Here is a 55,196-nt window from a genome sequence, read left to right on the forward strand (position 1 = left end):
TCCGACAGAAGGCCGTCCACACCCTCCCGGTCGGTGGTGTGGTCGTCCGCGAACCGACGGTCACCCGTCGCATCCGGCACGTACTTCACACAGACGACGATCCTCAAGCTCATGAGTGGTTCTCCTGTCACGGTCGCACTGGTCGATGGCCTCACGTCATGCCGAGGGTACTGAGTGCCAAGTCCGGCCCGGCCGCGCCCCGCGCGCCGCAAGCGCCACCTGGACCGGCATACCGTGTCGGCGCTCTTCGACTGGTGTCAGAGGCTCCACCGAGAGAATACGGCACTCAGTACCCCTGGTAAAGGAACTCAGTACCCTTCCCCTCCTGCTGCGCTCGACACACCGGTCCGGCCGGCCCGGCAAACGGACACAAGGTTTCCGCAAGCACCCGCCAGATCCCGTCATGGAATCCGCCAGGCCGCACGGGGAACATCGGCAGCGGGGCTCACCGACGGCCCCGACCGGGATCAAGGAGGGGGATCGGAATGACCTTGGTGCACGGGGAACAGGACACCACGGCGACGAACGGGAGGCACGACACCACGACCTTGAGCAACAACGGCCCCTGGGCGACCCTGCCGGCCTGCAAGGAGGTGCTGGTGGTCGTCCACACAGTGGTCTACGCGAAGAGGCTCCACGACATCTACTCGCTGCTCGCTCCGGACCTGAGGGTCCACGTGCAGTTCACGGTGGCGCCGCACATGTTCAACGGGGGTGCGGCGGAACGGATCACGGCGCTGGGCGGCACCGTACTGTCCTGGGAGCAGGCGACCCGGCGCGAGTTCGATCTCGTGCTGGCCGCCGGCTCGCAGGGGCTGGAGCAGCTGCACGGCCCGGTCGTCCGCCTCCCGCACGGTGCGGGCAACATCAAGCTGTCCCGGCGGCATGGCCCGGACGGAGAGCGGACGGCCATCGGACTCGGCCCCGACTACCTGTACTGGGAGGGCCGACTCATCCCGACCGCGTACGCGTTGGCCCATGAGGAGGAACTGCTCGAACTCAGCCGCGGCTGCCCGGAGGCCGTACCGATCGCCGAGGTGATCGGCGACCCGTGCTACGACCGGATCGCCGCGGCGCTGCCGCACCGCGACCGCTACCGCGCCGCGCTGGGACTGAGCCCCGACGAGAAGCTGGTACTGGTCTCCTCCACCTGGGGGGAGGGCTCGCTCTTCACCCGGCTCGACACCGTCCTGCCCAGGTTGACGGCGGAACTTCCCCGGCACCGGTACCGGGCCGCCCTGCTCGTCCACCCGAATGTCTCGGCCATGCACAGCCCGTGGCAGGTCCGGTCCTGGGCGACGGCCACTGCCCGCGGGGCCGTCACGGTGATCCCACCGGAGACGGACTGGCGGCCGCTGCTGATCGCTGCGGACTTCGTCATCGGCGATCACGGCTCGGTCACCCTGTACGGTGCGATGACCGGCGCCCCCGTCCTGCTCGCGGAGTACCCGCACCGCCACGTCAACCCGCGTTCGCCGGCCGCCCAGCTCGCCCGCACCGCACCCGCCCTCGTCCCCGGGCACCCGCTCTCCGAGCAACTCGCCTACACCGCCGAGCAGTACCGGCCGGAGGACTACGCCGCCATCGCCGCCCGGATCAGCTCCGAACCCGGCCGTTTCGACCGCAACGCCCGTCGCATGTTGTACCGCTTGCTCGGTCTCGGCCAGCCCGCGCACAGTCCGGAACCCGCAGTGCTCCCGCTGCCCGACCCCCTCGACGCGGCCACGGCACCCGACTCCCGGCGGGCCGGATGACCGCCACTCTGCACACCGTGCGGTTCGTGCCGGTCGGCGGCTCGCCGCCGACGGCCGACCGGGCCGCCACCCGGTTCGAAGCCCAGGTGAGTTCACACGCCGGTGTCCGCCACGGGTCGCTGACCGCCCGCCGGCCGTCCGGGGCCCACCCCGGCCGTCCCTGCCCCGGCTTCGTGGACGAGCACCTCGCACTCGACCTGACCGAGCCCGAGGGCTTCCGCTGGCGCCGTCACGCCGATGTGCTCCATGTCGGGCTCCTCCCGGCGGCGGACCTCATCGCGCGGCTCGCGGAGGTGCTGTCCGCGCACCCCGGCTGTGCGGTGACCACCGCCGAACACCGGGCGGGGACGGTGCTGATCCTCGCGCGGACCGGCTCGCGGCTCATCGTGCGACCGGCCCGCGGTACCCAGAACCCCAGCACGCCCGCTCCGTCGCTGACCCTCGGCTCTCTGGCCCACGCCTGGCTGGCCGCCGGCCGGACCCTGGCCGACGTCACCGGGATCAACGCCGCCGGGCGCCACTCCCCCGAGTCGGCGCAGCCCTGGCTCAGCCTCCCGCGTCGCCGGGTCGGGGGGTGACGGCGGAGTCGACACCGTACGCGGCGAGGCGGCCGGCCAGTCTGGCCGCCTCGGCCGCGGCACCGACCTCCTGGTAGCGGGCCAGCGACTGCTCGAACCGGGTACGCGCGGCGGCCGGACGGCCACGCCACTCCTCGACGTCACCCGCGAACTCCAGCGTCCGGGCCTCCCAGTGCACCGACAGCCGGGCCCGGAAGCCCGTGAGGGCCTCCTCGATGCAGGCCTCGGCCCGGCCGAACGCGCCCAGCCGCCCGTGTGCCAATCCCAGGAAGGCCATCGCCCGGGCCGCCTCGTAGTCGTCCCTGATCGAGGACAGCTCGTGGTACGCCCGCTCGATCGGGCCGACCGCCTCCACCGCCCTGTCGGCGGTCAGCAGCACTTCGCCGTACGCCAGCCGCGCCAGCGCGGAACCCCGCACGTAGTCCTCGGATTCCCGAAGGTGGACCACCTGCCGCAGGCAGTCGGCGGCCTCGTCCAGCCGACCGGCCACCCGATGAGTCTGACTGAGCCCGTACAGCGCATCGGCCTGGGCCAGAGGGTGAGCCAACTCCCTCGCCAGATCGAGTGCTTCGGTGAACCACTGCGCTGCCTCCGCCGACTCGCCCGCGTTCCGCAAACCGTTCCCACCAGAGGTGAGCATGCGCAGCTCGCCGAGCCGATCGCCGTCCGCCCGTGCCGCCCGAAGGCCGACCCGATGGGCCTCGACCCACAGTCGCGCCGGGCGCAGCCGGAGGAACAACGGCCACATGGCGTCGGCCAGTTGCCAGGCAGCGGCATTCCGGCCGCGCTCCGCCGACCATCGCAGGACGTCCGCGAGACGGTCGCGTTCCTGGTCGAGCCAGCCCAGTGCTTGCGCATCGTCCTCGAACTCCCTGGCGGGATGGACCGATCGGCCGCAGTAGTCGCGGGCGAGCGTGCGGTGACTCGGGGAGACGATCGCCTCGGCGGCCGTGGCCGAGGCCAGATACCAGTCCACGATCCGGTCCGCCGCGGCACACCCCGTCGACGCGTCCCGCAGCCGGGCGCCGTACGCCCGGGCGTGCAGCCGCACCAGGTCGTGGAAGTGGAACCGGCCGGGCCCCACCTCCTCCAACAGGTGCACGTCGATCAACCCGTCCAGCAGATGATCCGCGGCGATCAGATCCACGTCCGCCACCACGGCTGCCACCTCCAAGGTGAACTCGGCGAAGGGCAGCAGACCCAGCAGCCCGTAGAGCCGGGCCGCATCCGCATCCAGCACCTCGCAGGAGGCGTCCAACAGGTCCTGCACGGTCTCACCCTCAACGTTCAGTGTCGCGAGTCGCTCCGTGCCACGCCCCAGCACCTCGGCGGTCACCGCGAGCGACTGCACCGGACGGGCCGCGATGCGCGCAGCCGCCAGACAGATCGCGAGCGGCAACCCGGCACAGGCGTCCACCACCTCGGCTGCGGCGGCGCTCTCGTCAGCCACGCGGCGCTCGCCGACCCGCTCGGCGAGGATCTCGGTCGACGCCTCCCGGGCGAGCAGCCCCAGCGGGCGGAACACCGCCCCGTCTATCCCCAGCCCGGTGAGGCGGCGCCGGCTGGTCACCACGACCACCGCGTGGTCCGACCCCGGCAGGAGCGGCCGGACCTGAGCGGCCGTCGACGCGTTGTCCAGCAGCACCGCGATACGGCGATCCGCCGCCAGCGAGCGCCAGAGCGCCGTAGCCTCCTCCAGGCTGCCGGGTACCGGTGTGATCCCGAAGGCCCGGAGGAACGCTCCGAGCGCCTCGGCCGGATCCGCCGGCCCACCCGGCGCATAGCCACGGAGGTCCGCGTACAGCTGGCCGTCCGGAAAGCGTCCGGCGAGGCCTCGAAGCCACTGCGCGGCCAGCGCGGTCTTCCCCACCCCCGCCGGCCCGGTCACCACGACGGTGACGTCCATCGTGGCCCCCTCCTCTGCGGCCAGCGACCGGTCCAGCGCCGCGAGGTCGTCTGCCCGTCCGATCAACCGCTTCGGACAGCGCGGGAGTTGTCGAGGGGTCGGCAGGCCGGGCGCGTGCAGATGCAGTCCACCGTGAATCGTTCCGGCCTGCACGACGGAGCCCGCCACGCCTCCGGCCCCGCCCAGCGAGTTCCGCACCACGCCCTGTGGCAGGTTGAAGTCGTCGCTCACCGGCGACCACCGATCACGGTCGATGCTGTCACTGGCTCCCCCTGGCCTCGGACGGCGCATCAGCGCGGCCTTACCATATGACGTTCAGTCAAGCAGAGACTATTCCTGAAGCCTTCATTGCGAAAGACCACCGTGGTATGGCCCATACCCTCGAAGGCATGCCATGCTCACCCGCGACACGGCAAGCTGGTAGCCAACCGGCGGGGGGCGTCGAAATGCAGTTCCATCTCCTGGGCTCAGTTGAACTTTCGGTAAACGGTGAGCCATTGGCGATCCACTCCGACAAACGACGACAGTTGCTGGCCGCCCTCGCACTCGAGGTCGGAAGACCGCTGTCCCACGCATCGCTCGTGTACCGCCTGTGGGACGAGGAACCGCCGCCGAGCGCGCTGACGAGCTTGTACAGCCACGTCTCCCACCTGCGTGCACTCTTGAGACGGGCCGCCCGGACCCCGGGGGCGCACACCGCCGGAGACGCACCCGCGATCAGCACCAGATCGCACACGTACACCCTCCGGGCCGACCCCCACCTGATTGACTGGCACCAATATCTCGACCTCTCCCGGCAGGCCAGACTCCTCACCGAGAACCGCCAGGACCACCAGGCCAGAACCGTGCTGAGCCGCGCCATGGAGCTCTGGCGTGGCGAGCCCCTCGCCGGCCTGCCCGGCCAGTGGGCCCGGAACACCCGCACTCTCATGGCGGACCAACACCTCACCACCAGGTTGCTGCGGATCGAGGTCGACCTCCGGCTCGGCCGCCACCCGGCGCTGGTCCCCGAGCTCACCGCCCTCCACGAGGAGCGCCCCACCGACGAGCGCATCGCCAGCCACCTCATGACCGCGCTCTACGCCGTGGGCCGCCAGGCCGACGCGCTGGCCGTCTACCCCGCCGTCGTCCGGCGGCTCCGCGCCCGGCTCGCCACCGAGCCCGGCGAACCACTCACCCGGCTGCACCACCTCATGCTGCGCGGCGAGCCACTGCCCGACTCGGCGGGTCGCACGGAGGCCGCCCCACCGCCGGAACCCGCCGCCTCACGGGTCGCGCCCGCCCACTTGCCCGGACGCCACCAGCTGATCGGCCGAAGAGACGACCTCCGCCGCGTCCTCCCCTACTCCGACAACGGACCCTCCAGCGGCGGTGTCGTGACCGTCTCCGCCATCCTCGGCATGCCGGGGGTCGGTAAGACCACACTGGCCCTGCACGCCGCCGATCTGATGCGCGGGCACTTTCCCGACGGATACGTCTACCTGAACCTGCGCGCACATGTCGGCAGCCAGCTGCCGTTCTCCCCCGAGGGCGCCGGCACGGTACTGCTGCGCCGCCTCGGCGTACCCGCCACCACTATCCCGCTCGACGCCGACGAGATCTTCGCACTCTGCACCGAGGCGCTGTCCTCCCGCCGGGCCGTCGTCATCCTCGACGACGCGTCGAGCGCGGCTCAGATACGACCGCTGCTGCCGCCCGCCCCGGCCGCGCTGATCATCGTCACCAGTCGGCAAAGGCTCGCCGAACTCCCGGGCGCTCGACCGGTGTTCCTCGACGTCCTGCCCGTGGACGACGCCGTGGCCCTGTTCACGGGCGTGGTAGGTCCGGAGCGCGCGAACGACCGCGGCAGCATCGTCGAGATCGTGAACCGCTGCGGCCTGCTACCGCTCGCCATCGAGCTCGCCGCCAGTCGCTTCAAGGCCCGCCCGTCCTGGACCCTCGACCATCTGGCTCGACGCCTCGCTCGCAGGACCGGTCGCCTCGCCGAAATCCACAACGGCACGGACAGCATCGCGAGAGCCTTCGAGGTCTCCTACCAGTACCTTTCGGCGAGTCAACGATCGGCCTTCCGGCTGCTCGGGCTGTACCCGGGGCCGGACTTCGGCTTGCACGCGGCAGCGGCGCTGCTCGGACGACCCCTCGACGAAACGGACCAGGTCCTTGAGGCCTTGCTGAATGGAAACCTGCTTCAGGAGATCGCCCCAGAGCGATATCAACTCCATGATCTACTCAGGGAGTTCGCCGTCGCACTGGGATCGGAAGAGGAGCAACGAGTAGCGGCGATCCGTCGAATGCTCCACTACACCCTGCAGGCCGCCGATCTCGCGGACCGCGTGCTCTATCCACACCGGTCAAGGATCCCCCTCCCGGAGAACGATCAACTCGATCACCCGGCCGACCTGTTGGTCGATCTTGAATTGAACTCTCTGGATTTGGCCAGGAGTTGGTTTGAGGATGAGCACGCGAGCCTGGTCGCCATGGTCACGTGCGCCCACCGCACCGGACTGCCCGAGATCGGCGCCTGGCTCTCCCATGTCCTGGCGGGCCACCTGGACGCCGAGGCGTACTGGAGCGAGGCCCGCGATATGCATCAGGCCGCCGCGACGTTCTGGCGGTCGCGGGCGAACGACCGGCATGAGGCACGAGCGCTGATCGACTTGGGCGCGACGCTCGCCAACGCCTCCCACTACCCGCCTGCCGTCGAGGCCCTCGAACGAGGACTCGCCCTCGCCCGCAGCGAGGGCGACGCAGACGCGACTGCGGACGCCCTCGGCTTTCTCGGGCGACTGTTGTGGAACCAGAGCCAGCTCTACGAGTCTCTGGCACTCCAGGAGGAGGTGCTGAGCATCCGGCGAGAGACAGGCGACCAGTGGAACGTCGCACGATGCCTTGCCAATATCGGCATCGTGCACCGCTCCATGGGAGATATAGAACTCGCTCTGACGGCTTACGAAAATGCTCTTCCGCTGGCCCGGCAGTTCAATGACAGAATTTTCGAGCTGCGCATCCTCAACAATATCGGAGACCTTCACCTCACCTCTGGAAACAGCGCAGCCGCGCGCGACACGTTCGAACGCATCCTGCACATCGGACGAGGTTCCATCTCCCAATTCGATCTGTCCGTCGTGCACGTCAACCTGGCCGCCACCCTGAGAATTCCAGAAGAACTCGACTACGCCCTCACACTCTACCGATCGGCGCTGGAAACCTTCCGATCGGTCGGCAGTGTCCGCTACGAGGCGGACGCCCTCAACGGCCTCGGCACCACCTTCCTGGCCGCCGGCCGGCACCAGGACGCGCGCGACCAGTACGCCGTCGCCCGCGAGCTGGCACGGTCCATCGGTACCGCCCGAGAAGAGGCAGCAGCCCTGCGCGGCTTGGGCCAGTGCGAGGAGGCACTCGGCCGCACAGACGCCGCCATCGAGCATCTGGCGGCGGCGATCGAGCTGGCCGAACAGGTCCACATCGCCGACGAGGCATCCCGGGCCCGCACCGTACTTGCCGAGCTTCAGGCCCGTTCCACCTGAAGCTCCGGAAGCCCGTTCGCGAGACTCTCCGACGGGCGCGGATCGAATGGACTCTCGATTCCCAAACTCCAGTTTGGATCTTGGCTCACTCTCTGGTACATATTTCCCAGCGTCGGCAGGATCGCCGGCAGACAACCCCGTACCGGAAGAGCAACCACCAATATGGAAATGTGCATGTCGATAGCTCGAGGCATCATCATCGGCGAGATTCCGATTTGGTGCCTGCTAGGCCTGTAGCGCGACGGCCGCCTCTCCCGTGTAAACCCGGAAAGTCAGCGACTCCTGCAGGTAGAGCTGCACGGTTTCGGCGTCGTGGGAGAGGTATCCGATGGCCAGGTCCCGGCCGAGGACGAGTTCGAAGTCTCCGCCCCTGGCGGACAGCAGGAAGGCGCCCTCGATGGCGGGGGCCCAGATGATGTCGCCGTCGAGGAGGCGGGCGAGGTGGTTGTGGACGGGGTAGCCGTGGTCACTGGTCTCGTTGACGGCGGTGAAGGCGTCCGCGCCGAGGAGGAGGGAGTAGGGTCCCCCGACGCCGGCCAGCCGGAGGGCGGTGAGGGCGCGGCTGACGGCCTCGGGGTACTCGCGGACGTCCTCGGGGAGTTGGACCGGCGGGTTGGTGGAGCCGGCCCGGATGCCCTCGATGGCGGCGGCGCGGTAGCCCTCGAAGACGGCGCGGTCCTCGGCGAGGGCGATGGTGCGGGCGGCGTCCTTCACGGGCTGCCAGTCGGAGTCGCGGGAGCCCCGCTCGACGTCGTCGACGGCGTCACGGCGGACGGTGAAGGGGACGCGCAGCTCGACCACCGGCTGCGCGGCGCGGGCGCGGGCCCGGACGCCGTCGGCGGGCGGTTCGATGCCGGTCAGGTGGCCGGTGCCGACCGCGGCGAGGGTGGCGTCCTCGGGGCCGTGCAGGTCGACCACGCGACGGCCGGCGATGTGGAGCTTGAAGGTCTGGCGGGCCTCCTCCTCGATCTCCGCCCAGGCGGCGGCGGAGATGGGGGCGAGGTCGCGGTGCAGGTTGTCCATGGTGTGGGTCCTTGTCGGGAGGTCCTGCTCAGGTGGTGCGGCGGAGACTGCCGATGCCGAGGGAGCCGGTCGCGGGTGAGACGGTCGGCGGCGCGGGTGGAGCACTCGGCGGCCCGGGCGGGTCGCCCGGCGCGGTCGGCGGGGCGTCGAGGAAGTCGGCGGTCGGGACGAAGAACAGCGACCCGGTGACGGCGGTGGAGAAGTCGAGCAGCCGGTCGGTGGTGCCGGGCGGGCGGCCGACGAACATGTTGCGCAGCATCTCCTCGGTCACCTCCGGGTCGCGTGCGTAGCCGATGAAGTAGGTGCCGTACTCGCCGCCGCGCTCGAAGGAGCCGAACGGCATGTTGAAGCGGACGATCTTCCGCTCCTCGCCGTCCGGCCCGGTCAGGGTGTTGAGCGCGACGTGCGAGTCGGCGGGCTTGACGGCGTCGGCGAACTCGATGTCGGTGAGCTTGGTGCGGCCGACCGCCCGTTCCTGGTCCTCGACGCTCAGTGCGTTCCACTTGTCCAGCTCGTGCAGGTACTTCTGGACGATGACGTAGCTGCCGCCGGCGAAGGCCGGGTCCTCCTCCCCCACCACGGCGGCGGTCACGGCGGCCCGGCCCTCGGGGTTCTCGGTGCCGTCGACGAAGCCGAGCAGGTCCCGGTCGTCGAAGTACTGGAAGCCCTGGACGGAGTCGACCACGGTGGCCGCCCCGGCGAGCCGGTCGGTGATCCGGGTGGCGAGTTCGAAGCACAGATCCATCCGGGCGGCGCGCAGGTGCAACAGCAGGTCGCCGGGGGTGGCCGGGGCCCGGTGGCGGGCGCCGGCCACCTCCTGGAAGGGGTGCAGGCCGGCCGGCCTGGGCCCGTCGAAGAGGCGGTCCCACACGTCCGAGCCGATGCCGGTGACGCAGGTGAGGCCTCCTTCGGGGGCCCGGAAGCCGACCGCGCGGCGCAGCCCGGCGAGGTCGGGCAGCAGGTCGCGGACGGCGTCCTCGCCGCCGGGCTCGACGGTGAGGACCAGGAAGACGGCCGCGCTGGTCAGCGGGGAGAGTACGGCTTGCGGTTCGGCCTGCATGGTTCCGGTCCTCCTCAGGACGCCCGGGAGGCTTCCCACTCGGTGCGGTGTTCGGCGAAGATCTGCCTGAGGTGGTGGCCGATCTTCGGGAAGTCGAGGTCGTCGAGGTTGACGGGCGAGCGGATGAACCGGGCGCGGGCGCCGTTCTCGCCGTCCGCGTCGACGCTGACGTGTCGGCCGCCGATCAGCAGGGCGACGATCAACGTGCCGCAGATTCCGTCGAGTTGGACCGGTCCGACGCGCAGCCTGCCGACCGGGTAGCCGAGTACCGGGCAGCCGAACGGCGCGAGGACGGGGTTCTGCCGCAGCAGGTTCACGACGGGCGCCCCCGCCGGGGCGGGGGTGCGCCGAAGGAGTGATGGACCAGCGGACATCTGATCATGCGTACGATTACATCGCATAGCGGACAATTCGGCACGGTCAACACTCACCCGAACGGCCCCCTCGGCCGCAGCTCCCGAGGGCACCGTTCGAGGGACCGCGAGCCGTGCGCCCCGGGGAACGCCGAAGGGGCGGGCGCGCCGTCACGCACCCACCCCTTCCGTCCGCGCGGCTCAGGCCCGCAGGGCCGCCAGCTGCTCGGCGAACGGCACCACCTGCTCGGGCAGCGCCGGCGCCGCCGGGCCGCGGCCGGCCAGCAGGGCCGCCAGCTCACCCGCCGCACGGTCGATCCGGCCCGGGAGGCCGTCGGTGAGCCCGTCCCCCGCCGCGCCCCAGTCGTCGGTGGCCGCGTAGACGGCGGTCGGCACCACCACCGCGCGCAGGTAGCTGAACAGCGGCCGGACGGCGTGCTCCAGGGCGAGCGAGTGCCGGGGCGTGCCACCGGTGGCGGCGATCAGCACCGGCTTGCCGGTGAGCGCGTCGTGGTCGACCAGGTCGAAGAAGGACTTGAACAGGCCGCTGTAGGAGGCGGTGAAGATCGGCGTCACCGCGATCACCGCGTCCGCCCCGGTCACCGCCTCGATCGCCGCGCGCAGCGCGGCGCCGGGGAAGCCGGTGACGAAGTTGTTGGCGATCTCCGTTGCCAGGTCGCGCAGTTCGACCACCGTGACGTCGATCTGCCGCCCGCCGTCGGACAGTTGCCGGACGGTCGACTCGGTGAGGCGGTCGGCCAGCAGCCGGGTCGAGGACGGCTTGCTCAGCCCGGCGCTCACCACCACCAGTCGGAACACGGTCACTTGGCCACCTCCACGGACTCCTCGGTACGGGCCGCGACCCGCGCGGCGTGCGTCGGCCCGTCCGGCACCCCGGCCGGGCGGTTCCTGGCGAACTCCTCGCGCAGCACCGGCACGACCTGCTCGCCGAGCAGGTCCAGCTGCTCCAGCACGGTCTTCAGCGGCAGGCCGGCGTGGTCCATCAGGAACAGCTGGCGCTGGTAGTCGCCGAAGGACTCGCGGAAGGTCAGCGTCTTCTCGACGACCTCCTGCGGGCTGCCCACCGTCAGCGGGGTCTGCTCGGTGAACTCCTCCAGCGAGGGCCCGTGCCCGTACACCGGGGCGTTGTCGAAGTACGGACGGAACTCCCGCACCGCGTCCTGCGAGTTCTTCCGCATGAACACCTGCCCGCCGAGGCCGACGTACGCCTGCTCGGGCGTGCCGTGGCCGTAGTGGGCGTAGCGCTCGCGGTAGAGGTCGACCAGCTTCTGGAAGTGCTCCTTGGGCCAGAAGATGTTGTTCGCGAAGAAGCCGTCCCCGTAGTAGGCGGCCTGCTCGGCGATCTCGGGCGAGCGGATCGAGCCGTGCCAGACGAACGGCGCGACGCCGTCCAGCGGGCGCGGGGTGGAGGTGAAGGACTGCAGCGGGGTGCGGAAGCGGCCCTGCCAGTCCACGACCTCCTCGCGCCACAACTGGTGCAGCAGCGCGTAGTTCTCGACCGCGAGCGGGATGCCCTGGCGGATGTCCTTGCCGAACCACGGGTAGACCGGGCCGGTGTTGCCGCGGCCCATCATCAGGTCCACCCGGCCGTCGGCGAGGTGCTGGAGCATCGCGAAGTCCTCGGCGATCTTCACCGGGTCGTTGGTGGTGATCAGCGTGGTGGAGGTGGAGAGGATGATGCGCTCGGTCTGCGCCGCGATGTAGCCGAGCATGGTCGTCGGCGAGGACGGCACGAACGGCGGATTGTGGTGCTCACCGGTCGCGAAGACGTCCAGGCCGACCTCCTCCGCCTTGCGCGCGATGGCCACCATGGCCTTGATCCGCTCGTGCTCACTCGGGGTGCGGCCGGTGGTCGGGTCGGGGGTGACGTCACCGACGGTGAAGATTCCGAACTGCATGCTGCTCACCACACTCCAGGTCGGCCCCGGGTTTCGGGGCTCTCGTGGCCCCCGGGGCAGATCGTCAAACTTTCAACCACCTTAGCACCCGGGTGCGAATCGTTATTCCCGCCGACACTTGAGGGAGGAGCTCAGAAAGGGCGGCGAACCGATGGCGGCGTACATCGCGGTGAGCGCGCTGAGCCACGAGGGCCTGGTGCGGGAGCACAACGAGGACAGCCTCACGGTCGGACCGTGGACACTCTGCGCCACCGTGACCGGCAACCCGCAGACCCTGCTCTTCCCGCTCGGCCCGCCCTGCGTGGTCGCCGTGGCGGACGGCCTGGGCGGCCACCCCGGCGGCGAGGTCGCCAGCGCGCTGGTGGCCCGCCGGCTGGCCGCCGACGGCGCCGGCCTGGAGGGCGAGGAAGCCGTCCGGGAGGAGCTGCAGGACTGCAACCGGGCGGTGTTCGCGGCCGCGGCCGGTGAGCCCGAGCTGGCCGCGATGGGCACCACGGTGGCCGGCCTGGTGCTGATGCCCGGCCAGGCGGTGGTCTTCAACGTGGGCGACAGCCGGGTCTACCAGGTCGCCCCGGACGGGCTGCGCCGGGTGAGCGTGGACGACAGCCCGCCGCTGCCGCCCGGACGGCACACCACCTCGGTGGTCACCCAGACCCTGGGCGGCTCGCTCGGGCCGACCTTCGTCGAGCCGCACGTGCGCACCGTGCCGCTGGCCGCCGGCGACCGCTACCTGGTGTGCAGCGACGGCCTGACCGACCCGGTGCCGGAGGAGGAGCTGGCCCAGCTGCTCGCCCGCCCGCACGACGGCACCGACCGCGCCGACGGGAAGGCCGCGTTCGAGCTGTGGAAGGCGGCGATCGAGGCGGGCGGGCCGGACAACATCACCCTGGCGCTGGTCCGGATCGACGAGTAGCCGCCCGGCGCGCCCGGGTCCGGCCCTGCCCGGTGGCCTTGAGCACGGCCCCGGACCCACCTCATCGGCCCCGGGCACGGCCCTGGACCCACCTCTCCTCGACCCCGGGCGCGGACCCGCCCCGGCGGGGCGCCGAAGCGCTCCGCCGGGGCGGTCACCTGTCCGTGTTCGGTCGCTCGAAAGGCGGCCGGTCAGAGTTCGCTCGTGACGCTCACCCCGCTGAAGCCCTGCTGGGCGTAGAGGCTGAAGTAGACGTAGCCGGCCGGCGGGTTGGTGATCGTCAGGGTCTCGGAGTTGTCCGGACCCGTCGAGTGCGCCGTGTTGGCGTTGGTGTACGCCCAGCTGGCCGGGTTGTAGTAGAGGTCGCCGTTGCCGGTGCCGCCGCTGCTGGTGATCTTCACCTGCTTGGTGCCGGCCGGCACCAGGAGGTAGAAGTGTGCGTAGTTGCCGGTGGTCGCCGCGAGGTTGCTGCGGGCGCAGTTGGCGTCCAGCTTGCGGATGTCGGTGCCGGCGCACTCCGGCAGCTGCGGCTGGGTGGGCGTGCCGCCCCCGTCGGCGCAGGCACCGCTGGCGCACTTGGTCAGCCAGCTGTCGAAGTCGGCGTCGTAGCGGGTGCCGATGGTGGTCTTGAGCAGGGTGCGGGCGCCGTTCCAGTCACCCGCGCGGTACTTGGCGAGGATGGCGTCCATGTCGCCGCGGTGCTGCTCCAGCATGTAGCGGACGGCGAGGTAGCCCCAGCGGTAGACCCGGTCCTGGTCACCGTAGGCGGTGTCGAAGAGGTCGCTCAGCTTGTAGGTGTGCCGGGCGGCCGCCGCGATGGCGCCGTCGTTGGTCACCTTGCGGTACGAGTAGGAGATGTACTCGGCGAAGCCCTCGACCCACCAGACGGTCGGGGTGGTCATGCCGGCGTTGAAGTCGCCGTACATGTCGAACCGGCCGTCGAGGTAGTGGGTGTACTCGTGGTTGAGGTTCCAGATCTCGAACGACGGGCGGGCCCACTCGGCCTCGTAGCAGAGGAAGCGCGGCTGGTTGCCGGCCTTGGCCGGGTCGCCCTCCAGGTACATGCCGCCGTTGTTGGTGTCGATGCCGTAGATGGCCGCGGCCAGCACCTGGTAGTCCAAGGAGGAGTGGAAGACCACGACCTCGATCGTGGTGTTGTTGTCGTCCTTGACCGGGCCGTTGTCGCGGACCACCGAGTGGAAGTACGCGTCCTGGCCGGTCAGGCTGGTGCAGGCGGTGCCCAGCTGGGTGTTGTCCAGCGTCTGGGCGATCAGCTTGATGCTCGGGCTGCAGGTGTAGTTGACCGTCAGCACGCCCGCCTTGAGCTGGTCGGCGGCGTTGCAGGTGCCGTAGTAGGCGCAGTTGGCGGCGTCGTAGTAGCCGACCCCGTCCGCGACCGCGGCCCACTGGTAGACAGTGCGCCCGTTCGGCGCGGACTGCGCGACCAGCGCCTTGGCGAGCGGACGGACCTTGGCCTGGAGCGCCGTGTCCTTCAGGAAGCGGGTCAGCTCCTTGGCGCCGTTGTAGACCAGCACGCCGAAGTCGCCGCCGAGCTGGTCGTTGTTGCGGGTCACGAAGCCGGACAGCGCGTCCAGCACACTCGGGTCGGCCTCGACGGCCGCGTCGAAGCCGGTCACCTGGTGGCCGCGGAACAGCACCGTGAAGACCGGGTTCACTGCCCAGGCCATGCCGGCCGGGTTCCAGGTGGCGCTGCTGTAGTCGTTCAGCAGCTGCTTGACCACCGAGAGGTAACGGATGTTCTCCTGCGCGCTGTCGATCAGGGTGACGGCCTCGCCCAGGATGGGTGCGTTGCCCGCGGCGACGTCCCGCACGTGCGCGCTGCCGAAGAAGGCGTCCAGCCCGGAACGGATCGCCGTCTGGAGGGCGGTGCCGTAGGTGCCGACGTCGTCCTTGTGGTACCACTGCGCGAAGTACCCGGCGCGCAGGTAGAGCACCAGCTGGTGGACGGACGTGCTGTCGTCGCCCGGGTAGGCACCCGCCGCGTCGCGCAGCGCGTACGCCACGGTGGTCATCTGCTCCTCGCGGAACGCGCCCCGCGCGTCCGCGCCGGTGAGCTGGAAGAGCCCGTTGATGCACTGGATGTCGGCGGCCTTGATGTGCTGGACCAGGTCGCCGCCCGTCCGGCCGGTGAAGTCGCCGATGTTGCAGGGCTGTGCGGCCGCCGCGCCGAGGGAGAAGGCCTTGGCGGTCGGCCGGGCCTCGGCCGGCCGGGTGTCGAGCGGGAGCGGGGCGCGCTGGTCGGCAGAGGCGAACTGCCGGTCGGTGTGGCCGCGCTCGGGGGCGCCGACGGCGGGCTGCGGCGCCGGTCCGGCGGGGGTGGTGGGGGCGGACGCGCCGCCGGGGGCGGCGGCGGGGGCGGCCTTGCTCTGCGGGGCGAACAGGCCGATCGTCAGGAACATGGTCAGGGCGAGTATTAACAGCCTTGCCAGCTGCGGGAGTCGCAGCAGACGCGCGGAACTCACGTGGGGGCCTCCGGGCCGTCGTCGGCCGCATTGGGGGTGCGGCCGGTGGGGTGGTGAGGACCGTTGGCGACGGCGCCGCGTGGGGCGGTTCCGTCGTACGCACGGTGGGGGGTGTGACATGTACCATGGCACACATCACATGACGTTGGATAGCCCCGCTCCTGTGAGCGATTCGCGGGGGAACGGCGCAGGGGCCGTGCTGGCGAATCGCCACCACGGCCCCTGCGCTCGGGAGTTGACGCCCCGCTCGACTACTTCCGGAGCAGCAGGATGACGCCGGCCGTCACCAGGCCGACCAGCACCGCCGCCGCGCCGTACGCCAGCCGGTGCGCGCGCAGCACCGGCAGGAAGCGGTCCACGGCGTAGCGGCCCGGGCCGGTCAGGGCGAGCGCGGCGGCGGCCGCCGTGAGCAGCAGCTCGTACTCGCTGCCCTTCGGGGCGAAGAAGCCGCCGCCCCAGGTGACGGCGATCGCGTTGACCATCGTGCCGACGATCGCGGCGCCCGCCAGCGGGGTCAACAGGCCGACGGCGAGGGCGAGTCCGCCGAGCGTCTCGGTGAGGCCGGCGACCACGGCCATGGTGTTGCCCGCCGGGTAGCCGCTCATGGTGAAGAACTGACCGGTGCCGTCGATCCCGCCGCCGCCGAACCAGCCGAACAGCTTCTGGCTGCCGTGCGCGGCCATGGTCAGGCCGAGGGCCAGGCGCAGGAGCAGGAGTCCGGCGTCGTAGGCGTGCGGGGAGGTCGTCGCGGACCCGGGGGTCGCCCGGCCCGGGAGGACGGTGGTGGTGGGGGCGGTCGTGCTCGGGCTGCTGCTCGGCATGCGCGTCTCCATCGATCGGAATCGGTCGTAGGGGTGTGGTGGCGCGGCCGGGCGGGGTCGCCCGCAGCTGTTGTTCAAATTTGAACCGGCCGCTCCTCGACCGTACCTCGGAGTTCGAATGTGAACAACTGACGGGTCGTAGGCGACTCGCGGGCCGGGCCCCGACCGGGGCAGGGTGGAGACATGGCTCAACGCAGGCAACACCAGCGGGCCGCGGAACCCGGCACGCCCTACCCCGAAGCCCTCGCCGCCTTCGGCGAACGCGTCCGGCTGATCGCCCCCGACCAGTGGGACGCCCCCACGCCGTGCGCCGACTGGTCCGTCCGCGACCTCGTCAACCACCTCACCGGCGAACAGCTGTGGATCCCCGAGCTGCTGACGGGCGCCACCGTCTCCGAGGTCGGCAGCCGCTTCGACGGCGACGTCCTCGGCGACGACCCGGTCGCCGCCTGGACCGGCGCCGCCGACGCCGCCCGGGAGGCCTTCACCGTCCCCGGCACCACCGCGCTCACCGTCCACCTCTCCTTCGGGAGCGTCTCCGGCCAGTACTACCTGGACCAGCTCACCACCGACCTCGTCATCCACGCCTGGGACCTGGCCAAGGGCATCGGGCGCCGCACCCGGCTCCCGGCACGGCTCGTCGACTTCGCCCTGGGCGAGTTCGCCGGCTACGGGGACCTCTCCGGCAGCGGCCTGTTCGACCCGCCCCTGCCGGTCGCCGACGACGCCGATCCGCAGACCCGCATGCTCGCCCTCACCGGGCGGCACGACCGGCCCTGACCTGCGGCTTCCCCTCACGGGCCGCCCCGCCTGGCACGGCGGGGCCGCCCCACCACCCACCGGGTACGCCGGCCGACGCCGGATACTGGAAGGAGCGGGGGCCGTATTCCGTGCGAGAGGCGGGCCCGCCATGAACCGCAGGCCGGACATCCTCGGCGAGTTCACCGCCGACCACCGGGCGGTCACCGAGCTGCTCGACCAGGTCGAGCGGGCGCCCGCCGGCGGCGCCGAGCGCGCCGACCTGCTGACCCGGCTGACCGACCTGCTGTTCACCCACTGCGCGGCCGAGGAGGAGCACCTCTTCCCGCTCGTGCAGCACGACGCGCCGGACGGCGGGGCGCTGGTGTTCGGCAGCATCCACGAGCACCTGGCGATCGGGCAGTACCTCTCCGACCTGCAGGGACTCGACCCGGCCGACCCGGCCTTCGACACCCTGCTGCGCGGCCTCGCCGACACCCTCCGGCGGCACCTCGCCGACGAGGAGAAGCGGCTCTTCCCGGCCGCCCGCAAGGCCGTGCCCGCCGCCGCCCGGGCGGCGCTCGGCGACCGGCTGCGGGCCGAACGCGCGGAAACCGCGGATGCCGGGGAAGCCGGGGAAGCCGGGAGGGTCGGGGAGTCCGGGGAAGCTCCGAAAGCCGCCGAGACTGCGGAGAGTGCCGAGAGTGCCGAGGCGGGGCCGTGAGCGTCAGTTCTTCGGGCTGATCAGCGCGAACCGGCCACCCTCCCGGTCCCGCAACCGGGCCACCCGCCCGTACGGGGAGTCGAAGGCGGGACCCAGCACCGAACCGCCCAGCTCCACGGCCCGGGCGAGCGCCCGGTCGGCGTCCGGGACGGCGAAGGACACCTCCCAGTGCGGCGACAGCCCCGCCGCACCGCCCGCCTGCTCCCGCGCCAGCGCCGCGACGCTGTGCCCCTCCGCCCGCAGCACCACCCGGTCGTGCTCCCAGCGGACGTCGAACCGCTCCGGGTCCCGGCCGTCCCAACGGAACACCTGGCCGTAGAACAGCGCCGCCGCGAACGGGTCCGGCGTGCGCAGCTCGATCCACACCGGCGCGCCCGGCAGGTCCAGCCGCCGGGCCCGGCCCAGCGGGCCCTCCCAGATGCCGAACACCGCCCCGGCCGGGTCCGCCGCGAAGGCGACCCGGTCGGCGTCGAAGGTCAGCGGGCCCACCGCCAGGGTCCCGCCGCGCTCGCGCACCGCGTCGGCGGCGGCGTCCGCGCTCTCCGTCCCGAAGTAGCTGGTCCACGCCACCGGCATCGCCCAGTCATTGCCCGCGAGCCCCAGCCCGGCCACCGCCTCCCCGCCGGTCACCGCGTGCACGTACGGACCGAAGCGGTCCGCCCCCGGCTCGAACTCCCAACCGAGCAGCGGCCCGTAGAACGCCTTCGCCCCCTCCAGATCCCGGGCCGTCAGGCTCACCCAGCACGGAACGGCCGCCACGCAGCGCACCTTGGCGGTCTCACCGCTGCCCATCGCGGACCTCCTCGCCACCCGGCCGCCGGGCCCCTCCCGACTCCCACGGCCCACCGGCCGCCCGGGACGCCCTCAGCCTAGGCCGACAGGCGTAGCGCCCACCGGGAGGCATGGCCGGGACCAGCACACCCAGTTCTTCGGCGGCTCGGTGTCCAACGAGATCCCCACCGGCTCGGGCCGGTGGACCGTCCTGCCGAACGGGAGGATCCGGGCGCTCCGGTAGCGCACGCCGTCGGGCTGGAGGGCAACCTCGACCCGGCCGGCACCGGCGAAACCGAAATGTGACCCACGTCACATCGGAAGCCGAAATTTCCGGGGACGGAATCCCCGTTTGCTCTTTCGTAGGCACAAGCGGGGAGAATTTCCCCGGTATCCTGAAGGAGCAGTCGCCGTGACCACCGCCGCCACCGAGCCGGTCCGTCCCGTGGAAACCGTCCGCGCGCCCAAGCTGCGCGCCGACGCGACCCGCAACCGGGAACGGATCGTCCTGGCGGCCCGCGACGCCTTCGTCGAACACGGCCCGGACGTGCCGCTGGACGAGATCGCGAAGCGGGCCGGGGTCGGCAACGCCACGCTGTACCGGAACTTCCCGGACCGCGCGGCGCTGATCCACGAGGTGGCACTGCTCGTCAAGAACCGCATCCTGGCTCTCGCCGAGACGGCGACGGCGGAGGCGGACACTCCTGACGGCAGCGGTCCGTTCGACGCTCTGCAGCGGTTCGCGCACGCGACCGTCGCGGAGAAGGTCGGCGCGCTCTGCCCGCTGTTCACCAACCACGTCGACCCCTTCGACGCGGACCTCGCCGAAACCCGCGAACGCCTGACGACCGCCGTGAGCGGCCTGATGGAACGCGCCCGGGCGGCGGGTGAGCTACGGTCGGACGTCGACCACGGTGACCTGTTCATCGCGATCAGCCAGCTGGCCCGGCCGCTGCCGGGGACCTCCTGCCAGCTGCTCGACGACTTCGTCCACCGGCACCTGCAGTTGCTCCTGGACGGCCTGCGCGCGCCGGCCCGTTCGGTCCTGCCCGGCCGGGCCGCGACCTTCGAGGACCTCCGACCCCACCACTGACCGACCACCGGCACCACCACTGACCGACCCGCCCTCCTGACCGCCCGGAGCACCGACCCCGAGCACCGACTCGGACGCACCGGCCAGCACGCCGGACGCAGCGCCGGCCCGCCAGGAGCCGATCCCGCACGCCCACGCACCGAGACCCCGTACGGCGACCAGCCGTCCGCGTACGGCGATTGACCGTTCTCGCACACCACGCACCCCGAAGTGAGCACCTCCATGCCTGAAACCGACGCCCGACCGGCGACACTGCCCGATCCCCGGCGCTGGAAGGCGCTGATATTCATCGGCCTCGCCCAGCTGATGGTCGTCCTGGACGCCACCATCGTGAACATCGCCCTGCCGTCCGCCCAGAAGGACCTGGGCATCTCCGACGGCAACCGCCAGTGGGTGATCACGGCCTACGCGCTGGCATTCGGCGGCCTGCTGCTGTTCGGCGGCCGGATCGCGGACCTCTGGGGCCGCAAGCGGACCTTCGTGGTCGGCCTGACCGGCTTCGCGCTCGCCTCCGCGCTCGGCGGCGCCGCGGCCAACACCGCGATGCTGCTCGGCGCCCGCGCCCTGCAGGGCGTGTTCGGCGCGCTGCTCGCGCCGGCCGCGCTGTCGCTGCTCGCCGTGACCTTCACCGAGGCCAGGGAGCGCGCCAAGGCCTTCGGCATCTACGGCGCGATCGCCGGTGGCGGTGGCGCGATCGGTCTGATCCTCGGCGGCCTGCTGACCGAGTACATGAACTGGCGCTGGACCTTCTTCGTCAACGTTCCGTTCGCCATCGTCGCCGCCGCGGGCGCCGTCCTGGTGATCCGCGAGCCCGCCGCGGGCCGCAACCGCAACCGGCTGGACGTCCCCGGCGTGCTGCTGGTGACCACCGGCCTGGTCTCCCTGGTGTACGGCTTCACCCGCGCCGAGTCCAACGGCTGGACGGCCGGGAGCACGCTGGCGCTGTTCGTCGCGGCCGCCGTGCTGCTGACCGCCTTCGTCCTGGTGGAGCTCAGGGTCAAGGCCCCGCTGCTGCCGCTGCGCGTGGTGCTGGACCGCAACCGCGGCGGGGTGTACCTGTCGCTCGGCCTGGCCGTGATCGGCATGTTCGGCCTGTTCCTGTTCCTGACCTACTACCTGCAGATCGTGCGCGGCTACAGCCCGGTGCTGACCGGTGTGGCGTTCCTGCCGATGGTGGCGGGCATGATCACCGGCTCGACCCAGATCGGCGCCCGGCTGATGACCCGCGTCCCGGCGCGCTTCCTGATGGCCCCCGGCTTCCTGGTCGCCTCGATCGGCATGCTGCTGCTGAGCAACATCGGCCTGGACACCTCCTACCCGATGCTGATCCTGCCCGGCCTGGTCCTGATGGGCCTCGGCATGGGCACCGCGTTCATGCCGGCCATGAGCCTGGCCACGCACGGCGTCCAGCCGCGCGACGCGGGGGTGGCCTCCGCGATGGTCAACACCTCGCAGCAGGTCGGCGGCGCCATCGGCACCGCGCTGCTGAACACCATCGCGGCCAGCGCCACCACGAGCTGGCTGGCCTCGCACGCGACCGCCGCGGCCGCCGCATCGCCGCAGGCCGCCCAGGCGCTGCAGTTCCAGGGCATGGTGCACGGCTTCACGACCGCGATCTGGGTGTCCTTCGGGATCCTGGTGGCGGCCTCCGCGATCGCCTTCACCCTCATCAACGCCGGTCGCCCCGACGCGACGGCGGGCTCGGGTGCCGGGGCGGCGAAGAGCGACGAGGTGCCGGTGCTGGTGCACTGACGCCTGCGGGTTACTCGGGTGCGTACGCGGCCCGTCCGGTGTCCTGGGACACCGGACGGGCCGTTCGCCGTTCCGGGGCACTCGCCGTTCCGGGACGGGGCCGGGTCCGGGTCCGGGCACATCGCCGTCGGGATCACAGCCACCCCGGGGTAGAAGCGGGGATCACCCCCCGATTATGGTGGCCTCAGTGAAAACGGGGAATGATCCCCGCTTCCTTTCGACCGAGGTGCGTGCACATGACCGGGAATCAGAGCCCAGGGCGGGGGCGGCGGGCCGCCGACTGGGCGGACGGCCGACTGGGGATCCACACCCTGGCCAGGGCCAACCTGCGCAAGATCTTCCCGGACCACTGGTCCTTCATGCTGGGCGAGATCTGCCTGTACACCTTCCTGATCATCATCCTGACCGGCGTCTGGCTGACCCTGTTCTTCAAGCCCTCCATGGGCGAGGTGATCTACGACGGCTCGTACGTCCCGCTCAAGGGCGTGCCCATGTCGCAGGCCTACGCCTCGACCGTGGACATCAGCTTCGAGGTCCGCGGCGGTCTGCTGATCCGGCAGATCCACCACTGGGCGGCGCTGGTCTTCGTCGCCGCGATGTTCGTGCACATGATGCGGGTGTTCTTCACCGGCGCGTTCCGCAAGCCGCGCGAAGTCAACTGGGTCTTCGGCTTCCTGCTGCTGTTCCTGGGCCTGTTGGACGGCTTCTTCGGCTACTCGCTCCCGGACGACCTGCTGTCGGGCACCGGCATCCGGTTCGTCGAGGGCGTGGTGCTGGCGCTGCCGCTGGTCGGCACCTACGTCCAGATGTTCCTGTTCGGCGGGGAGTTCCCCGGGCACGACATCGTCCCGAGGTTCTTCACCATCCACGTGCTGCTCGTCCCCGGCATCATGCTCGGTCTGCTGGTCGCGCACCTGATCCTGGTCTTCTACCACAAGCACACCCAGTGGGCCGGGCCCGGGAGGACCGAGAAGAACGTCGTCGGCATGCCCCTGATGCCGGTCTACATGGCCAAGGCCGGCGGGTTCTTCTTCCTGGTCTTCGGCATCGTCGCGCTGATGGCGGCCGTCGCCACCATCAACCCGATCTGGGCGTACGGCCCCTACCGCCCCGACCAGGTCTCCACGGACGCGCAGCCCGACTGGTACATGGGCTTCGCCGAGGGCCTGATCCGGGTGATGCCCGGCTGGGAGGTCGGGCTCTGGGGGCACACCCTCAACCTCGGCGTGCTGATCCCGTTCACGCTGTTCCCGGTGATCCTGGGCGCGATCGCGGTCTACCCGTTCATCGAGGGCTGGGTGACCAACGACCGACGTGAACACCACCTGCTGGACCGGCCGCGCAACGCGCCCGTCCGCACCGCGCTCGGCGCCGCCTGGATCAGCCTCTACCTGGTGATGCTGGCCGGCGGCGGCAACGACCTCATCGCCACCCATCTGCACCTGTCGCTCAACGCGATCACCTACGCGGTGCGGATCGGCTTCTTCGTCGTCCCGGTGGCCGTCTTCGTCATCACCAAGCGCTGGTGCCTGGGCCTCCAGCGTCGCGACCGTGACAAGGTGCTGCACGGGCGCGAGACCGGCGTCATCAAACGCCTGCCGCACGGCGAGTTCGCCGAGGTGCACGCCGGGCTCGCGCCCGCCGAACTGCACCGGCTCACGGCACACGAGCAGCCCCGCCCCCTCGAACTGCGGGCCCCGGTCGACGAGAATGGAGTCGCCCACCCCGCAGGTGTGCTCACCCGCACGCGTGCGAGGCTGTCCCGCGGATTCCACGGCGAGCACGCCCGGATCGCCAAGCCCACCGCCGAGGAGTACCGCGAGATCACCGAGGGCCACGGGCACTGACCTGCGGCCCCCGGCCCCCCACGCCAGAGGGAGGACATCGTGCACGACCGAACCGACCAGCTCGCCGACAGCAGATACCTCCTGCTCACCACCTTCGACGAGGACGGCAGGCGGCAGGACTCACAGATCTGGGTGGTGCCCGACGGCACCGCGCTCGGCATCTGGACGCCCGCCCACTCCGGCGAGGCCGAACGGATCCGGCGCCGCCCCCGGGTGCTGGTCGGCCCCTGCGACGCCCACGGACGCCCGACCGGGCGCAGCGTGCCGGCCCACGCACGGCTCTGCGACCCGGACGCGACGGCCCGCTACCGCACCTCGCTGATCAACAAGTACGGCCTGACGGCGCTGATCGCGCTGGCCCGCAGCCGGTTCCGGGTCGGTCTGGCCGGGACGGTCGGCATCCGGATCACGCTCAACGAGCTGGAGCAGCGGCTGGTCGGGCCGGAGTGGCGGCTGCCGACGACGTACTGCGTCAACTGAGGTCAACTGAGCCCGTCGAGTGCCGGGAGCCGGATGCGGCCGGCCCCGGCACTCGGCGTCGCAGCGGTTTCGGTCCGAGCCCGTCGTCCGGCTCAGAGCCCGTCGTCCGGTGCCTTCGCCAGGTCGTCGGGTTCGCACGCCTCCCGTCCGGTCGCCAGGTGCACGACCTTGATCGTCCGGTCGGGGCCGCCGGGCACGACCCGCTGCTCGTGCCCGCAGCGCGGGCAGATCAGCGGGATGCGCGGGCGGTACGACTCCCGTCCGGCGGGGCCGTCCGAGTGCGGGGCGGTCACGTCAGTGGGTGGGTCGGGACCGGGCTGACCTCCTGGATCTCGCCGTGGGCCTTGGTGAGCAGCTGCGAGGCCAGGTCGTTGAGCGCCCGGGCCCCCGCGATCTCCTCGCCCACCCGCAGCTGTTCCGGGTCCGACGGGTGGCGGCTGCTGTAGCCGTGGGCCCGGAGTTCGCTGCCGTCCCGGAGCCTGAGCATGGCCGCGGCGGTCGTCCGCGGGCCGTCCTCCCGAAACTCCATCTCGATGTGCCAACCGACCAGCGTCTGCATGGCGGATCACCTCCATCGGTTACTCCTCCAGAGTGCGCCGCACCCACCGTGAACACCAGAGCAGGCGCAGCCGCCTGAGGAAACCGCAGCTGCCCCCGGCTGCACAGAGTCACCGCGTCCGGCGAAACCGCATGGCCGTACGCCCGCCCGGTCCGGCATGATCCTCCGGTGACGGTGGACACGGCGGTACGGCGGATCGCGGACAGCAACGGCGTGAAGGGCCTTCGGGACTTCCGGCCGCCGACCGCACATTGGGCCGGGGAGCAGCGGTGACCAGCTTTCTGACACACCGGGCGCTCGTGCACGACGGGCGGCTCGCCCCGCAGCGGCGGCTCCACGCCCTGCGGACCTGTCTGACCTGCTTCGCGCCCTACGGCTTCCGGGCCACCTACCACCACCTCACGCTCAGTGCCCGGATGCCCCGGCTGCTGGAGGCGGACCCGGACTCGCTGGTGCGGGCGGTGGAGGAGCTGCACGAGGCGCGGGTGCTGTGGCTGGCCCGGGCGGCGGAGTACGCGGCGCAGCGGCGGGCGGAGAAGCGGGCCGGGCGGCGGAGGCCACCGGAGCCGGTGTGGTGGGACCGCCCCTGGTGGGGCTCGGCGGACTCGACCTGGCGGCTCGACCCCTTCGTGCACCCGCCGCTGCGGCTGCCCGACTACGTCCGGCGGCAGAACGCGCTGCTGGACGGCGCCGAGTTGCCCGGCTGCCCGGCCTGCGGGGACGAGGGGCCGGCGGTGTCGCGCCCGACCGGACACGGCCGGGCCGAGCTCTGCCGGACCTGCGCGCGGGTGCTGCGGCCGTGCCCGTGCGGGCGGTGGCACAGCTTCGAGCCGGCCATGCGGGTCGGCTGGCGCGGGATCTGGCAGCGGGAGCACCTGACCGGCGAGGGCACGCCGAACCCGCGCTGGCCCGGCGTGCAGGGGCCGGCCCGGATCGAGCGACTGGAGGGGTACGAGGTTCACCCGGACCTCGATCCGGCGGTGTGACACAGGCGTGGCGGCGCGCCGGGACGGCGACCGGCCGGCCGGTCAACCAGCCCTGGACGACCGCGAGTTGAATGGCCGTCCGGCTGCCCCGGGGTTCGCCGTCCACGCCGATGGCGGCCCGGGCGCCGGCGCCCGGGCCGTGACGCCGAACTGCTCAGCGGCGGCCACGACGGAGGGCGTGCCCCCGGTGGTGAGCACCGCGGCCGTGCCGGCGGCGCCGGCCCCGCCGGCGTGGCGTCGGAATACCCCGTCGAGGCGCGCGGTTGTCGCGGGCACATGATCTGTGGCGTCACCTCCGGAAGGGAAGGAATCGCGAGATGAGCAGCACGGTCGAGCTGACCAAGGAGAACTTCGACGACATCGTCCCCGGCCCGGAGGGCAAGGACTTCGTCTTCATCGACTTCTGGGCCGGGTGGTGCGGGCCGTGCCGCCAGTTCGCCCCGGTCTACGAGAAGGCGGCCGAGCGCCACTCGGACCTCGTCTTCACCAAGGTGGACACCGAGGCGCAGCAGGAGCTGGCCTCCGCGTTCGGGATCCAGTCGATCCCGACGCTGGCGATCGTCCGTGAGGGCGTGCTCGTCTTCTCGCAGGCCGGCGCACTGCCGGAGGCGGTGTTCGAGGACCTGATCGGCCAGGCCAGGGAGCTGGACATGGTCGAGGTGAAGCGCAGGGTGGCGCAGGAGCAGGCGGCCGAGGGCCAGGCCTGAGCCAGCCGGCTCCAGGGCCCGCCGGATCCGGGGCCCGGGGAGTGCGACTACCCGGGCCTCGCGCGTTCAGCTCCAGGCGGTGAGCCGCGCCGCCGGCGCCCGGACCCGCGCCCTTCTTCCGGGCCCTTCTTCCGGGCCCGACCGGCAATCCGGACAGAATCCGTCCGGATTCGATCCTAGAGTCGTCGGCGACGGAGGTCCTGCCCGACGACGAGGAGCGATCCACCATGAGCACGTTCGTACTGGTCCCCGGTTTCTGGCTCGGCGCCTGGGCCTGGGACGAGGTCGCCGCGCCGCTGCGCGCCGCCGGGCACACCGTCCATGCGGTGACCCTGCCGGGGGTGGCGGAGCGCGCGGGCGACGCCGGGCCGATCGGGCTGGCGGAACACGTCGCCGCGCTGGCCGACCTGCTCGTCCGCGAGGACCTGTGGGAGGTGGTGCTGGTCGCGCACAGCGGCGCCTGCGCCCCGGTGGGCGGCGTCGCGGACCGGATGCCGGAGCGGATCCGCCGGGTGGTCTACCTGGACAGCGGCCCGGTGGTCGACGGCGGTTCGCTGTACGACATCTGGCGGCCCGACTACCGCGCGCTGGCCGACGCCTCGGTGGTCGGCGGTCGGCTCCCGATGCCGTCCTGGGCCGACCTCGCCGCCAACGGCGCCGACCAGGAGGGCCTGGACGAGGCCGCGCTGGCCCGGATCCGCGAGCGGGCCACCCCCCACCCGGCCGGGGCGTACCGGGATCGGCTGCGGCTGACCGGCGCCGCGGCCGGGCTCCCACAGGCGCTGGTGTCCTGCTCGTTCCCGCTCGCCCGGGTGCACGCGATGGTCGCGGCGGGCCACCCGTGGTTCGTCGGGCTCGACGGGCCGAACTGGGAGCTGCGCGAACTGCCCACCGGGCACTGGCCGATGTTCTCCCGCCCGGCCGACACGGCGGCGGTGCTGGCAGAGCTCGCGGCGCTCTGACCCGCCGTCGGGGCCCGGAACGTCGCGACGCGTTCGGCTGCGTGCCCGCCTACGCGTTCGTCTGCGTGTTCGTCTGCGTGTTCGTCTGCGCGAACCCGGGCTGACGTCGCAGGATGGGCACGGCGCCGGGCACGCGGCACGGCGCCGGTCCGGCGGGGAGGCCGGATCCGAACGGAAAGCGAGCCTTCGATGAGCAAGCAACACACCGGCCGCGCGGCCGAACCGTCCACCGCCGACCCGGAGTTCAAGCGGGTCACCACCGCCGTCGTGACCGGCAGCACCACCGACGCGCCGTTCCACGTGGACGTCAAGGCCGGCACCCACCCGCTGACCGCCGACGAGCCGGTGCGGCGCGGCGGCTCGGACAGCGGGCCGGAGCCGTTCGCCCTGCTGCTCGCCTCGCTCGGCTCCTGCACCGCGATCACCCTGCGGATGTACGCGGAGCGCAAGAAGTGGCCGCTGGAGGCCGTCCAGGTCAGGCTCGGGTACGAGACGAACGGCCTCCACGGGCGGATCTCCCGGCGGGTCGCCCTCACCGGCGCGCTGGACGACGCCCAGCGCGCCCGGCTGATCGACGCCTGCGAGCGCACGCCCGTCACCCTCGCCCTGCGGGCCGGGGTGGCCATCGACACCACGGAGGACCGGGCATGACCACCACACCCGAGGAGTACGACGTCATCGTCCTGGGGGCCGGCCCGACCGGCGAGAACGTCGCCGACCGGACGGCCGCCGCCGGGCTTCGCACGGTGGTCGTGGAGGCCGAACTGGTCGGCGGCGAGTGCTCGTACTGGGCCTGCATGCCGAGCAAGGCGCTGCTGCGCCCGGTGGCCGCGCTGGCCGACGCCCGCGCCGTGGCCGGCTCCCGGGAGGCGGTCGGCGACCGGACGCTGGACCCGGCCGCGGTGCTGGCCCGGCGGGACTCCTTCACCTCGCACTGGAACGACGACGGCCAGGTGCAGTGGCTGCGGGACACCGGCATCGAGCTGGTGCGCGGCCACGGCCGGCTGGCGGGCGTGCGGACCGTCACCGTGGAGGCCGAGGACGGCACCGAGCGGACGCTCACCGCCCGACACGCCGTCGCCGTGTGCACCGGCAGCCGGCCGGTGCTCCCCACCGGCGTGCCGGGGTTGGCCGAGGCCCACCCGTGGACCAACCGGGAGGCGACCGCCGCCCCGGCCGTGCCCGGCCGCCTGGCGGTGGTCGGCGGCGGCGTGGTCGGGGTGGAGCTCGCGACCGCCTGGCGGGCGCTCGGCTCCGAGGTGGTCCTGCTGGTGCGCGGCGACAGGCTGCTGCCGCGGATGGAACCGTTCGCGGGCGAGCTCGTCGCGGAGGGCCTGCGGGAGGCCGGGGTCGACCTCCGCTTCGGGACCGAGGTCACCGCGCTGGAGCGGGCGGACGGCGCCGGACCGGTCGTCCTGACGCTCGACGGCGGGGAGCGACTGACCGCCGACGAGGTGCTGTACGCGACCGGGCGGGCCCCGCGCACCGCCGACGTCGGGCTGGAGCAGGTCGGGCTGAAGCCGGGCGACTGGATGGACGTGGACGACAGCTGCACCGTGCTCGGCGTCGACGGCGAGTGGCTGTACGCCGCCGGGGACGTCAACCACCGGGCGCTGCTCACCCATCAGGGCAAGTACCAGGCCCGGATCGCCGGCGCCGCGATCGTGGCCCGCACCCAGGGGCGGGCGCTGGACACCTCCCGCTGGGGCGCGCACGCCGCGTCGGCCGACAGTGCGGGCGCGCCGCAGGTCGTGTTCACGCACCCGGAGGTCGCCGCCGTCGGCCTGACCCTGGCGGCCGCCGAACGGGCCGGGCTGCGGGTCAAGAACGTCGACCACGACTTCGGCGCCGTCGCCGGGGCCTCGCTGTACGCCGACGGCTACCGCGGCCGGGCCCGGGTGGTCTTCGACCTGGACCGGGAGGTGCTGGTCGGCGCCTGCCTGGTCGGCCCCGGGGTCGCCGAACTGCTGCACTCGGCGACCGTCGCGGTGGTCGGCGAGGTGCCGATCGACCGGCTCTGGCACGCCGTCCCCTCGTACCCGACGATCAGCGAGGTGTGGCTGCGGCTGCTGGAGGGCTGCCGGGGGTGAACCGGGGGTGAGTACACGGACCCCGGGCGCGGCGCGACGTGACCACCGGTGGACGGCGGGACACTGGCGGTCGGGGGCCGTCCCGGGGGGGCCGTGCTCGTGACCAGGTGGTGTGAGGGATGACCGAGGTGCTGTTGGCCGTCGGAACCGGGAAGGGCCTCTTTCTCGGCCGCAGCCGCGACCGGCTGGACTGGGAGTTCAGCGGGCCGCACTTCCGGATGAACGCGATCTACTCCGTCTCCGTCGACCGCCGCGACGGCCGCACCCGGCTGTTGGTCGGCGCCGACAGCAGCCACTGGGGGCCGTCGGTCTGGCGCTCCGACGACCTGGGCACCACCTGGTACGAGCCGCCGCAGCCGGCGATCCGCTTCCCCGAGTCCACCGGCGCCTCGCTCACCCGGGTCTGGCAGCTCCAACCGGCCGGCCCGGAGGCCCCCGGCGTCGTCTACGCCGGCACCGAGCCGGCCGCGCTGTTCCGCTCCGAGGACGGCGGCGAGACCTTCAGCCTGGTCGAGTCGCTCTGGAACCACCCGCAGCGGCCCGTGTGGGGCGCCGGGTACGGCGGCCAGGGCCTGCACACCATCGTCACCGACCCGCGCGACCCGCAGCGGCTGCTGGTCGCCGTCTCCAGCGGCGGCGTCTACCGCAGCAAGGACGGCGGTGACAGCTGGGAGCCCTCCAACACCGGCCTGCGCGCCGAGTTCTTCCCGGAGGAGAGCCAGTACCCCGAGTTCGGCCAGTGCGTGCACAAGATCGCCGCCGATCCGGTCCACCCCGACCGCCTGTACCTGCAGAACCACGGCGGCGTCTACCGCAGCGACGACTGGGGCGCGAACTGGCACTCCATCGTCGACGGGCTGCCCGCCGAGTTCGGCTTCGCCGTCGCCGCCCACCCCCGCCGGGGCGACACGGCCTACCTGTTCCCGCTCGGCGGTTCGGACGACCGCATCCCGCCCGGCCGCCGCTGCCGGATCTTCCGCACCACCGACGGCGGCACCAGCTGGCAGCCGCTCGCCAACGGCCTGCCCGGCGAGGACCACTACGGCATCGTGCTGCGCGACGCGCTGCGCACCGACGACGCCGACCCGGCCGGGATCTACTTCGGCAACCGGACCGGCGACGTCTACGGCAGCCACGACGAGGGCGAGAGCTGGGCGCCGCTGCTCTCCCACCTGCCGGACGTGCTCTGCGTCCGGGCCGCGGTGGTGGGTTGACGAGCGGGGGCGGGCTGACGAACGGGGGCGGACCGGCAATTCGGTTGCCCGGGGGCGCGGTCTCGCCGAGCATGACGGCGGACGAACTATCGTGCGAATGGGGCTGGATGTGACCGAGACTGACCGGGTGATCGGACGGAACGGCGAGGGCGCGGCGGTGGTGCGCTACCTCCCGGGCGAGCGGGCGGGTCGGCCCTGGGCCGACCTGCTGGAGGTGGTGGACGGGAGCGGCGGCACCGACCCGGTGGAGTTCATCCGTACCGAGATGGCCGGGTGGGTGGTGTCCGGCACCGCCGAGCTCGGCCAGGCCCTGCTGGACCACGGCGCGACCGTGCTCCGGCACGCCCACGTCATGCGGCGCGACCTGGTCGCCGACGCCCCGCCCGCCGACTGGGCCGGGGCGCCGCTGCGGGACGGCCTGCGGGCCGTGCCCTGCGACCGCGCGCCCGAGGAACTGTTCGCGGCCTGGCGGGCCGCGTTCGCCCCCGGGCACCCGGACCACTTCGCGGGCGACGACCGGCAGGCGCTGGCGGAGCGGCTCACCCCGCTGCTCGCCGGGGAGGTCATCGGGCCGGTGCTGCCGTCCAGCCTGCTCGCCGTGGACGCGGACGACCGGGTGGTGGCCGGGCTCATCCTCACCCACCGCGACGGCGTGCCGTGGGTCGGCGAGGTCTTCCGCCACCCGGAGCTCGGCTACCGGGGCCTCGGCGCGGACCTGCTACGCCTGACGGTCGCCGACGCCGCCGAACGCGGGCTCGCCGAGATCCAGTTGGCCGTCACCGAGGGCAACCCGGCCCGCCGGCTCTACGCATCGCTGGGCTTCGAGCTGCTGACCACCGCGCTGACCGTGATCGTGCCGGAGCAGGAGTAGGCCCCGGCACGGTCCAACACCCCCTAGGGCCGGGCCAGTTCCAGGACGGCGATCCCCGCCAGCACGGCGATGCTGGCGGTCAGCCGCAGCCGTCCGAGGCGCTCCCGGAAGACCACGGTGGCGATCAGGGCGGCGATCACGATGCTGGTCTCACGCAGCGCCGCGATCGTCGCCAGGTCTCCCCGGGACTGCGCCCACACCACCAGGCCGTAGGCGGTCAGCGAGACCGCGGGTCGCCCAGGTGGTGCTCGACCGGGGCGCCGACCTGGTGCACCTGAGCGTCAGCGACGTGGCCGCGCTGGCCGGCACCGCGCCCTCCTCCGTGGTCCGGGCCTGCCAGCGGCTCGGCTTCCGCGGCTACCAGGAGCTGAAGATCGCCGCCGCCCGGCACTCCCCCGCCGCCACCCCGGCCCCCGCCGACGACCGCGACCCCGCCGCCCGGGCCCTCGCCGACACCCTCTCGGCGGACGTCACCGCGGACCATACGTACTGAGCGGACCGCACGTCCTGAGCGGGATTCACCCGTCCGGGGCCGTCGGCGCCGGCACGGACAGCTCCCGCGCCCACATCGCCGCCGCCATGAACTGCAGCACCACGTTGGCGGCTGTCCCGCCACCCTCGGTGCCGGGCTGCGGGCGCCGCAGCCGCAGGCGGCCGATCAGGGCCCGATCGGGGCGGCGGCGGTGGGAACCCGGGCCGGTCGGGGGTGCTGTGTAGGCTCGCGGGCATGGCGAGGGTGACACGGGACGATGTGGCGCGGGTGGCGGGGACGTCCACGGCGGTCGTGAGTTATGTGATCAACGACGGGCCGCGGCCGGTGGCGCCAGCGACCCGGGCGCGGGTGCTCGCGGCGGTCGAGGAACTGGGCTACCGCCCCAACCGGGTCGCCCAGGCGATGGCGCGACGGCGGACCGACCTGCTCGGCATGGTCGTACCGGACGCCCGCCAGCCGTTCTTCGCCGGGCTCGCGCACGCGGTCGAACAGGCCGCCGCCGAGCACGGCCGGCTGCTGCTGATCGGCAACTCCGACTACGTGGACGAGCGCGAGGCGCACTACATCCGCGCGTTCCTCGGCATGCAGGTGGACGGGCTGATCCTGGTCACCCAGGACCCGGCCACGCCCGGACTCACCGGCTTCGACGTGGGCGACGGCACGCCGGTCGTGCTGCTGCACCACCGGGCGGAGAGCGCCGACGGCGTCGCGGTGGTGGCGGACGACGAGGGCGGCGCCCGCGAGGTGGTCCGGCACCTGCTCGGGCACGGCCACGCCGAGGTGCACTGCTTCGGCGGCACCCTCGCGCTCAGCCCGCACGACCCGGTCACCGGGCGGACGGCCGGCTGGGCCGCCGCCCTGGCCGAGGCCGGGCTGGCGACCGAGGGCCGGCTCGTCCCGGCGCCGTTCGACCGCGTCCGGGCGCACGCCGAGGCGCTCACCCTGCTGGCGCGGCCCGACCGGCCGTCCGCCGTGTTCTGCACGACGGACGACCAGGCGATCGGCCTGCTGCGGGCCGCCGACGACCTGGGCATCCGGGTGCCGGAGCAGCTGGCGGTGGCCGGCTTCGACGACATCGCCGAGGCGGTGATCGCCGGCCCGGCGCTGACCACCGTCGCGACCGCGCAGGACGAGATGGCCCGCGCCGCGGTGGACCTGGTGCTCGGCGGGGCCGAGCGGTGCTCCACCGGTGCGCGGACCTTCCCCGCGCGGTTGGTGCTGCGGCGCTCCTGCGGCTGCCCGGCGCCGGACCGGGCGGCCGCAGTCACGGCCGGAGTCACCGCCACAGCCCTGGTCTGACGTTCCGTCAGACCGGATCGGGCCTGGGTCAGTTCAGCTGGAAGGTGGCCTCGACCGGGTAGTGGTCGCTCGGGGCCAGGGTGTCCTGCCCGCCCGGGGTCCAGCCCGCCTGCGGGTCGAAGTCGACCTTCACGGTGGACATCGCGGCCGGCACCGGGCGGCCCGGGGCGTTGAGGTAGCCGAGGTAGTCGAGGTCGTCCCGGTAGTCCTTGGGGAAGGTCTCGACGTCCGCCATGTACTGACACCACGCGGAGACCGGGCAGTCCATGGTGGTCCGCGGCTGGCTCGGATCGGTGGCCGGGGTGCCGAGGACGCCGCCCACGGCGGACTGGGCGTTGGCGTAGTCGCCGCGGCTCTGGCCGTGGAAGTACTCGACGTTGAGGTCGCCACCGATCAGGACCGGTGCGCTGCTGCCGACGATCCCGTCGACCCAGGCGCGGATCTCGGCGAGCTGGCCGAGCCGGGTGGACTGGGTGGTGTCGGTGGAGACGTCCGACTCGTCGGCCTGCAGGTGGGTGCCGACGACCCAGGCGGAGCTGCCGTTCTTGTTCACCCGGACCAGCGCCGCGCCCTTGTCGGCGTGGTAGTCCCAGGTGCCGTAGGTCGAGTTGGCGAAGACGTGCGCGTACTGGGCGGTGATCGGGTACTTGGAGAGGATCATCGTGCCGCCGTTGATGACGAACCACGAGCTGGAGCAGTTGCCGCTGACGCCGGTCCAGCCGCCGCCGGAGCAGGTCTGGCCGACCACCGGGGTGCGGTACGGGTAGAGGTCGGCGAGCTTGCTGTTGATGTCGGCGGTCGAGCTGTTGTTGAACTGCTCGTCCAGGACGACCACATCGGCGTTGTGCTGACGGACGATCTGCTCGATCACCGGGGTGCGGCGGGCGGCCTGCTCGTTCTGGGTGCTGTCGACGACGGCGGTGCCGAGGTCGACGTTGAAGGCGAGGACGGACAGCGTGGTCGCGCCTGCCTGGGTGCCGGCGGAGGCGGTCGGGGCGGTACCGCCGAACAGCAGTGCGGCGGCGGCCGCCGAGGTGAGGGCGGTGGCCGTACGGCGCGAGAGCATGGGCGTTCTCCTGGGGATTCGTCTACCCTGCGGGCCCGACGGCGCCGGGGGTGGCGGCCGTCGGGGATGGCAGCGGAACGGTAGCTACTGCCCGGTACGTCGGGAAGAACGCCAGGAGATCAGTTGCGATCGCAACTGTGGCCATGAGATGTCTGTACAGGTCTGGGTGGGTGAGAGACAAGATGTCTGTACACCCTTGCACCCGTCGTCGGGGGTGCCGAGGTGCGCCGTCAGCCCTCGACCAGTTCGTCCGCGAGCAGATCCATCAGCAGGTTGTCGTGCCAGGTGCCGTCCGGGCCGCGCTCGTACTGGCGCATGGTGCCGACCGGGCGGAAGCCGACCTTGCTGTAGCAGCGGATCGCGGCGATGTTGTCCGCGGCCGGGTCGATGATCAGCCGGTGGTAGTGGTGGACGTGCACCAGGTGGCGGGCCAGGGTGCGGACGGCGTCGGTGCCCAGGCCCAGGCCGTGCACCTCCGGGTCCAGGTAGAGGTCGATGCCGGCGTGCCGGTACTCGTCGTCGTTGTTGGCGTACCACTGGATGGCACCGACCACCCGGCCACCCAGCTCGACGGCCAAGGTCTCGGTGTCGGGCTCCTCCAGATCGGTGGCGACCGCGGCGGCCAGGTCGTCGCCGCCCCTCCAGCGGGCGAACACCTCGGGCGTGCCGCGGATGACCACCAGGGCCGGGACGTCGTCGGACGTGGCCGGGCGGAGTGTGACGAGAGCACCGTGCAGAATCGTCCCCATATGGGGCATGTTGGCACGGAAATCACCGCCCGGCGAGCGGCTTTACCGCACCGCCCGCGACCCCGCCACCAGGGGGCCGCGGCGGGCGGGCGGCGGCCGACTTCCGGGCTCCGGCCGGGGCTCGGGTCGGGGCTCAGGTCAGGGCCAGGGCTCGGGCCGGGGCCGGGGCCGGGCTCAGGCCGCCGGTTCGCCCAGGGGGCCGAGCCAGACGGCAGTGACCCCGCTGACGTAGCGGGCGCCGCAGTGGTCGTCGGGGACGACGAGCTGCGGGCCGGCGGCGTCCAGCGGGGCGCCGTCCATGCTGGTGGCCAGCAGGATCCGCTGGCCACCGAAGTCGGGGTCGATCTCGGCCCACGACACCACGGCCCGGTGGCCGTCCGCACCGCTGACCGACACCAGGAAGCGCAGCCGCTGCTTGCGGCCGGAGAAGTCGATCCGGGGCCGGGCGGCGCGCAGCACATCCCAGAGCGTGGGCCCCTCGTAACCGTGCCGCTGCTCGCCCCCGGACAGGCAGTCGAAGCCGACTTCGACGCGGTGCGCGGGGAGGGTGCGCAGCTGCTCGACCGTCAGTTCGGCGGGCCGGTCGAGGTGACCGTGCAGCCGGACGGTGGGTCTCGACGGGGTCATGATGCTCCCTCCTCCCGGGCCGCGGCGCCGCGGCCCGGGAGAGGGTTACCCGAGGGGAGTCCAGGACATTCGCAGCTGCGGCGCTGAAGGGATTATTTCAGCGGCATCTGCGATGGGTCGGAACACTTTCAGCCAGCATCTGCGGACTCGGAGGGGGCGCGCCGGAGGAGACGGCTCGACGCGCCCCGCACCGATTGAAGCAACCCGGCAATCGGGCGGACGACTGGTTCCCCGCACCACTCCGGGGCCCCCTCGCTGGATGATCCGACAAGAAGAATTGCCGCCGCCCCACCTGCATTTACGACGCCTGTGCGCACCTGAACCTTGCACGTGCGAGACGTGGTCCCGTCCAGCGCACAAGGGCGAGAGCGAGCGAGAGATGAGCGAGAGATGATCGTCGGCGACCTGCTGCACCTCGACGACCTGGACATCCGCCTGGCCTGGGGCACACCGGACCTGCTCGACCGCCCGATCACCGGGGTCAGCTCCACCGACCTCCAGGACCCGGCCCGCTACCTCCAGCCCGGCGAACTCGTCCTCACCGGCCTGGTCTGGTGGCAGCCCGCCGACGCCTCCGGCGCGCTGCGCTTCGCCACCGCCCTGCGCAGCGCGGGCGTGGCGGCGCTGCTGGCGGGCGAGGGCACCCACGGCAGCATCCCGGACAGCCTCGCCGACGCCTGCCGCACCCACGGCATCCCGCTGCTGGCGGTGCCCGCCGGGGTCAGCTTCCGCGCCGTCACCGACCGGGTCTACCTGCGGCTCTGGGGCGACCTGCGGGCCGGCGCCCAGGACACGGCGGCGATCCCGGAGACCGTCCGGCGCGAGCTGCTCGACCTGCTGCGCGCGGACGCCGGGGCCGGTGAGGTGCTGGCCCACGCGGTCGGCCGGCTCGGGGTGCCGGACTGCTCGATCACCACCATCGGCGGCCGGGCCGTCGCCGCCACCGCCACACCCGCCCCGGCCGCCGCCGGGCGCGGCGACACCGGGCTGCCGGTCGGACCGCAGGACGGCTCGCCGTTCGACGGCTGGCGGCTGCGCCCGCACCTGCGTACGGCGGCGGCCGAACCGATGCTGCAGGGCCTGGCCGACCTGCTCGCCCCGCTCGCCGCCCGTGCCCACGCCGCCGCGGGCGCCCGGCGCCGGGCCGCCGGGCGGCTGCTGGACGCGCTCGCCGGGGAGGGCGGGCTCGCCGGGCCGCTCGCCGCCTGCGGACTGGGCGGGGCCGAGGCGCTGGTGGCGGTCACCGCGCGGATCGACGGCGGCCGGGCGGACGGGACCGCGGGAGGCGTGGGCACGGGCGGCGAGGGCGCGGCGGACGGGGGCGCGGGAGGCGAGGGCGCGGCGGACGGGGGCGTGCCCGCAGCCTGGGCCGCGCACGCGCTGGCCGAGGCACTTCACCCGCTCGGCGTACCGTACGCCACCGGGACGGACCGCGCCGGGCGGTCCGCCGCGCTGGTGGCCGCGCCGGCCGAGCAGGTCGCCGAACGGCTGCGCCAGGCCCGCCCCGCGCTGCAGGCCCGGCTGACCGGCCGGCGCACCCTACGGGTGGGAGTCGGGCCGGCCGTCCCGCCCGAGCCCGCCGCACTGCGGGCGGCGCTGATACAGGCCAGGTACGTGCTGGAGGGCTCGGCCGGGCCGGTCGGCAGCGCCGCCGAACTGGACTCGCTGGACGGGCTGTTGCGCGGCATCCCACCGGAGGTGACGGCCGCCTTCCACGCCCGGCTGCTGGCCCCGCTGACCGCCCACGACCGGGAGAACAGCGTCTCGCTGCTGGGCACCCTGGCGGTCTTCCTGGACCACGACGGCTCCTGGGCGCGGACGGCCGAGTCGCTGCACATCCACGTCAATACCGTTCATTATCGGATCCGCCGGATCGAGGAGCTGACCGGCCGCAACCTGGCCCGCCTGCGGGACCGGCTCGACCTGCGCGCGGCCCTGCTCTGCGCCCCGCAGCCGGCCCCGGCCGCCCGGTAGGCCCCGGTAGGCCCCGGCGGGAGCCCCGGGCGGCGAGGCCGGCGAGGGCGGAGAAAGATATTTCCGGGCCGGTGTCGATCCGGCGCCGGCCCGTTCGACGCAGGGGTGAGAGGTGGGGAGAGGCCCCGCCCGTCCGACCGAGGAGTCACCATGCCGCGCTTCATGACGCTGATCCGTATCGACGAGCAGGCCGCTGCCGGGTTCGAGCCCGACCCGGACTTCGACAAGCGGATGGGGGCCCTGTTCGAGGAGATCACCAAGGCCGGGGTGATGCTGGAGACCTCCGGGCTGACCCCGACCGCCCAGGGCACCCGGGTCACCTGGAGCAACGGGAAGGTCGGCTACACCGACGGGCCGTTCACCGAGACCAAGGAGGTCGTCGGCGGCTACGCCATCCTGCAGTGCAAGGACAAGGCGGAGGCCCTGGAGTGGACCCGCCGCTTCCTGAGCACCCACCCGGCGAGCTGGACGGTCGAGGCGGAGGTCCGGCAGATCGAGGAGATGCCGCAGCCGTAACCGTGGTGGTGTTTGCCTCCCTCTCCGCCGGCTGCTCTGATGGGTGCCCGTGACGGAGAGGGATGCGGCGGCGGCCGTCGAGACGGTGTTCAGGATCGAGTCCGCACGGATCATCGCCGGGGTCACCCGGATCGTGCGGGACGTGGGCATCGCCGAGGAGTTGGCGCAGGACGCCCTGGTGGCCGCGCTGGAGCAGTGGCCACGGTCGGGCGTCCCGGACAATCCGGGCGCCTGGCTGACGGCCGCCGCCAAGCACCGGGCGATCGACCTGGTCCGCCGCCGGGACGTGTACGCCCGCAAACTCGCCGAGGTGGGGCGGTCGTTGGAGGACGTCCCGCCCCCGGAACCGGTCGAGCCGGACGACATCGACGACGATCTGCTGCGGCTGATCTTCACCGCCTGCCACCCGGTGCTGTCCGCGGAGGCCCGGATCGCACTCACCCTGCGACTGCTCGGCGGGCTGACCACACCGGAGATCGCCCGGGCGTTCCTGGTGCCCGAACCGACCGTGGCCCAGCGGATCGTCCGGGCCAAGCGGGCGCTGGCCACGGCCCGGATACCGTTCGAGGTGCCGTACGGGGAGGACCGCACCGAGCGGCTCTCCTCGGTGCTGGAGGTCATCTACCTGGTCTTCAACGAGGGCTACTCGGCCACCTCCGGGGACGACCTGCTGCGCCCGCAGCTGTGCGAGGACGCGCTGCGGCTGGCCCGGGTGCTGGCCGGGCTGATGCCCGCCGAACCGGAGGTGCACGGGCTGGCCGCGCTGCTGGAGTTCCAGGCCTCGCGGACGGCCGCCCGGACGGGGCCCGATGGACGGCCCGTCCTGCTGGCGGAGCAGAACCGCACCCGCTGGGACGGGCTGCTCATCCGGCGGGGCTTCGACGCGCTGGGGCGGGCCGGCACCGGGCCGTACGCGGTGCAGGCCGCGATCGCCGCCTGCCACGCCAAGGCGGCGCGCTACCAGGACACCGACTGGGCGACGATCGCCGCGCTGTACGGGCGGCTGCTGGTGCTGACGCCGTCCCCCGTGGTGGCGCTGAACCGGGCCGTGGCCGTCTCGATGGCGCAGGGCCCGGCGGCCGCGCTGGAGCTGGTGGACGAGTTGGCGGCGGAGCCGGCGCTGCGCGGGTACCACCTGCTGCCGAGCGTGCGGGGCGATCTGCTGGCCCGGCTCGGGCGGGCGGCGGAGGCCCGGACGGAGTTCGAGCGCGCGGCGGAGCTGACCCGCAACGAGCGGGAGCGGGAGCTGCTGCGGGGGCGGGCGGCCGCGCTCGGCGGGGGCGCCCGGCCGGACGCCTAGCCGGGCGTAGCCGGGCGCGCGGACGGGCGCTCAGCCGAGCGCCTGGCCACGCGGGCCAGGGTGCTCGGGTGCTCGGGTGCTCGGCCGGGAGCGGATCAGGGCCTGGGTCAGGACGTGGGGTCACCGGGCCTGGGTCAGGGCGTGGGGGTCAGGGCGTGTCGTCGAGGCGCAGCCGGGCGCTGACCTGGCCGAGGCCCTCGGCGAGCACGGCCAGCTGCTCGCGGGTGAGCACGTCGATCAGCAGCTCGCGGACCAGGGCGACGTGCCCGGGCGCGGCCTGCCGCAGCGTCTCCCGCCCCTGGTCGGTGAGTTCGGCGATGACGCCGCGCACGTCGCTGGGGCAGGAGCGGCGGGCGACCAGGCCCATCCGCTCCAGTTGGGTGACCTGGTAGGTGAGGCCGCTCTTGGAGGTGACCAGCTTGTCGGCGAGTTCGGTCATCCGCAGCGAGCCGGCCGGGGCGGCGGACAGGTGCACCAGGATCTCGTACTGCTGGTGCGAGAGGCCGGAGTCGTCCTTGAGCTGGCGCTCCAGCCGGCGGTTGAGCAGGTTGCTCGCGACGACGAAGCCCCGCCAGGCGGCCATCTCGTCCTGGTCCAGCCAGCGGGGTTCGTTCAGTGTGGACATGTGGTGAAGCCTACTCCCGTTGTTCAAATTCGAACCAAGGTGTACGGTCAGTGGAGAGAGGTTCAAATTTGAACTACTTCTCTTTCCATCCGACCCGGAGGAGGACGCCATGAGCACCGCGGCCCCCGAGCGTATGCCCGCCCTGTACCTCTCGCACGGCGCGCCGCCGCTCGCCGACGACCCGATCTGGCCCGGTGAACTGGCTGCCTGGTCCGCCGACCTGCCCCGGCCCAAGGCCATCCTGATGGTCTCCGCCCACTGGGAGGAGGCCCCGCTCGCCCTCGGCGCCGTCACCACCGTGCCGCTGGTGTACGACTTCTGGGGCTTCCCCGAGCACTACTACCGGGTCGAGTACGCCGCTCCCGGCGCACCGGAGCTCGCCGACCGCGTCCGCAAGCTGCTGCGCGCGCCCGGCACGCCCGGCACGCCCGTCCAGGACATCCCCGACCGCGGGCTCGACCACGGCGCGTACGTCCCTCTGGTGGAGATGTTCCCGGAGGCCGACATCCCGGTCCTCCAGATCTCCATGCCCACGCTCGACCCGCAGCGGCTGCTGGAGATCGGCCGCCGGCTCGCCCCGCTGCGCGACGAGGGCGTGCTGATCGTCGGCAGCGGCTTCTTCACCCACAACCTGCGGGCGCTCAGCAGCGACGGCCGGATCAGCTCGGTGATGGCCGAGTTCGACGACTGGGGCCGGCGCGCCCTGGATGCCCGCGACCTGGACGCGCTGCTCGACTTCGAGCACAAGGCCCCCGCCGGACGGCTCGCGCACCCGCGCACCGAGCACTTCGCCCCGCTGTTCGTCACCCTCGGTGCCGGCGAGGCCGACCTCGGCAGCCAGCGCAGCGTCATCGACGGGTTCTGGATGGGGCTCGCCAAGCGGTCGATCCAGCTGGGCTGACCGGGGGCTCCGGGCCGGGCTCCGCGGGCCGGGCACCACGGGTGGGGCACCACAGGTCTGGACTCCACCGGTGGGGCACCACAGGTCGGGCGCTACAGGGAGCAGCAGGTGTAGCGCTCACCGATGTGCTCGGGCTGGTCGACCTCGTCGACCAGGGCCACCGCGTAGTCCGGCACCGAGATCCGGCTGTGCCCGGCGGCGTCCGTGAGCAACTGTTCCAGCCCCGTCCGGTAGCGGCCGGTCCGCTCCCCCGGGCCGATCTCGGCGGCCGGGCTGAGCACCGTCCAGCGGACGTCGGAGACCGTCCGGTAGTAGTCCAGCGCCGCGCCGTGCGCGTGCATGGTCTGCAGCACCGGCTCCGGCAGCCCCGGCGCGTCCCAGGCCCGCACGCCCGGCGCGGTCTCCAGGCTGCCCGCGCCGCCGACCGCGACCAGCCGGGGCGCCCGCTCGCCGAGCGAGCGCAGGCCCTCCACCAGCGAGCGGGCGGCCGGCTCGATCAGCGCCAGGTGGCCCGGGCCGTTGCCGCCGCCGACGGCGCTCACCAGGACGTCCTGGCCGGCCGCGATCCGGGCCACCTCCGCCGGGTCCAGGACGTCCGCGCGCTCGACGAAGGCGGCCTCGCCCCGGTAGCGGTCCGGGTCGCGGACCACGGCGGTGACCACGTGCCCGCGTGCCGCCGCCTCCGCGACGATGGCGCTGCCGATGGTGCCGTTGGCGCCGATCACGGCGATTCTGGCCATGGGGTACCTGCCTGTCTCTGTGGGCGTCGTGGTGGGGACGTCGCGGCGGGGGTTCGCCGGGGCGGGGAGCCGCCGTAACGGGAAGGTCGCCGCGACATGGCGTCAGACAGGGTCGATTATCGGACGGACGCGCTGTGCGGGCTCGGGGCGTCGGCCTATCGTGTGACGATCCACCGAAGGAGTGATCGTGCGCAACGGCGACGCGGTACGCACCGCACTGGAAGCCTCCCTACGGGCCCTGACCCCGCACACCGAGGACCGCGACTGGGGCGCCCCGGCCGGACTGCTGGAGTGGAGCTGCCGCGACACCGCCGCCCACCTCGCGCACGACCTGCTCGCCTACGCCGGCCAGCTCGCCGCCCGCCCCACCGACCGGTACCTGCCGCTCGACCTCACCGTCCGCCCCGACACCGGCCCGGCCCAGGTGCTGACCGTCGTCACCGCCGCCGGGCGGCTGCTCGCCACCGCCCTCGACGCCGCCCCGCCCGAGCTGCGCGCCTACCACCACGGCCCCTGCGACCCGCCCGGCTTCGCCGCGATGGGCGTCGCCGAGACCCTCCTGCACACCCACGACATCGCCCGCGGCCTCGGCCTGCCCTGGCAGCCCCCCCGTCGACCTCTGCGTCCTCGTCCTCGACCGCCTCTTCCCGCACGCCCCGGACGAGCCCGGCGCCGCGCCGGCGGACGTGCTGCTCTGGTGCACCGGGTGCGGGGAACTGAACGGCCGCCCGCGCAAGTCCTCGTGGAACTGGCGGGCGGCCGTGGGTGAGTGGCCGGCCTGATCGGGCCCGATGTGCTCGGGAGTTGCCGGTCGCTCAGGTGCTGCCGACGACACGGGTGCTGTCGGGAACTCAGGCGTTGCCGAGGGATCAGGCGTTGCCGAGAGATCAGGCGTTGCCGGTGGCGATCCGCTCGGCCTGGCTGCGCTCGACGCAGAACTCGTTGCCCTCGGGGTCGGCCATGGTGACCCAGCCCTTGCCGTCCGGGGTCCGGCGGTCCGCGAGCACCGTCGCGCCCAGGGCGACCAGGCGCTCCACCTCCTCGTCCCGGCTGCGGTCCTGCGGTTGGAGGTCGAGGTGGACCCGGTTCTTCACCGACTTGCCGTCGGGCACCCGGATGAACAGCAGCGAGGCCCCGGCGGACTCCACCAGCGCCTCCTCGTCGCCCGGGTTGTCGTCCTCGCCCACGGTGCTGTCCAGCGCCTGCGCCCAGAACCCCGCGAGGCCGAACGGGTCGGCGCAGTCGATCGTCACATGTCGTACCAGAGAAGCCATGCGCATACTCTCACCTGGCCTGTTCGGATCCGTCCAGCCTTTTCCGGGAGTGCCGGTGGCCGTCGAGCGGGAACTCCGGCGGGAGGGCCGTCAGCACCTCCTGGAAGGCGTAGCCGCTCTTCTCCGCGACCCGGCAGGAGGCGAGGTTGTCCACCTGGTGCAGCAGGTCGATCCGGATCAGGCCGTCGTCGGCGAAGGCCTCGAAGGCCCAGGCGGTCAGCGACTCGACCGCGCGCGGGGCCACCCCCCGGCCGCGGGCGGCGGCCGCCGTCCAGTAGCCCACCTCGGCGGTCTCCCCGCCCGGGGTGCCGCGCTTGAGCGCGACGTTGCCGACCAGTTCGCCCGTGCCGGGCTCCAGGACGGCGAAGCTGTACCGGCGGCCCTCCGCCCGGCCCCGGTACTGCAATTCGAGCCAGTGCGCGGCCTGTTCGGCGTTCCCCACCGGGATCCGGGTGAAGTGGCGCAGCGTCTCGTCCCGGTACACCTCGATCAGGGCCGGTGCGTCCGCGTCCTCGAAGGGGCGCAGCAGCAGGCCGTCGGCTATCGGGTTCGCGGTGATGGCGGCAGTCACTGCAGGCCCTCCCGGCCCCGACGCGGGGTGGGGCCCGGCTCGCCCGGGTCGGTGCCGACCGGGGTCGCCGGGAGGCCGCTGACGGCGTCGTGGAGGGTACCTGGTCGTTCGTCGCTCATGGTGGTTCTCCCCGTGGGTGCGTGACGTTCGCTGTGATCTTCCTACGCGGGGCATTCTGCCGCTTGACCCTGACGTTGGCGGCAGGGTCGGAGGGTGACGGCATGAACGGCGAGAGCAACGAGAACGACGCGAGCGGCGAAGAGGCGACGCGGCAGCGGGTCGTGGTGGTCACCGGGGCCGGGACGGGGATCGGGCGGGAGACCGCGCGGGCGTTCGCGGCGCAGGGGCCGCAGGTGCGGGTGGTGGCGGTCGGGCGGCGGGCCGAACCGCTGGCGGAGACCGCGGCCGGGTACCCGGGGCGGATCGAGCCGCTGGTCGCGGACGTCACCGGGCCGGGCGCACCGGAGGCGATCGTCCGGGAGACGCTGGAGCGGTACGGGCGACTGGACGTGCTGGTCAACAACGCGGGGATCGTCCGCGGCGGCGGGCTCGGCGACTTCACCCGGGACGGCGTCGAGTCCGTGCTGGGCACCAACCTGGTCGCCCCGGTCCTGCTCGGCCAGGCCGCGCTGCCCGCGCTCGCCGAGAGCCGGGGCGTGATCGTCAACATCAGCACCGCCATCGGCCAGCGCGGCTGGCCGCGGGACTCGGTGTACGCGGCGAGCAAGGCCGCGTTGGAGACGGTCACCCGCTGCTGGGCGGTGGAGCTGGCGCCGCGCGGCATCCGGGTCGCGGCGGTGGCGCCGGGGGCGATCGAGACGCCCATCGGCGAGCACTCCGGGTACGGCCCCGAACAGCTGGCGGCGCTGCGGGAGTGGCAGATCGGGCACACCCCGCTGGGCCGGATCGGCCGGGCCGAGGAGGTCGCCTGGGCGGTCGTGCAACTCGCCTCCCCGCAGGCCTCCTTCGTCACCGGAGTAGTGTTCTCGGTGGACGGGGGCGCGCTCGTGAAGTGACGTGCCGGGCAGCGTGGACGGGGGCCGTACGGGTGCGGATCGGTGAGCTGGCGCGGGCGACGGGCGCGACGGTCCGGGCGCTGCGGCACTACGAGCAGGCCGGGCTGCTCGCCGCCGAGCGGGCGCCCAACGGGTACCGGGAGTACGGGGAGACGGCAGCCGTCCGGGTACGCAACATCCGCGCGCTGGTGGCCGCCGGACTCACCCTGGAGGACGTCCGGTCGTTCCTCGGCTGCCTGGACGGCGACGTCCTGGCGCAGCCGCCGTCCGGCGAGGCGCTGCGGATCGCCCGGGCGCGGCTGGCCGTGCTGGAACGCCGGATCGCCGCCCAGGCCGAGACCCGGGACCGGCTGGTCGCGGCGCTGGCCGCGGTGGGTGCGTCCGCGGGTGCGGTGGATGCGTCCGCGGCTTCGGTGGCCTCCGACGGGTGACACCTCCGATCGGGGGTATGCGGCGGGCGGCCCGGGGAGGACAGTGGGCGCATGCAGATTCCACTCTCCGTGATGGACTTCCTCGACCGGGCCGAGCTGGTCTACGGCGACCGGGTCGGCATCGTCGACGAGCCGGTGCAACCCGCCGAATCCTGGGGCGAACTGAGCTACCGCCGGGTCGCCGAACTGGCCCGGGCGCAGGCGGCCGGGCTGGACCGGCTGGGTGTCGGGCCGGGCGAGCGGGTCGCGGTCGTGTCGCACAACTCGGCCCGTCTGCTGACCTCCCTGTTCGGGGTCAGCGGGTACGGGCGGGTGCTGGTCCCGGTGAACTTCCGGCTGAAGGCCGAGGAGGTGTCGTACATCGTCGAGCAGAGCGGCGCGTCCGTCCTGCTGGTCGACCCCGAACTCGCCGACGCGCTGGACGGGGTGACGGCCAAGCACACGTTCGTGCTCGGCGCGGACAGCGACGCGCTGCTCTACGACGTCGACACCTCCCCGCGGCGGTACGCCGTCTCCGAGAACGACACCGCCACGATCAACTACACCAGCGGAACCACCGCACGCCCCAAGGGTGTTCAGCTCACCCACCGCAACATCTGGCTGAACGCGGTACTGATGGGCCTGCACTACGGCGCCGGCGACCGGGACGTCTACCTGCACACCCTGCCGATGTTCCACGCCAACGGCTGGGGCCTGCCGTTCGCGCTCACCGGGCTCGGCGCCCGGCAGATCGTGCTGCGCAAGGTGGACGGCCCCGAGATCCTGCGCCGGGTCGAGCGGCACGGGGTCACCTTCCTGAGCGGCGCGCCCGCCGTGGTCCAGATGGTGCTGGACGCGGCCGCCGAGTGGGACGGCCCGGTGCCGGGCCGGGACCGGGTGCGGATGATCGTGGCCGGCGCGCCGCCGCCGACCTCGGTGGTCCAGCAGGTCGAGTCCGAGCTGGGCTGGGAGTTCATGCAGCTCTACGGCCTGACCGAGACCTCCCCGGTCGTCACGGTGAACCGCTCGCGGGCCGAGTGGGACGTCCTGCCCGCCGCCGAACGGGCCGAGCGGCTGGTGCAGGCGGGCGCCCCGGCGCTCGGCACCCGGCTGCGGGTCGACGCGTCGGGCGAGGTGCTGGTGCGCTCCAACACCGTGCTGGACGGCTACTGGCAGCAGCCCGAGGCCACCGCCGACGCCCTGCGGGACGGCTGGTTCCACACCGGCGACGGCGGCACCCTCACCGACGGCCAACTGGCCATCTCCGACCGGAAGAAGGACGTCATCATCAGCGGCGGGGAGAACGTCTCCTCGATCGAGGTGGAGGACTGCCTGTACGACCACCCGGCGGTCGCCGAGGCCGCGGTGATCGGGGTGCCGGATCCGAAGTGGGGCGAGACGGTCAAGGCGCTGGTGGTGCTCCGGGAGGGCCAGGAGGCCGTCACCGAGACCGAGTTGATCGCGCACTGCAAGCAGCGGCTGGCCGGCTACAAGTCGCCCACCTCGGTGGAGTTCCGGACGGCCCTGCCGCGGACCGCCACCGGAAAGCTGCAGAAGTTCCGGCTACGCGAACCGTACTGGACGGGGCGGGAGCGGCAGGTGAACTAGGGCCTGTCCGCGGCCCTTGTCATCGCGAGATCGTCACACGCGGCACCACCGCTGGCGCGAGTCCTGACCTGCGCGTTCCACGGAGTGGCGGGCGCGGCGGCCGGGCCGGGCGTAGGGTGCGGCCGTGGATTACCGGCGGGTAGCACGCCGGAACCGGAAGGAGGGGAGCCGATGACGGACCCGAACGCCCCGACGACGCCCGCGGCGGACGTCCTGACCGCGCTGCTGGACGACCTGCGGGCCGAGAGCGCGGTGCTGGACGCCCTGGTGGCCGACCTGGCCCCGGCCGACTGGTCCCGCCCGACGCCCGCCGAGGGCTGGACGGTCGCGCACCAGATCGCCCACCTGGCCTGGACCGACGACTGGACCGCCCTCGCCGCGCGCGACGCGGACGGCTTCACCGCGGCACTCGGCGAGCGCTTCGGCGCCCTGCTGAACGCCGGCACCGACCCGGTGGAGGAGGGCGCGACCGCCGGTGCCGCCGCCGAGCCCGTGGACCTGCTCGCCCGCTGGCGCGCCGGCCGGGAGGAGGTCTCGGCCGCCCTGGCCGCCGCCCCGGCCGGCACCCGGCTGCCGTGGTTCGGCCCGCCGATGAAGCCCGCCTCGATGGCGACCGCCCGGCTGATGGAGACCTGGGCACACGGCCAGGACGTCGCCGACGCACTCGGTGCCACCCGCGAGCCCACCGCCCGGCTGCGGCACATCGCCCACCTGGGACTGCGCACCCTCGGCTTCGCCTTCACCGTGCACGGGCTGCCCGCCCCGCAGCACCCCGTCCGCCTCGAACTCACCGCGCCCGACGGCACCGTGTGGACCTTCGGCCCCGCCGACGCGGCGGACCGGGTGACCGGCCCGGCGCTGGACTTCTGCCTCCTGGTGACGCAGCGCCGCCACCGCGACGACCTCGCCCTCACCGCCACCGGCCCCACCGCGACCGCCTGGCTCCCGATCGCCCAGGTCTTCGCCGGCGCTCCAGGCAAGGGGCGAACTCCCACCGGAGCTGACCAGTCGTCATATCGGTGAGGCGCAGGGTGGACCACTCCTCCCGGCGATGATCCGGGGTCGGCGGCGGGTGGTGGAATTCCCGCCATGATTCGCACGCACACCATGCGCACCGCCCTGCCCGCTGCCACCGTTCTGCCCGCGGCCACCGCCTGACCGTGGCCACCGCCTGACCGTGGCCGTGCTCCGACCAGGCCTACCGGGCGGCGGACTTGGCCCAGGCGCTGATGCCGAGCCTGCCCGTGGTGCCGAGGTCGAGGTGGGCGGGGACGGCGAGGCGGGGGCGGCCGGGCTGGGGGGCGATGTCGAGGTAGCGGCCGTCGTCCGGAGCGCGGTCGCCCGCGGCCACGGTGTTGCGCCAGAGCAGCTTGAACTCGGCGGCCTCCTGCGGCTGGAGCGTCAGCGGCGACCCGGGGGCGTCGAAGCCCTCGACGGTCGCGATGCCGGCCGCACCCTGCCGCACGCCGATGTCGAGCGGGGCACGCTCGGCGCCGAGGACGCGCACGCCCGGGTGGCCGTTCAGGCGGTAGGGGCGGGTGCCGCAGTTGGTGAGCCGGACCGTCATCGCCCGCAGGCCCATCGCGGCCTCCACCTCCCCGGCGGCCATCATGACGCCCTCCGGGGAGCAGACCGGCGTGGGCGTCGGAGTGGGGGCGGGAAGGGGGATGCCGGTGAGGGTGTCGGACATGGGGCGGGTGGGCACCGGGCCGGTGGGGGCCGGGGTGGTGCGCGCCCGAGTGGTGGGCGCCGGGCCGATGGTCCCCGGGCTCCCTGCGCCCGTGGGCCCCGGGCCGCCGCCGGCGGCGGTCACGTGCGTGCTGCCGCAGCCGACCAGCAGGGCGCCCGCGGCGAGCAGCGGGAGCGCCCGGCGGAGCGCCCGTGTCCGGTGGTTCGTCTGCGGCCGCGTCGCGTTCATCCGGCGATCATCGCACGACCGCACGCCGGGCCCGAGGCCGCTGCGGATCGGGCTCAGAGGCCGATCCGCAGCGGGGTGAGCCGGGTGGCGATCAGGTTGGTGGCGCCGCGGTCGCGCTCGATGGTGCCGTGGACCAGCAGGCCGGCCCGGTCGAGGGCGGTGCGGCGCTGGGACTCCCAGACCAGGCGGTTGCAGATCACGTTGATCAGGCCGGTCTCGTCCTCCAGGCTGAGGAAGAGCACCCCGCCGGCCGTCGGCGGCCGCTGCCGGTGGGTGACCAGACCGCCGACCACCACCGCCGTTCCCGGTGTCACGTCCGGCAGCTGAACGGCCGACAGGGCGCCGCCGCGCTCCAGGTGGGCGCGCAGATGCTGGAGCGGGTGGCTGGTGGCGGAGGTCCCGGTGGCCCACAGGTCGGCGATGGTCTCCTCGACCGGGCTCATGCCGGGCAGTGGCGGCGCCTCCGTCCCGGGCGCGGTGCCCGGGATCAGCTCGGCCGACATTCCGGCGAACGCACCTGCCATCCACAGTGCCTGACGCCTCGTCAGGCCGAAACAGTCGAAGGCGCCCGCCGTCGCCAGCGACTCCAGCGCCGGTGCGGGCAGGCCGGTGCGCCGGGCGAAGTCCTCCAGATCCGCGTACGGTCGGCCGGCCGCGATCGCCGCGGCCTGTGGGGCGCCGATGCCGCGCACCGTCTCCAGGCCGAGCCGGATCGCCGGCTGCGGGCGGCCCGCGGTCAGCGGCGGCTTCGGAGTCGGCCCCCGGTACGGCTCCAGGGTGGGGCGCGGCGCGCTGGCGTTGACGTCCACCCCGCGCACCCGCACCCCGTGCCGCCGGGCGTCCGCGACCAGGCTCAGCGGCGAGTAGAAGCCCATCGGCTGGTTGGCCAGCAGCGCGCAGGTGAAGGCCGCCGGGAAGTGGTACTTGAGCCAGGCGCTGGCGTACACCAGGTAGGCGAAGCTGATCGCGTGGCTCTCCGGGAAGCCGTAGTTGGAGAACGCCTCGATCTTGCCGTAGACGTCCTCGGCGACCTCCTCGGGGATGCCACGCTCGGCCATTCCGACCAGCAGCCGCTCGCGCAACCGGGCGACCCGCTCGTGCGAGCGCTTGGCCCCCATCGCCTGCCGCAGCCGGTCCGCCTCGGCGGGCGTGAACCCGGCGCAGTCGATGGCGAGTTGCATCATCTGCTCCTGGAACAACGGCACCCCGAGGGTCTTGCCGAGCGCGTTCTCCATCAGCGGGTGCGGGCAGTCGGCCGGTTCGACCCCCGCCCGGCGGCGCAGGTACGGGTGGACGGATCCGCCCTGGATCGGGCCGGGCCGGATCAGCGCGACCTCGACCACCAGGTCGTAGAAGTGGTCCGGCTTGAGCCGGGGCAGTGTCGCCATCTGCGCCCGCGACTCGACCTGGAACACGCCGACGGTGTCCGCCCGGCGCAGCATCGCGTACACGCCCGCGTCGGCGTCCGGGATGGTGGCCAGGTCGTAGCGCAGGCCGTGGTGCTCGGCGACCAGGTCGCAGGCGTCGTGCAGCGCGGCGAGCATGCCGAGGCCGAGCAGGTCGATCTTCACCAGCCCGGCGCCGGCGGTGGACTCCTTGTCCCACTGGAGGACGGAGCGCCCGGGCATCCGGGCCCACTCGGTCGGGCAGATCTCGCCGATCGGCTCCCTGGTGAGCACCATGCCGCCCGAGTGGATGCCCAAGTGGCGAGGCAGGCCGTGGAGTTGGGCGGCGAGCGAGAGCACGTCGGCGGGGATGACGGCGTCCGCGCCGGGCGCGGAGCGGAAGTCGGTCTGTCGGCTGAACGCGTCCACCTGTCCCTGCGGGTAGCCGAGCACCCGGGCCGCGTCGCGGATCGCCAGCCGGGGACGGTAGGTGATCACGTTGGCGACCTGCGCGGCGTGCTCGCGACCGTAACGACGGTAGACGTACTGGATGACCTCCTCGCGGCGGCGGTTCTCGATGTCCAGGTCGATGTCGGGCGGCCCGTCCCGGGCGGTGGAGAGGAAGCGTTCGAAGAGCAGCTTGTAGTGGATCGGGTCGACGGCGGTGATCCCGAGGGCGTAGCAGACCGCCGAGTTGGCGGCCGAGCCGCGGCCCTGGCACCAGATGTCCTGGCTCCGGCAGAAGTCCACGATGTCGTGGACGATCAGGAAGTAGCCGGCCAGGTCGAGGTCCTCGATCACGTCCAGCTCCTTGGCGAGCTGGCGCCGGGCCGCCGCGTTGCCGGGGCCGAAGCGGGCCGGGCCGCCGGCCGCGACCAGGGCGCGCAGATGGCTGGTCTCACTCTCGCCCGCGGGGACGGGAAAGCCCGGGAGCTCCGGATCCAGCCTGGTGAAGTCGAAGGCGCAGGAGCGGCCGAGTTCGGCGGTGGCCTGCCGCACCCCCGGGAAGCGGGCCAGCCGGGCGGCCATCTCCCGGCCCGAGCGCAGGTGCGCGGTGCCGGCGGCCCGCGTCCAGCCGACCGCGTCCTGCAGGGTGCGGCGCTCGTGCAGCGCAGCCAGGCCCTGCGCCAGCCGACCCTGGGCCGGGCCTGCGTGGTGGGCGTTGGTGGAGGCGACGGCGGTCAGTCCGTGGGCGGCGGCGAGCGCGGCGAGCGCGTCGTTGCGCCGGTCGTCGCCGGGAAGCCACTGGTCGATCAGCTCGACGTGGACGTTGTCGCGACCGAACGCCTCGACCAGGGTACGGAGCCGGTGCTCGGCGCTGCCGTCCTTCAGGCCTGCGGGGACCCGGCCGAGGCGGCAGCCGGTGAGCACCGCCCAGTGGCCGCCGTGCGCCTCCGCCAGCGCCGCGAGGTCGTACACCGGGCGGCCCTTCGCGCCACCGGCCAGTTGGGCGGCGGCTATCGCCGTGGACAGGCGGCGGTAGCCGGCCGGGTCGCGGGCCAGCACCAGCAGGTGCTCGGCCTCGGCCGCTTCGTGACGGATCGTCAGTTCGGCGCCGAACACGGTGGCCACGCCTGTCCCCCGGGCCGCCTCGGCCAGCCGGACCGCGCCGTACAGGCCGTCGTGGTCGGTGATCGCCAGCGTCTCCACGCCCAGCCGGGCGGCCTCGGCGACCAGGTCCTCCGGGTCGCTGGCGCCGTCCAGGAAGCTGAAGGCGGAGTGGACGTGCAGCTCGGCCCAGGGCTCGCCGCCGTCGTCCCTGGGGGCGGGGCTCTCCCGGGCGGGGCGGCGCAGGGGGACGACCGTACGGTCCGGCGCGGCGCCGGTCAGGCGGCGGTGCAGCTCGCTCCAGGGGAGGGTGGGGTGGCTGGTGAAGCCCATCGGGGGTGCCTTCGTTCTCGCGCTTCCTACCCCCCTGCTTACTGCTCCCCCTTGGTTCCTGCTGCCTCCGGTTTCCCGCTGTCTCCCGCTTCCCGCTGCCCCTGGGGTGGTGGCCGGCGGCCGTCAGTCGTAGCCGGCCTCCAGGTACCACGCACCCCCCTCCACGGTGAGCAGCAGCGCCCGGCCACCGCCCACCACGACCTGGAACCGCGCCCGGCGGCGGGCCAGCGACTGGTCCCACCAGTACTCGACCGCCGGCCAGGGACCGGTCCAGCCGTCCACCCGCTCCCGCCGCCCCTGGAACACCACCAGGGCCGGCCGGGCCGACACCCCCGCCCGGCCGTCCACCGTGACCGGCTGCCCGGCCCCGTCCAGCACCCGCACCGGCGCCGGCTCCCGCAGCACCACCGCCGGCCAGACGTCCGGCAGCCGACCGGGCCAGGGCGCGTCGGCCGGCGCCGCCGCCTCGTACGGCTCGCCCCACGGCACCTTGACCGCCTGCTCGCCCGGGCCGCGCCCGCCGGCCGGCTCGATCCGGCGCAGCCCGGCGTGTCCGAGCACCGCCTGCACTCGGGCCACCGCACGCTCCACCCGGTCGTCCGCCACCGCCTGTCCCCACAGCGCCAGTTGGCGCCCCTGGTCTGGGGAGAGGCCGTCGGGGGCCAGGCGCAGCAGGGTGAAGCCGGCGTCGGGGTCGGCGGGGCCGGCAGGTCGGTCCGGGTCGGCGAGGCGGTCCGGGTCGGCGGGGCGGACCGGGCCTTCGGTGCGGTCCGGGTCGTCAGGGGCGGTGCTTCCGGCGGGCGGGGTGAAGGTGCCCGCGCCCTGCCAGGCCTGGAGCTGCCAGCGGACCCGCTCGGCCAACGCCGTCGCCGACAGCCGGCCCTCGTGCCGCCACAGCCGCGAGGCCGTCCGCCCGTCCGCGCAGGCCACCTCGACGGCCACCCGGCGGCAGGTCAGCCCGGCCCCGGCCAGCCGCTGGTGCAGCCGCTCGGCCAGCGTGCGGGCGACGAACACCAGCGGCTCCGCCAGCCGCTCGGGCGGGTCGAAGCGCTGCTCGACGGCGAGGTCCGGCTCCTGGTCGCGCGGCACCAGCGGGCGCGGCTGCAATCCCCGGGCCAGCCGGTGCGCCACCGTCCCGGCCGGGCCGAAGCGGTCCGCGACCGCCTCGGGCGGCAGTGCGGCGAACGCCCCGACGGTCGGCAGGCCGAGCCGCCCCAGCAGCTCCGCCAGCGCCTCGTCGCCGAGCGCGCTCACCGGGTACGGCGCGAGGAACTCCGCCGTCCGCCCGGCCGGCACCAGCACCCCGGCGCGGGCGGCGAGCACGGCGGCGAACAGGCCGTCGGCGACGCCGACCTGGGCGTGCGGGGGGCGTTCCGTCGTGGCGGGAGTGGCGGGGGTGGCGAGCGCAGTGTCCGTGCCGGGGACAGGGGCCGCGCCGGGGACGGCATCCGGCACCGGCTCCCGCGCCAGCGCGTCCACCACCGCCGTCCGGACCATGGCCGCCAGCGCCTCCTCACCGCCGAAGTAGCGCCCCGGCCCCTTCACCGGAATCGCGCACAGGCCCGGGCGGATCACCTCCACCCTCGGGGTGAACGCCTCCACCGCCGCAACCACCGGCTCGAAGCGGCGGGTCTCCGCCTCCGGGTCGCGGTCGCGCAGCTCCAGCGCCGGGCAGAGCCGCTGGGCCAGCTTGAGCCGCTGCCCCTGCCGCACCCCGGCCGCCCGGGCACCCGCCGAGCAGGCGAGGATCCGCCCGCCATCGGTCACCGCCACCGGGCCGTCGCCGGTGACGGCCGCCACCGGCCAGTCCGGGCACCAGACCACCAGCACCCGCGGCGTTCTGTCGTCCGCCATCGCTCACACCACCGCTACCTGTTCGAGCGGCTGCTCGACGGCCCCGGCCCTCTCCAGGGCGGCCCGTTCCAGGACGGGGCGCTCCGGAACGGGCCGCTCCAAGACCGGCCGCTCCAGGACCGGCCGTACCGCGCCGTGCTCGTCCGGCAGCCAGAGCCGGGCGGTCCGCCCGCGCACCGCCGAGCCGCGCCCCTCGGCCACCACCTCCACCTGCCGCCCGGCCAGCTGGCCGTGGCCGTCCCCCAGTCCGAACCAGCGCCCGGACCGCACCCCCAGCCGCAGGGTCGCACCCGGCCACGGTCCGGCCACCAGCAGCACACAGCCGCTGCGCCGCAGCACCGCCGCCAGCCGGGCGGCCAGCTTCGGCGGCACCGGGCCGTCCGGGCGCAGCATGACCAGCTCGACCGCGCCGGCCAGCACCGACACCACCTCGGCCCAGTGCGGCCCCGGGTCGTCCGCGACCAGCAGCCGCCGCAGGTCCAGCCCGTACCCCTCGGCCGCGGCCAGCCCCAGATCCGGCAACCCGACGGCCGCCGCCCAGCCCCCTTCGGTCTCCTTCACCCCGGCCGCCAGCGCCAGCAGCAGCCCGGTGTCCCCGCCCGCCACCGACACCGCCGTCCCCCGCCGCAGCCCGCCGTCCGGCAGCACCTCCCGCAACGCCGGCACCACCGGCACCACGCCCCGCCCGGCCGCCTCCGGCCCCGCCCCCTTCTCCGGGGCGCTTTCCGGCACGGCCGTCGACGCCACCGGCCGGAGCGTCGGCCGCTCGGCGATGGATTCGAAAACAGATTCGAAAATGGGCACAACCCCAGGATCGAACATTCGTTCGTAAAGATTCAAGTCCACACCCTCCGCCCCACCCGTCACACTCCGTGTTGTCTCGGCTCAGCGAAGGCTGCGCATTCTCACCGGATCTTGGTTACCGGTAGGTTCGTCTCACCGAAGCCTGAGCGCTGTGGCTGTCGAGGGGCGAGGATGGCAGGCTCGCCTCCGAGACCGGCAACGGGCCGGTGGAAGCACTGGCCGGTGTCGGCCGCTCGTCGCGTCATCCGGAGGGTGCGCCAGGATGGCGGCATGGCCGATGAAACGATCACCCCACGCACCATCGCCGACTGCCACCTCGACCAGGTGGCTGCACACGACCCGCTGGAGGCCGCCTGGCTGGGTCTGCACCCGGGCGACGACCGGCAGCCAGACCTCTCCCCGGAAGGTTTCGAGGCGCTCGCCGACATCGCCCGACACACCCTCACCGCGCTCGACGCCGCCCCCGCCGCGGACGACCCCACCGACCGGGCCTGCGCCCGGCTGCTCCGGGAGCGCCTCACCGCCGAACTCGCCATGCACGACACCGGCGAGAACTTCCGTCAGCTCCGCAACATCGGCGCACACGTCCACCACGTGCGGGACATCTTCACCCTCATGCCGACCGCCACCGACGACGACTGGGCAGCGGTGGCCGGGCGACTGCGCAACCTGCCCGCCGCGCTCGACGGGTACCGCGCGACGCTCACCGAGGGAATCTCCCAGGGCCTGCTCGCAGCGCCCCGCCAGGCAGCCGCGGTCACCGACCAGCTCACCGCCTGGACCGGCGAGGGCACCGACAGCACGGGGTGGTTCGCCGACTTCGTCGCCCCCGGCCCCGAGCAGCTGCGCGGCGAACTGGGCGCCGCCGCCCTCAAAGCCACCGCCGCCGTCGCCGAATTCCGCGACTGGCTGCGCGACACCTACGCCCCGGCCACCGCCGACACCCCGGACGCGGTCGGCCGGGAGCGCTACCGGCTCGCCGTACGCCACCACACGGGCGCCGACCTCGACCTGGACGAGGCCTACACCTGGGCCTGGAGCGAGTTCCACCGGA

53 protein-coding genes and 1 pseudogene (1 of these 54 running past the window's edge) are annotated in these 55,196 nt (G+C 73.4%); 29 read left to right on the forward strand and 25 right to left on the reverse strand.

Annotated features, from left to right (window positions below):
- Positions 1–113 (reverse strand): annotated as a pseudogene (locus ACIOJE_RS19325) (electron transfer flavoprotein subunit beta); the annotation flags it as partial.
- A 372-nt stretch (positions 114–485) separates the two neighbouring features.
- Here ACIOJE_RS19325 and ACIOJE_RS19330 point away from each other — a divergent pair.
- Positions 486–1,754: a hypothetical protein gene (locus ACIOJE_RS19330; RefSeq protein ID WP_280674124.1), complete on the forward strand. Its 1,269-nt coding sequence runs from the start codon at positions 486–488 to the stop codon at positions 1,752–1,754.
- Positions 1,751–2,332, forward strand: a complete 582-nt coding sequence (locus ACIOJE_RS19335; protein WP_280674125.1) for a hypothetical protein — start codon at positions 1,751–1,753, stop codon at positions 2,330–2,332. The genes ACIOJE_RS19330 and ACIOJE_RS19335 overlap by 4 nt, the downstream gene beginning before the upstream one ends.
- Here the strand turns inward: ACIOJE_RS19335 and ACIOJE_RS19340 are convergent.
- Positions 2,301–4,469, reverse strand: a complete 2,169-nt coding sequence (locus ACIOJE_RS19340) for an ATP-binding protein (protein WP_400777468.1) — start codon at positions 4,467–4,469, stop codon at positions 2,301–2,303. The two genes, ACIOJE_RS19335 and ACIOJE_RS19340, sit on opposite strands and share 32 nt — an antisense overlap.
- 215 nt (positions 4,470–4,684) lie before the next feature.
- On the opposite strand from ACIOJE_RS19340, the gene ACIOJE_RS19345 reads away from it, so the two are divergent.
- The gene (locus tag ACIOJE_RS19345; protein WP_400777470.1) at positions 4,685–7,765 is read left to right on the forward strand and encodes an AfsR/SARP family transcriptional regulator; all 3,081 of its coding nucleotides are present in this window, start codon (positions 4,685–4,687) and stop codon (positions 7,763–7,765) included.
- Positions 7,766–7,990: 225 nt separating this feature from the next.
- On the opposite strand, the gene ACIOJE_RS19350 is transcribed toward ACIOJE_RS19345, so the two are convergent.
- The 5 genes from ACIOJE_RS19350 to ACIOJE_RS19370 all read right to left on the reverse strand — a co-directional run bounded on the left by ACIOJE_RS19350 (position 7,991) and on the right by ACIOJE_RS19370 (position 12,120).
- Positions 7,991–8,788 (reverse strand): family 1 encapsulin nanocompartment shell protein, encoded by a 798-nt coding sequence (locus tag ACIOJE_RS19350; RefSeq protein ID WP_400777471.1) that lies wholly within the window; start codon positions 8,786–8,788, stop codon positions 7,991–7,993.
- A gap of 28 nt (positions 8,789–8,816) precedes the next feature.
- Positions 8,817–9,848: a Dyp-type peroxidase gene (locus tag ACIOJE_RS19355; RefSeq protein ID WP_400777473.1), complete on the reverse strand. Its 1,032-nt coding sequence runs from the start codon at positions 9,846–9,848 to the stop codon at positions 8,817–8,819.
- A gap of 14 nt (positions 9,849–9,862) precedes the next feature.
- Positions 9,863–10,165 (reverse strand): hypothetical protein, encoded by a 303-nt coding sequence (locus ACIOJE_RS19360; protein ID WP_400777718.1) that lies wholly within the window; start codon positions 10,163–10,165, stop codon positions 9,863–9,865.
- A gap of 237 nt (positions 10,166–10,402) precedes the next feature.
- On the reverse strand, positions 10,403–11,026 hold the full coding sequence (locus ACIOJE_RS19365) for an FMN reductase (protein WP_400777474.1): 624 nt from the start codon (positions 11,024–11,026) through the stop codon (positions 10,403–10,405).
- Entirely contained in the window at positions 11,023–12,120 is a 1,098-nt protein-coding gene (locus ACIOJE_RS19370) for an LLM class flavin-dependent oxidoreductase (protein ID WP_400777476.1), read from the reverse strand. Before ACIOJE_RS19370 ends, ACIOJE_RS19365 begins: the two co-directional genes overlap by 4 nt.
- A 151-nt stretch (positions 12,121–12,271) precedes the next feature.
- Here ACIOJE_RS19370 and ACIOJE_RS19375 point away from each other — a divergent pair, with 151 nt between their 5' ends.
- Positions 12,272–13,033, forward strand: a complete 762-nt coding sequence (locus ACIOJE_RS19375) for a PP2C family protein-serine/threonine phosphatase (protein ID WP_400777478.1) — start codon at positions 12,272–12,274, stop codon at positions 13,031–13,033.
- 191 nt (positions 13,034–13,224) lie between these two features.
- Here ACIOJE_RS19375 and ACIOJE_RS19380 read toward each other — a convergent pair whose 3' ends face one another.
- Together ACIOJE_RS19380 and ACIOJE_RS19385 are read right to left on the reverse strand one after the other, a co-directional pair.
- Positions 13,225–15,453 carry a M9 family metallopeptidase gene (locus ACIOJE_RS19380; protein ID WP_400777480.1) on the reverse strand — a complete coding sequence of 743 codons (2,229 nt, stop codon included), beginning with the start codon at positions 15,451–15,453 and terminating at the stop codon, positions 13,225–13,227.
- Between the two features lie 314 nt (positions 15,454–15,767).
- Positions 15,768–16,337: a DoxX family protein gene (locus ACIOJE_RS19385; protein ID WP_400777482.1), complete on the reverse strand. Its 570-nt coding sequence runs from the start codon at positions 16,335–16,337 to the stop codon at positions 15,768–15,770.
- 183 nt (positions 16,338–16,520) lie between these two features.
- On the opposite strand from ACIOJE_RS19385, the gene ACIOJE_RS19390 reads away from it, so the two are divergent.
- Positions 16,521–17,117, forward strand: a complete 597-nt coding sequence (locus ACIOJE_RS19390) for a TIGR03086 family metal-binding protein (RefSeq protein ID WP_400777484.1) — start codon at positions 16,521–16,523, stop codon at positions 17,115–17,117.
- A 130-nt stretch (positions 17,118–17,247) separates the two neighbouring features.
- Positions 17,248–17,799: a hemerythrin domain-containing protein gene (locus tag ACIOJE_RS19395; RefSeq protein WP_400777486.1), complete on the forward strand. Its 552-nt coding sequence runs from the start codon at positions 17,248–17,250 to the stop codon at positions 17,797–17,799.
- Positions 17,800–17,802: 3 nt separating this feature from the next.
- On the opposite strand, the gene ACIOJE_RS19400 is transcribed toward ACIOJE_RS19395, so the two are convergent.
- Complete coding sequence (locus ACIOJE_RS19400) at positions 17,803–18,591, reverse strand: VOC family protein (protein ID WP_280674137.1); 789 nt, start codon at positions 18,589–18,591, stop codon at positions 17,803–17,805.
- Between the two features lie 391 nt (positions 18,592–18,982).
- Here ACIOJE_RS19400 and ACIOJE_RS19405 point away from each other — a divergent pair, with 391 nt between their 5' ends.
- From ACIOJE_RS19405 to ACIOJE_RS19420, 4 genes are all read left to right on the forward strand, one after another.
- Positions 18,983–19,663, forward strand: a complete 681-nt coding sequence (locus ACIOJE_RS19405) for a TetR/AcrR family transcriptional regulator (protein WP_280674138.1) — start codon at positions 18,983–18,985, stop codon at positions 19,661–19,663.
- A gap of 222 nt (positions 19,664–19,885) precedes the next feature.
- Positions 19,886–21,415, forward strand: a complete 1,530-nt coding sequence (locus ACIOJE_RS19410) for an MFS transporter (RefSeq protein ID WP_280674139.1) — start codon at positions 19,886–19,888, stop codon at positions 21,413–21,415.
- A 236-nt stretch (positions 21,416–21,651) separates the two neighbouring features.
- Complete coding sequence (locus tag ACIOJE_RS19415; RefSeq protein ID WP_400777488.1) at positions 21,652–23,262, forward strand: cytochrome bc complex cytochrome b subunit; 1,611 nt, start codon at positions 21,652–21,654, stop codon at positions 23,260–23,262.
- Between the two features lie 39 nt (positions 23,263–23,301).
- Entirely contained in the window at positions 23,302–23,742 is a 441-nt protein-coding gene (locus ACIOJE_RS19420) for a PPOX class F420-dependent oxidoreductase (RefSeq protein WP_348534049.1), read from the forward strand.
- A gap of 92 nt (positions 23,743–23,834) precedes the next feature.
- Here the strand turns inward: ACIOJE_RS19420 and ACIOJE_RS19425 are convergent, their stop codons facing one another.
- Together ACIOJE_RS19425 and ACIOJE_RS19430 are read right to left on the reverse strand one after the other, a co-directional pair.
- A complete protein-coding gene (locus ACIOJE_RS19425) occupies positions 23,835–24,035 on the reverse strand; it encodes a hypothetical protein (RefSeq protein ID WP_280674141.1) in 201 nt (66 codons plus the stop codon).
- A complete protein-coding gene (locus ACIOJE_RS19430) occupies positions 24,032–24,301 on the reverse strand; it encodes a DUF1876 domain-containing protein (RefSeq protein ID WP_280674142.1) in 270 nt (89 codons plus the stop codon). Before ACIOJE_RS19430 ends, ACIOJE_RS19425 begins: the two co-directional genes overlap by 4 nt.
- A 269-nt stretch (positions 24,302–24,570) precedes the next feature.
- On the opposite strand from ACIOJE_RS19430, the gene ACIOJE_RS19435 reads away from it, so the two are divergent.
- The 7 genes from ACIOJE_RS19435 (at position 24,571) to ACIOJE_RS19465 (ending at position 31,131) form a co-directional block, all read left to right on the forward strand.
- Positions 24,571–25,287, forward strand: a complete 717-nt coding sequence (locus ACIOJE_RS19435) for a hypothetical protein (protein WP_400777490.1) — start codon at positions 24,571–24,573, stop codon at positions 25,285–25,287.
- Between the two features lie 317 nt (positions 25,288–25,604).
- Complete coding sequence (locus ACIOJE_RS19440) at positions 25,605–25,994, forward strand: co-chaperone YbbN (RefSeq protein WP_280674144.1); 390 nt, start codon at positions 25,605–25,607, stop codon at positions 25,992–25,994.
- Positions 25,995–26,221: 227 nt separating this feature from the next.
- Positions 26,222–26,956, forward strand: a complete 735-nt coding sequence (locus tag ACIOJE_RS19445; protein ID WP_280674145.1) for an alpha/beta fold hydrolase — start codon at positions 26,222–26,224, stop codon at positions 26,954–26,956.
- Positions 26,957–27,145: 189 nt separating this feature from the next.
- Entirely contained in the window at positions 27,146–27,607 is a 462-nt protein-coding gene (locus ACIOJE_RS19450; protein WP_400777491.1) for an OsmC family protein, read from the forward strand.
- Positions 27,604–29,046, forward strand: coding sequence for an NAD(P)/FAD-dependent oxidoreductase (locus ACIOJE_RS19455; protein ID WP_280674147.1), 1,443 nt, complete (start codon positions 27,604–27,606; stop codon positions 29,044–29,046). The genes ACIOJE_RS19450 and ACIOJE_RS19455 overlap by 4 nt, the downstream gene beginning before the upstream one ends.
- Positions 29,047–29,165: 119 nt before the next feature.
- Positions 29,166–30,260, forward strand: a complete 1,095-nt coding sequence (locus ACIOJE_RS19460) for a WD40/YVTN/BNR-like repeat-containing protein (RefSeq protein WP_400777493.1) — start codon at positions 29,166–29,168, stop codon at positions 30,258–30,260.
- A 109-nt stretch (positions 30,261–30,369) separates the two neighbouring features.
- Complete coding sequence (locus tag ACIOJE_RS19465; protein WP_400777495.1) at positions 30,370–31,131, forward strand: GNAT family N-acetyltransferase; 762 nt, start codon at positions 30,370–30,372, stop codon at positions 31,129–31,131.
- A gap of 23 nt (positions 31,132–31,154) precedes the next feature.
- Here ACIOJE_RS19465 and ACIOJE_RS19470 read toward each other — a convergent pair whose 3' ends face one another.
- Complete coding sequence (locus ACIOJE_RS19470; RefSeq protein ID WP_400777496.1) at positions 31,155–31,331, reverse strand: hypothetical protein; 177 nt, start codon at positions 31,329–31,331, stop codon at positions 31,155–31,157.
- A gap of 41 nt (positions 31,332–31,372) precedes the next feature.
- On the opposite strand from ACIOJE_RS19470, the gene ACIOJE_RS19475 reads away from it, so the two are divergent.
- A complete protein-coding gene (locus tag ACIOJE_RS19475) occupies positions 31,373–31,624 on the forward strand; it encodes a hypothetical protein (RefSeq protein WP_280674150.1) in 252 nt (83 codons plus the stop codon).
- Positions 31,625–31,858: 234 nt separating this feature from the next.
- Positions 31,859–32,923 (forward strand): LacI family DNA-binding transcriptional regulator, encoded by a 1,065-nt coding sequence (locus ACIOJE_RS19480; protein ID WP_400777498.1) that lies wholly within the window; start codon positions 31,859–31,861, stop codon positions 32,921–32,923.
- Between the two features lie 28 nt (positions 32,924–32,951).
- On the opposite strand, the gene ACIOJE_RS19485 is transcribed toward ACIOJE_RS19480, so the two are convergent.
- The 3 genes from ACIOJE_RS19485 to ACIOJE_RS19495 all read right to left on the reverse strand — a co-directional run bounded on the left by ACIOJE_RS19485 (position 32,952) and on the right by ACIOJE_RS19495 (position 35,365).
- Entirely contained in the window at positions 32,952–33,989 is a 1,038-nt protein-coding gene (locus tag ACIOJE_RS19485) for a sphingomyelin phosphodiesterase (protein ID WP_400777500.1), read from the reverse strand.
- A 230-nt stretch (positions 33,990–34,219) separates the two neighbouring features.
- Entirely contained in the window at positions 34,220–34,738 is a 519-nt protein-coding gene (locus tag ACIOJE_RS19490) for a GNAT family protein (protein WP_280674153.1), read from the reverse strand.
- A 174-nt stretch (positions 34,739–34,912) separates the two neighbouring features.
- Positions 34,913–35,365, reverse strand: a complete 453-nt coding sequence (locus tag ACIOJE_RS19495) for a molybdopterin-dependent oxidoreductase (protein WP_400777501.1) — start codon at positions 35,363–35,365, stop codon at positions 34,913–34,915.
- Between the two features lie 390 nt (positions 35,366–35,755).
- Here ACIOJE_RS19495 and ACIOJE_RS19500 point away from each other — a divergent pair, with 390 nt between their 5' ends.
- The 3 genes from ACIOJE_RS19500 to ACIOJE_RS19510 all read left to right on the forward strand — a co-directional run bounded on the left by ACIOJE_RS19500 (position 35,756) and on the right by ACIOJE_RS19510 (position 39,155).
- On the forward strand, positions 35,756–37,339 hold the full coding sequence (locus tag ACIOJE_RS19500) for a PucR family transcriptional regulator (RefSeq protein ID WP_400777503.1): 1,584 nt from the start codon (positions 35,756–35,758) through the stop codon (positions 37,337–37,339).
- Between the two features lie 150 nt (positions 37,340–37,489).
- The gene (locus ACIOJE_RS19505; protein ID WP_280674156.1) at positions 37,490–37,855 is read left to right on the forward strand and encodes a YciI family protein; all 366 of its coding nucleotides are present in this window, start codon (positions 37,490–37,492) and stop codon (positions 37,853–37,855) included.
- Positions 37,856–37,904: 49 nt separating this feature from the next.
- Positions 37,905–39,155, forward strand: coding sequence for an RNA polymerase sigma factor (locus ACIOJE_RS19510; RefSeq protein ID WP_400777505.1), 1,251 nt, complete (start codon positions 37,905–37,907; stop codon positions 39,153–39,155).
- Between the two features lie 148 nt (positions 39,156–39,303).
- Here ACIOJE_RS19510 and ACIOJE_RS19515 read toward each other — a convergent pair whose 3' ends face one another.
- Positions 39,304–39,771 carry a MarR family winged helix-turn-helix transcriptional regulator gene (locus ACIOJE_RS19515; protein ID WP_280674778.1) on the reverse strand — a complete coding sequence of 156 codons (468 nt, stop codon included), beginning with the start codon at positions 39,769–39,771 and terminating at the stop codon, positions 39,304–39,306.
- Between the two features lie 118 nt (positions 39,772–39,889).
- Between ACIOJE_RS19515 and ACIOJE_RS19520 the strand changes: the two genes are divergently transcribed.
- Positions 39,890–40,681 (forward strand): dioxygenase, encoded by a 792-nt coding sequence (locus tag ACIOJE_RS19520; RefSeq protein WP_400777506.1) that lies wholly within the window; start codon positions 39,890–39,892, stop codon positions 40,679–40,681.
- A gap of 92 nt (positions 40,682–40,773) precedes the next feature.
- Here ACIOJE_RS19520 and ACIOJE_RS19525 read toward each other — a convergent pair whose 3' ends face one another.
- Positions 40,774–41,421, reverse strand: coding sequence for an NAD(P)-dependent oxidoreductase (locus ACIOJE_RS19525; RefSeq protein ID WP_280674159.1), 648 nt, complete (start codon positions 41,419–41,421; stop codon positions 40,774–40,776).
- 187 nt (positions 41,422–41,608) lie between these two features.
- Here ACIOJE_RS19525 and ACIOJE_RS19530 point away from each other — a divergent pair, with 187 nt between their 5' ends.
- Positions 41,609–42,190 (forward strand): maleylpyruvate isomerase N-terminal domain-containing protein, encoded by a 582-nt coding sequence (locus tag ACIOJE_RS19530; protein ID WP_400777509.1) that lies wholly within the window; start codon positions 41,609–41,611, stop codon positions 42,188–42,190.
- Between the two features lie 118 nt (positions 42,191–42,308).
- Here ACIOJE_RS19530 and ACIOJE_RS19535 read toward each other — a convergent pair whose 3' ends face one another.
- Genes ACIOJE_RS19535 through ACIOJE_RS19545 form a run of 3 tightly spaced genes read right to left on the reverse strand, consistent with a single transcriptional unit; the run spans position 42,309 to position 43,385 of the window.
- Positions 42,309–42,695, reverse strand: a complete 387-nt coding sequence (locus ACIOJE_RS19535; protein ID WP_400663258.1) for a VOC family protein — start codon at positions 42,693–42,695, stop codon at positions 42,309–42,311.
- A 10-nt stretch (positions 42,696–42,705) separates the two neighbouring features.
- Entirely contained in the window at positions 42,706–43,266 is a 561-nt protein-coding gene (locus tag ACIOJE_RS19540) for a GNAT family N-acetyltransferase (protein WP_400777510.1), read from the reverse strand.
- Positions 43,263–43,385, reverse strand: coding sequence for a hypothetical protein (locus tag ACIOJE_RS19545; RefSeq protein ID WP_400777512.1), 123 nt, complete (start codon positions 43,383–43,385; stop codon positions 43,263–43,265). The genes ACIOJE_RS19540 and ACIOJE_RS19545 overlap by 4 nt, the downstream gene beginning before the upstream one ends.
- Before the next feature lie 102 nt (positions 43,386–43,487).
- On the opposite strand from ACIOJE_RS19545, the gene ACIOJE_RS19550 reads away from it, so the two are divergent.
- The 4 genes from ACIOJE_RS19550 (at position 43,488) to ACIOJE_RS19565 (ending at position 47,323) form a co-directional block, all read left to right on the forward strand.
- Complete coding sequence (locus ACIOJE_RS19550) at positions 43,488–44,282, forward strand: SDR family NAD(P)-dependent oxidoreductase (protein WP_400777513.1); 795 nt, start codon at positions 43,488–43,490, stop codon at positions 44,280–44,282.
- Positions 44,283–44,314: 32 nt separating this feature from the next.
- Positions 44,315–44,713, forward strand: a complete 399-nt coding sequence (locus ACIOJE_RS19555) for a MerR family transcriptional regulator (protein WP_280674165.1) — start codon at positions 44,315–44,317, stop codon at positions 44,711–44,713.
- A gap of 51 nt (positions 44,714–44,764) precedes the next feature.
- Positions 44,765–46,300: an AMP-binding protein gene (locus ACIOJE_RS19560; RefSeq protein WP_400777514.1), complete on the forward strand. Its 1,536-nt coding sequence runs from the start codon at positions 44,765–44,767 to the stop codon at positions 46,298–46,300.
- A gap of 171 nt (positions 46,301–46,471) precedes the next feature.
- Positions 46,472–47,323, forward strand: coding sequence for a TIGR03084 family metal-binding protein (locus tag ACIOJE_RS19565; RefSeq protein WP_400777515.1), 852 nt, complete (start codon positions 46,472–46,474; stop codon positions 47,321–47,323).
- A 175-nt stretch (positions 47,324–47,498) separates the two neighbouring features.
- Here ACIOJE_RS19565 and ACIOJE_RS19570 read toward each other — a convergent pair whose 3' ends face one another.
- The 4 genes from ACIOJE_RS19570 to ACIOJE_RS19585 all read right to left on the reverse strand — a co-directional run bounded on the left by ACIOJE_RS19570 (position 47,499) and on the right by ACIOJE_RS19585 (position 54,085).
- Positions 47,499–48,218: a DUF4232 domain-containing protein gene (locus tag ACIOJE_RS19570; protein WP_400777517.1), complete on the reverse strand. Its 720-nt coding sequence runs from the start codon at positions 48,216–48,218 to the stop codon at positions 47,499–47,501.
- A gap of 53 nt (positions 48,219–48,271) precedes the next feature.
- Positions 48,272–51,484: an error-prone DNA polymerase gene (locus ACIOJE_RS19575; RefSeq protein ID WP_400777519.1), complete on the reverse strand. Its 3,213-nt coding sequence runs from the start codon at positions 51,482–51,484 to the stop codon at positions 48,272–48,274.
- Between the two features lie 123 nt (positions 51,485–51,607).
- On the reverse strand, positions 51,608–53,338 hold the full coding sequence (locus tag ACIOJE_RS19580; RefSeq protein WP_400777521.1) for a DNA polymerase Y family protein: 1,731 nt from the start codon (positions 53,336–53,338) through the stop codon (positions 51,608–51,610).
- Between the two features lie 3 nt (positions 53,339–53,341).
- Positions 53,342–54,085: a hypothetical protein gene (locus ACIOJE_RS19585; protein ID WP_400777523.1), complete on the reverse strand. Its 744-nt coding sequence runs from the start codon at positions 54,083–54,085 to the stop codon at positions 53,342–53,344.
- A gap of 327 nt (positions 54,086–54,412) precedes the next feature.
- On the opposite strand from ACIOJE_RS19585, the gene ACIOJE_RS19590 reads away from it, so the two are divergent.
- A protein-coding gene (locus ACIOJE_RS19590) for a DUF885 domain-containing protein (RefSeq protein ID WP_400777525.1) crosses the window boundary here: on the forward strand, positions 54,413–55,196 show its beginning. 893 nt of this gene lie beyond the right edge of the window; only the first 784 of its 1,677 coding nucleotides appear in the window; the start codon lies at positions 54,413–54,415; its stop codon lies beyond the right edge, outside the window.

The sequence above is a fragment of the Kitasatospora sp. NPDC087861 genome, assembly GCF_044742585.1.
GTDB lineage: Bacteria > Actinomycetota > Actinomycetes > Streptomycetales > Streptomycetaceae > Kitasatospora.

Bases quoted from the DNA above. Each gene is read 5' to 3' on its own strand.
- ACIOJE_RS19330 (WP_280674124.1), top strand. From the start codon at position 486: ATGACCTTGGTGCACGGGGAACAGGACACCACGGCGACGAACGGGAGG.
- ACIOJE_RS19335 (WP_280674125.1), top strand. From the start codon at position 1,751: ATGACCGCCACTCTGCACACCGTGCGGTTCGTGCCGGTCGGCGGCTCG.
- ACIOJE_RS19345 (WP_400777470.1), top strand. From the start codon at position 4,685: ATGCAGTTCCATCTCCTGGGCTCAGTTGAACTTTCGGTAAACGGTGAG.
- ACIOJE_RS19350 (WP_400777471.1), bottom strand. From the start codon at position 8,788: ATGGACAACCTGCACCGCGACCTCGCCCCCATCTCCGCCGCCGCCTGG.
- ACIOJE_RS19355 (WP_400777473.1), bottom strand. From the start codon at position 9,848: ATGCAGGCCGAACCGCAAGCCGTACTCTCCCCGCTGACCAGCGCGGCC.
- ACIOJE_RS19370 (WP_400777476.1), bottom strand. From the start codon at position 12,120: ATGCAGTTCGGAATCTTCACCGTCGGTGACGTCACCCCCGACCCGACC.
- ACIOJE_RS19375 (WP_400777478.1), top strand. From the start codon at position 12,272: ATGGCGGCGTACATCGCGGTGAGCGCGCTGAGCCACGAGGGCCTGGTG.
- ACIOJE_RS19380 (WP_400777480.1), bottom strand. From the start codon at position 15,453: ATGTTCCTGACGATCGGCCTGTTCGCCCCGCAGAGCAAGGCCGCCCCC.
- ACIOJE_RS19385 (WP_400777482.1), bottom strand. From the start codon at position 16,337: ATGCCGAGCAGCAGCCCGAGCACGACCGCCCCCACCACCACCGTCCTC.
- ACIOJE_RS19390 (WP_400777484.1), top strand. From the start codon at position 16,521: ATGGCTCAACGCAGGCAACACCAGCGGGCCGCGGAACCCGGCACGCCC.
- ACIOJE_RS19395 (WP_400777486.1), top strand. From the start codon at position 17,248: ATGAACCGCAGGCCGGACATCCTCGGCGAGTTCACCGCCGACCACCGG.
- ACIOJE_RS19400 (WP_280674137.1), bottom strand. From the start codon at position 18,591: ATGGGCAGCGGTGAGACCGCCAAGGTGCGCTGCGTGGCGGCCGTTCCG.
- ACIOJE_RS19410 (WP_280674139.1), top strand. From the start codon at position 19,886: ATGCCTGAAACCGACGCCCGACCGGCGACACTGCCCGATCCCCGGCGC.
- ACIOJE_RS19415 (WP_400777488.1), top strand. From the start codon at position 21,652: ATGACCGGGAATCAGAGCCCAGGGCGGGGGCGGCGGGCCGCCGACTGG.
- ACIOJE_RS19430 (WP_280674142.1), bottom strand. From the start codon at position 24,301: ATGCAGACGCTGGTCGGTTGGCACATCGAGATGGAGTTTCGGGAGGAC.
- ACIOJE_RS19440 (WP_280674144.1), top strand. From the start codon at position 25,605: ATGAGCAGCACGGTCGAGCTGACCAAGGAGAACTTCGACGACATCGTC.
- ACIOJE_RS19445 (WP_280674145.1), top strand. From the start codon at position 26,222: ATGAGCACGTTCGTACTGGTCCCCGGTTTCTGGCTCGGCGCCTGGGCC.
- ACIOJE_RS19450 (WP_400777491.1), top strand. From the start codon at position 27,146: ATGAGCAAGCAACACACCGGCCGCGCGGCCGAACCGTCCACCGCCGAC.
- ACIOJE_RS19455 (WP_280674147.1), top strand. From the start codon at position 27,604: ATGACCACCACACCCGAGGAGTACGACGTCATCGTCCTGGGGGCCGGC.
- ACIOJE_RS19460 (WP_400777493.1), top strand. From the start codon at position 29,166: ATGACCGAGGTGCTGTTGGCCGTCGGAACCGGGAAGGGCCTCTTTCTC.
- ACIOJE_RS19480 (WP_400777498.1), top strand. From the start codon at position 31,859: ATGGCGAGGGTGACACGGGACGATGTGGCGCGGGTGGCGGGGACGTCC.
- ACIOJE_RS19485 (WP_400777500.1), bottom strand. From the start codon at position 33,989: ATGCTCTCGCGCCGTACGGCCACCGCCCTCACCTCGGCGGCCGCCGCC.
- ACIOJE_RS19490 (WP_280674153.1), bottom strand. From the start codon at position 34,738: ATGGGGACGATTCTGCACGGTGCTCTCGTCACACTCCGCCCGGCCACG.
- ACIOJE_RS19495 (WP_400777501.1), bottom strand. From the start codon at position 35,365: ATGACCCCGTCGAGACCCACCGTCCGGCTGCACGGTCACCTCGACCGG.
- ACIOJE_RS19500 (WP_400777503.1), top strand. From the start codon at position 35,756: ATGATCGTCGGCGACCTGCTGCACCTCGACGACCTGGACATCCGCCTG.
- ACIOJE_RS19505 (WP_280674156.1), top strand. From the start codon at position 37,490: ATGCCGCGCTTCATGACGCTGATCCGTATCGACGAGCAGGCCGCTGCC.
- ACIOJE_RS19520 (WP_400777506.1), top strand. From the start codon at position 39,890: ATGAGCACCGCGGCCCCCGAGCGTATGCCCGCCCTGTACCTCTCGCAC.
- ACIOJE_RS19525 (WP_280674159.1), bottom strand. From the start codon at position 41,421: ATGGCCAGAATCGCCGTGATCGGCGCCAACGGCACCATCGGCAGCGCC.
- ACIOJE_RS19535 (WP_400663258.1), bottom strand. From the start codon at position 42,695: ATGGCTTCTCTGGTACGACATGTGACGATCGACTGCGCCGACCCGTTC.
- ACIOJE_RS19545 (WP_400777512.1), bottom strand. From the start codon at position 43,385: ATGAGCGACGAACGACCAGGTACCCTCCACGACGCCGTCAGCGGCCTC.
- ACIOJE_RS19550 (WP_400777513.1), top strand. From the start codon at position 43,488: ATGAACGGCGAGAGCAACGAGAACGACGCGAGCGGCGAAGAGGCGACG.
- ACIOJE_RS19560 (WP_400777514.1), top strand. From the start codon at position 44,765: ATGCAGATTCCACTCTCCGTGATGGACTTCCTCGACCGGGCCGAGCTG.
- ACIOJE_RS19565 (WP_400777515.1), top strand. From the start codon at position 46,472: ATGACGGACCCGAACGCCCCGACGACGCCCGCGGCGGACGTCCTGACC.
- ACIOJE_RS19570 (WP_400777517.1), bottom strand. From the start codon at position 48,218: ATGAACGCGACGCGGCCGCAGACGAACCACCGGACACGGGCGCTCCGC.
- ACIOJE_RS19575 (WP_400777519.1), bottom strand. From the start codon at position 51,484: ATGGGCTTCACCAGCCACCCCACCCTCCCCTGGAGCGAGCTGCACCGC.
- ACIOJE_RS19580 (WP_400777521.1), bottom strand. From the start codon at position 53,338: ATGGCGGACGACAGAACGCCGCGGGTGCTGGTGGTCTGGTGCCCGGAC.